Annotated in this window: 50 protein-coding genes and 2 pseudogenes; 22 read left to right on the top strand and 30 right to left on the bottom strand. The window is 64.8% G+C overall.

Annotation, left to right across the window (positions count from 1 at the left end; genetic code table 11):
- Window positions 1-294: 294 nt before the first annotated feature.
- Window positions 295-1457 (bottom strand): annotated as a pseudogene (locus HR9077_RS09350) (IS3 family transposase).
- A gap of 205 nt (window positions 1458-1662) precedes the next feature.
- On the bottom strand, window positions 1663-2250 hold the full coding sequence (locus HR9077_RS09345) for a TetR/AcrR family transcriptional regulator (RefSeq protein WP_136066738.1): 588 nt from the start codon (window positions 2248-2250) through the stop codon (window positions 1663-1665).
- A 292-nt stretch (window positions 2251-2542) separates the two neighbouring features.
- Here HR9077_RS09345 and HR9077_RS09340 point away from each other — a divergent pair, with 292 nt between their 5' ends.
- Window positions 2543-3259, top strand: a complete 717-nt coding sequence (locus HR9077_RS09340) for a glutathione S-transferase family protein (RefSeq protein WP_168380923.1) — start codon at window positions 2543-2545, stop codon at window positions 3257-3259.
- Window positions 3260-3377: 118 nt separating this feature from the next.
- A complete protein-coding gene (locus HR9077_RS09335) occupies window positions 3378-4193 on the top strand; it encodes an SDR family NAD(P)-dependent oxidoreductase (protein ID WP_136066736.1) in 816 nt (271 codons plus the stop codon).
- 281 nt (window positions 4194-4474) lie between these two features.
- Here the strand turns inward: HR9077_RS09335 and HR9077_RS09330 are convergent, their stop codons facing one another.
- Together HR9077_RS09330 and HR9077_RS09325 are read right to left on the bottom strand one after the other, a co-directional pair.
- Window positions 4475-4828 carry a transposase gene (locus tag HR9077_RS09330; RefSeq protein ID WP_136066735.1) on the bottom strand — a complete coding sequence of 118 codons (354 nt, stop codon included), beginning with the start codon at window positions 4826-4828 and terminating at the stop codon, window positions 4475-4477.
- Window positions 4829-5001: 173 nt separating this feature from the next.
- Entirely contained in the window at window positions 5002-5619 is a 618-nt protein-coding gene (locus HR9077_RS09325) for a TetR/AcrR family transcriptional regulator (protein ID WP_136066734.1), read from the bottom strand.
- A 92-nt stretch (window positions 5620-5711) separates the two neighbouring features.
- On the opposite strand from HR9077_RS09325, the gene HR9077_RS09320 reads away from it, so the two are divergent.
- Window positions 5712-6563, top strand: a complete 852-nt coding sequence (locus HR9077_RS09320; RefSeq protein WP_210725900.1) for an SDR family NAD(P)-dependent oxidoreductase — start codon at window positions 5712-5714, stop codon at window positions 6561-6563.
- 539 nt (window positions 6564-7102) lie between these two features.
- On the opposite strand, the gene HR9077_RS09310 is transcribed toward HR9077_RS09320, so the two are convergent.
- Window positions 7103-7834 carry an SDR family oxidoreductase gene (locus tag HR9077_RS09310; RefSeq protein WP_136066733.1) on the bottom strand — a complete coding sequence of 244 codons (732 nt, stop codon included), beginning with the start codon at window positions 7832-7834 and terminating at the stop codon, window positions 7103-7105.
- Between the two features lie 74 nt (window positions 7835-7908).
- On the opposite strand from HR9077_RS09310, the gene HR9077_RS09305 reads away from it, so the two are divergent.
- Together HR9077_RS09305 and HR9077_RS22465 are read left to right on the top strand one after the other, a co-directional pair.
- The gene (locus tag HR9077_RS09305; RefSeq protein WP_136066732.1) at window positions 7909-8574 is read left to right on the top strand and encodes a TetR/AcrR family transcriptional regulator; all 666 of its coding nucleotides are present in this window, start codon (window positions 7909-7911) and stop codon (window positions 8572-8574) included.
- 393 nt (window positions 8575-8967) lie between these two features.
- Window positions 8968-9225 (top strand): annotated as a pseudogene (locus HR9077_RS22465) (elongation factor P hydroxylase); the annotation flags it as partial.
- A 198-nt stretch (window positions 9226-9423) separates the two neighbouring features.
- On the opposite strand, the gene HR9077_RS09295 reads toward HR9077_RS22465, so the two are convergent.
- Together HR9077_RS09295 and HR9077_RS09290 are read right to left on the bottom strand one after the other, a co-directional pair.
- Window positions 9424-9909, bottom strand: coding sequence for a hypothetical protein (locus HR9077_RS09295; RefSeq protein WP_136066731.1), 486 nt, complete (start codon window positions 9907-9909; stop codon window positions 9424-9426).
- Entirely contained in the window at window positions 9909-10772 is an 864-nt protein-coding gene (locus tag HR9077_RS09290; protein ID WP_136066730.1) for a TatD family hydrolase, read from the bottom strand. The genes HR9077_RS09295 and HR9077_RS09290 overlap by 1 nt, the downstream gene beginning before the upstream one ends.
- Window positions 10773-10876: 104 nt before the next feature.
- On the opposite strand from HR9077_RS09290, the gene HR9077_RS09285 reads away from it, so the two are divergent.
- Entirely contained in the window at window positions 10877-12799 is a 1923-nt protein-coding gene (locus HR9077_RS09285; RefSeq protein WP_136066729.1) for an ATP-binding cassette domain-containing protein, read from the top strand.
- Between the two features lie 65 nt (window positions 12800-12864).
- Here the strand turns inward: HR9077_RS09285 and HR9077_RS09280 are convergent, their stop codons facing one another.
- Window positions 12865-13320, bottom strand: coding sequence for a universal stress protein (locus tag HR9077_RS09280; RefSeq protein WP_136066728.1), 456 nt, complete (start codon window positions 13318-13320; stop codon window positions 12865-12867).
- Between the two features lie 96 nt (window positions 13321-13416).
- Between HR9077_RS09280 and HR9077_RS09275 the strand changes: the two genes are divergently transcribed.
- Window positions 13417-13941: a preprotein translocase subunit YajC gene (locus HR9077_RS09275; protein WP_136066727.1), complete on the top strand. Its 525-nt coding sequence runs from the start codon at window positions 13417-13419 to the stop codon at window positions 13939-13941.
- Between the two features lie 39 nt (window positions 13942-13980).
- Here HR9077_RS09275 and slyA read toward each other — a convergent pair whose 3' ends face one another.
- Together slyA and HR9077_RS09265 are read right to left on the bottom strand one after the other, a co-directional pair.
- A complete protein-coding gene (slyA, locus tag HR9077_RS09270) occupies window positions 13981-14436 on the bottom strand; it encodes a transcriptional regulator SlyA (RefSeq protein WP_136066726.1) in 456 nt (151 codons plus the stop codon).
- 80 nt (window positions 14437-14516) lie between these two features.
- A complete protein-coding gene (locus HR9077_RS09265; RefSeq protein WP_136066725.1) occupies window positions 14517-15644 on the bottom strand; it encodes a DUF5924 family protein in 1128 nt (375 codons plus the stop codon).
- 200 nt (window positions 15645-15844) lie between these two features.
- Here HR9077_RS09265 and fadB point away from each other — a divergent pair, with 200 nt between their 5' ends.
- From fadB to HR9077_RS22330, 3 genes are all read left to right on the top strand, one after another.
- Window positions 15845-18025 (top strand): fatty acid oxidation complex subunit alpha FadB, encoded by a 2181-nt coding sequence (fadB, locus tag HR9077_RS09260; RefSeq protein WP_136066724.1) that lies wholly within the window; start codon window positions 15845-15847, stop codon window positions 18023-18025.
- A 27-nt stretch (window positions 18026-18052) separates the two neighbouring features.
- A complete protein-coding gene (fadA, locus tag HR9077_RS09255; protein ID WP_136066723.1) occupies window positions 18053-19231 on the top strand; it encodes an acetyl-CoA C-acyltransferase FadA in 1179 nt (392 codons plus the stop codon).
- A 407-nt stretch (window positions 19232-19638) separates the two neighbouring features.
- Window positions 19639-21354 carry a methyl-accepting chemotaxis protein gene (locus HR9077_RS22330; protein WP_136066722.1) on the top strand — a complete coding sequence of 572 codons (1716 nt, stop codon included), beginning with the start codon at window positions 19639-19641 and terminating at the stop codon, window positions 21352-21354.
- Window positions 21355-21411: 57 nt separating this feature from the next.
- Here the strand turns inward: HR9077_RS22330 and HR9077_RS09245 are convergent, their stop codons facing one another.
- On the bottom strand, window positions 21412-21801 hold the full coding sequence (locus HR9077_RS09245; RefSeq protein ID WP_136066721.1) for an MAPEG family protein: 390 nt from the start codon (window positions 21799-21801) through the stop codon (window positions 21412-21414).
- 137 nt (window positions 21802-21938) lie between these two features.
- Here HR9077_RS09245 and idi point away from each other — a divergent pair, with 137 nt between their 5' ends.
- Both idi and HR9077_RS09235 read left to right on the top strand, forming a co-directional pair.
- Window positions 21939-22487, top strand: a complete 549-nt coding sequence (gene idi / locus HR9077_RS09240; protein WP_136066720.1) for an isopentenyl-diphosphate Delta-isomerase — start codon at window positions 21939-21941, stop codon at window positions 22485-22487.
- Between the two features lie 109 nt (window positions 22488-22596).
- Window positions 22597-23199: a Yip1 family protein gene (locus HR9077_RS09235; RefSeq protein ID WP_136066719.1), complete on the top strand. Its 603-nt coding sequence runs from the start codon at window positions 22597-22599 to the stop codon at window positions 23197-23199.
- Window positions 23200-23294: 95 nt separating this feature from the next.
- On the opposite strand, the gene holA is transcribed toward HR9077_RS09235, so the two are convergent.
- From holA to leuS, 3 genes are read right to left on the bottom strand one after another with little or no spacing between them, the layout of a single operon-like run.
- Window positions 23295-24353 carry a DNA polymerase III subunit delta gene (gene holA / locus HR9077_RS09230; RefSeq protein ID WP_136066718.1) on the bottom strand — a complete coding sequence of 353 codons (1059 nt, stop codon included), beginning with the start codon at window positions 24351-24353 and terminating at the stop codon, window positions 23295-23297.
- Window positions 24350-24859 (bottom strand): LPS-assembly lipoprotein LptE, encoded by a 510-nt coding sequence (locus HR9077_RS09225; RefSeq protein ID WP_136066717.1) that lies wholly within the window; start codon window positions 24857-24859, stop codon window positions 24350-24352. Before HR9077_RS09225 ends, holA begins: the two co-directional genes overlap by 4 nt.
- A gap of 50 nt (window positions 24860-24909) precedes the next feature.
- Window positions 24910-27504, bottom strand: coding sequence for a leucine--tRNA ligase (gene leuS, locus HR9077_RS09220; RefSeq protein WP_136066716.1), 2595 nt, complete (start codon window positions 27502-27504; stop codon window positions 24910-24912).
- 297 nt (window positions 27505-27801) lie between these two features.
- Between leuS and HR9077_RS09215 the strand changes: the two genes are divergently transcribed.
- On the top strand, window positions 27802-28326 hold the full coding sequence (locus HR9077_RS09215) for a zinc ribbon-containing protein (protein WP_136066715.1): 525 nt from the start codon (window positions 27802-27804) through the stop codon (window positions 28324-28326).
- 31 nt (window positions 28327-28357) lie between these two features.
- Here the strand turns inward: HR9077_RS09215 and lnt are convergent, their stop codons facing one another.
- The 5 genes from lnt to miaB form a co-directional block, all read right to left on the bottom strand.
- The gene (gene lnt, locus HR9077_RS09210) at window positions 28358-29824 is read right to left on the bottom strand and encodes an apolipoprotein N-acyltransferase (protein WP_136066714.1); all 1467 of its coding nucleotides are present in this window, start codon (window positions 29822-29824) and stop codon (window positions 28358-28360) included.
- 80 nt (window positions 29825-29904) lie between these two features.
- The gene (locus tag HR9077_RS09205; protein WP_136066713.1) at window positions 29905-30789 is read right to left on the bottom strand and encodes an HlyC/CorC family transporter; all 885 of its coding nucleotides are present in this window, start codon (window positions 30787-30789) and stop codon (window positions 29905-29907) included.
- The gene (gene ybeY, locus HR9077_RS09200; protein WP_136066712.1) at window positions 30786-31334 is read right to left on the bottom strand and encodes an rRNA maturation RNase YbeY; all 549 of its coding nucleotides are present in this window, start codon (window positions 31332-31334) and stop codon (window positions 30786-30788) included. Before ybeY ends, HR9077_RS09205 begins: the two co-directional genes overlap by 4 nt.
- Entirely contained in the window at window positions 31331-32449 is a 1119-nt protein-coding gene (locus HR9077_RS09195; protein WP_136066711.1) for a PhoH family protein, read from the bottom strand. The genes ybeY and HR9077_RS09195 overlap by 4 nt, the downstream gene beginning before the upstream one ends.
- Before the next feature lie 106 nt (window positions 32450-32555).
- Window positions 32556-33905 carry a tRNA (N6-isopentenyl adenosine(37)-C2)-methylthiotransferase MiaB gene (gene miaB, locus HR9077_RS09190; RefSeq protein ID WP_136066710.1) on the bottom strand — a complete coding sequence of 450 codons (1350 nt, stop codon included), beginning with the start codon at window positions 33903-33905 and terminating at the stop codon, window positions 32556-32558.
- 221 nt (window positions 33906-34126) lie between these two features.
- On the opposite strand from miaB, the gene HR9077_RS09185 reads away from it, so the two are divergent.
- From HR9077_RS09185 to HR9077_RS09175, 3 genes are all read left to right on the top strand, one after another.
- Window positions 34127-34456, top strand: a complete 330-nt coding sequence (locus HR9077_RS09185; RefSeq protein WP_136066709.1) for a DUF1820 family protein — start codon at window positions 34127-34129, stop codon at window positions 34454-34456.
- Between the two features lie 213 nt (window positions 34457-34669).
- A complete protein-coding gene (locus HR9077_RS09180; protein ID WP_136066708.1) occupies window positions 34670-35302 on the top strand; it encodes a TIGR04211 family SH3 domain-containing protein in 633 nt (210 codons plus the stop codon).
- 55 nt (window positions 35303-35357) lie between these two features.
- Window positions 35358-36029 carry a thiopurine S-methyltransferase gene (locus HR9077_RS09175; protein ID WP_136066707.1) on the top strand — a complete coding sequence of 224 codons (672 nt, stop codon included), beginning with the start codon at window positions 35358-35360 and terminating at the stop codon, window positions 36027-36029.
- A gap of 52 nt (window positions 36030-36081) precedes the next feature.
- Here the strand turns inward: HR9077_RS09175 and HR9077_RS09170 are convergent, their stop codons facing one another.
- The 7 genes from HR9077_RS09170 to ggt form a co-directional block, all read right to left on the bottom strand.
- Entirely contained in the window at window positions 36082-36684 is a 603-nt protein-coding gene (locus HR9077_RS09170; protein ID WP_136066706.1) for a YajG family lipoprotein, read from the bottom strand.
- Window positions 36685-36796: 112 nt separating this feature from the next.
- A complete protein-coding gene (locus HR9077_RS09165) occupies window positions 36797-37894 on the bottom strand; it encodes a sulfate/molybdate ABC transporter ATP-binding protein (protein ID WP_136066705.1) in 1098 nt (365 codons plus the stop codon).
- Window positions 37891-38718 carry a sulfate ABC transporter permease subunit CysW gene (gene cysW / locus HR9077_RS09160; protein ID WP_136066704.1) on the bottom strand — a complete coding sequence of 276 codons (828 nt, stop codon included), beginning with the start codon at window positions 38716-38718 and terminating at the stop codon, window positions 37891-37893. The genes HR9077_RS09165 and cysW overlap by 4 nt, the downstream gene beginning before the upstream one ends.
- The gene (cysT, locus tag HR9077_RS09155; RefSeq protein ID WP_136066703.1) at window positions 38718-39575 is read right to left on the bottom strand and encodes a sulfate ABC transporter permease subunit CysT; all 858 of its coding nucleotides are present in this window, start codon (window positions 39573-39575) and stop codon (window positions 38718-38720) included. The genes cysW and cysT overlap by 1 nt, the downstream gene beginning before the upstream one ends.
- Complete coding sequence (gene cysP / locus HR9077_RS09150; RefSeq protein WP_136066702.1) at window positions 39572-40594, bottom strand: thiosulfate ABC transporter substrate-binding protein CysP; 1023 nt, start codon at window positions 40592-40594, stop codon at window positions 39572-39574. Before cysP ends, cysT begins: the two co-directional genes overlap by 4 nt.
- A 130-nt stretch (window positions 40595-40724) precedes the next feature.
- Window positions 40725-41903: an MFS transporter gene (locus HR9077_RS09145; RefSeq protein WP_136066701.1), complete on the bottom strand. Its 1179-nt coding sequence runs from the start codon at window positions 41901-41903 to the stop codon at window positions 40725-40727.
- Window positions 41904-42048: 145 nt separating this feature from the next.
- Complete coding sequence (gene ggt, locus HR9077_RS09140) at window positions 42049-43809, bottom strand: gamma-glutamyltransferase (protein WP_136066752.1); 1761 nt, start codon at window positions 43807-43809, stop codon at window positions 42049-42051.
- Between the two features lie 185 nt (window positions 43810-43994).
- Between ggt and rpe the strand changes: the two genes are divergently transcribed.
- The 6 genes from rpe to trpC all read left to right on the top strand — a co-directional run bounded on the left by rpe (window position 43995) and on the right by trpC (window position 50174).
- Window positions 43995-44693, top strand: coding sequence for a ribulose-phosphate 3-epimerase (gene rpe / locus HR9077_RS09135; RefSeq protein WP_136066700.1), 699 nt, complete (start codon window positions 43995-43997; stop codon window positions 44691-44693).
- Window positions 44690-45682 (top strand): phosphoglycolate phosphatase, encoded by a 993-nt coding sequence (locus HR9077_RS09125; protein ID WP_348532927.1) that lies wholly within the window; start codon window positions 44690-44692, stop codon window positions 45680-45682. Before rpe ends, HR9077_RS09125 begins: the two co-directional genes overlap by 4 nt.
- Window positions 45683-45904: 222 nt before the next feature.
- Window positions 45905-47401: an anthranilate synthase component I gene (trpE, locus tag HR9077_RS09120; protein ID WP_136066750.1), complete on the top strand. Its 1497-nt coding sequence runs from the start codon at window positions 45905-45907 to the stop codon at window positions 47399-47401.
- 275 nt (window positions 47402-47676) lie between these two features.
- Window positions 47677-48264, top strand: coding sequence for an anthranilate synthase component II (locus HR9077_RS09115; protein WP_136066749.1), 588 nt, complete (start codon window positions 47677-47679; stop codon window positions 48262-48264).
- Between the two features lie 69 nt (window positions 48265-48333).
- Window positions 48334-49371, top strand: coding sequence for an anthranilate phosphoribosyltransferase (gene trpD, locus HR9077_RS09110; protein WP_136066699.1), 1038 nt, complete (start codon window positions 48334-48336; stop codon window positions 49369-49371).
- Window positions 49368-50174: an indole-3-glycerol phosphate synthase TrpC gene (trpC, locus tag HR9077_RS09105; protein ID WP_136066698.1), complete on the top strand. Its 807-nt coding sequence runs from the start codon at window positions 49368-49370 to the stop codon at window positions 50172-50174. The genes trpD and trpC overlap by 4 nt, the downstream gene beginning before the upstream one ends.
- A gap of 9 nt (window positions 50175-50183) precedes the next feature.
- Here trpC and HR9077_RS09100 read toward each other — a convergent pair whose 3' ends face one another.
- The 4 genes from HR9077_RS09100 to HR9077_RS09085 all read right to left on the bottom strand — a co-directional run.
- Window positions 50184-52034, bottom strand: a complete 1851-nt coding sequence (locus tag HR9077_RS09100) for a cation:proton antiporter (RefSeq protein ID WP_136066697.1) — start codon at window positions 52032-52034, stop codon at window positions 50184-50186.
- Window positions 52035-52130: 96 nt separating this feature from the next.
- Window positions 52131-52331, bottom strand: coding sequence for a DUF2905 domain-containing protein (locus HR9077_RS09095; RefSeq protein ID WP_136066696.1), 201 nt, complete (start codon window positions 52329-52331; stop codon window positions 52131-52133).
- A gap of 7 nt (window positions 52332-52338) precedes the next feature.
- The gene (locus tag HR9077_RS09090) at window positions 52339-55590 is read right to left on the bottom strand and encodes an FAD-binding and (Fe-S)-binding domain-containing protein (RefSeq protein ID WP_136066695.1); all 3252 of its coding nucleotides are present in this window, start codon (window positions 55588-55590) and stop codon (window positions 52339-52341) included.
- A 96-nt stretch (window positions 55591-55686) separates the two neighbouring features.
- Window positions 55687-56494: amidohydrolase family protein (locus tag HR9077_RS09085; protein ID WP_136066694.1), on the bottom strand; the 808-nt coding region annotated here is incomplete at its 5' end.

The following is a 56494-nucleotide window of genomic DNA, read 5'->3' as shown; positions in this document are numbered from 1 at the left end:
TGCAATCATGACAGCACGGTTATATGTCATTAGCCGGCCCGGTTACTGGCCGGGGCTAGGTAATAGACCAAAACGACAATTTGCAGCTGATCAGATTCTTCTTGGAGGGAGTTGGAAAGCATTGCGGAGTGCAGAGGGTCAGGTCATGCCTTTTGTCCCGTTTCATTTTAGCCCACAGCTAGAAGCAAAGATAGCTCTATGAGGCAAAAGGCAAGCTCCCGAGCTTTCCCACTCCGAGGTCGAGCGGGTGCGTACTTTCGGCCCTGATCTTACCCAGCACTGGTGGACACCAGCTTAAGCGATCATTCGAGCCTCGAAGGTCTCCGGGCTGATCATCCCGATAGCACTGTGTCGGCGTGGCCGGTTGTAGTCCAGCTCGATGTATTCGAAGACCTGGCGGCGCATCTGCTCTCGCGTTCGGAAGCGCTCACCATGCACGGCTTCGATCTTGAGGCTGTGGAAGAAGCTCTCGGCACAGGCGTTATCGTAACAGTTCCCCCTGGCGCTCATGCTGCAGTGGAGATCGTTTCGGGTCAGCATCGACTGATACAACGCTGAGCAGTACTGGCTGCCGCGGTCGCTGTGAACGATCACCCCCTTCGGCATTTGGCGGCGCCACAACGCCATCTGCAGGGCGTCAGCGACGAGCTCCGCTGTCATGCGTTCACGCATCGCCCAGCCAATGACCCTGCGTGAATACAGGTCGAGCAGAACCGCCAGATAGAGCCAGCCTTCATCGGTCCAAAGGTAGGTAATATCGCCGACCCATTTCTGATTGGGCGCCACCGCCGAAAAGTTCTGCTGCAGCAGGTTGGGCGCAACCGGCAAGCTGTGCCGCGAGTTCGTCGTCGCCTTGAATCGACGAGCCGCTCTGGCACGAAGTCCTTGACGGCGCAAGCTGGCAGCGACGGTTTTCCGATTGACAGGCAGCCCCTCGTCCTTCAGATCCAGCGTCAGCCGGGGAGCGCCGTAACGCCCCTTTTTTCGGTCAAAGGCGCTGGCTATCCGATGATCGAGAGCTACCTGTCGATGGCGCCTGGGCGATGACATGCCCTCGTGCCGTCTCCAGGCGTAATAGCCGCTGCTAGCCACGCCGATGATGCGGCACAGGCGCTGAACGGAGAATGCCTGACGGTGTTGGTTGATAAAGGCGTATTTCACTTCAGGCTTCTCGCAAAATACACCGCGGCCTTTTTTGCAATTTCAAGCTCTTCCGCCTTCTCCGCGAGCTGCCGCTTGAGCCGAACATTTTCGTCAGCCAACGTCTGCTCACGCTCGGAGGTATTGGCCTTCTGCTGGGCCTTGGCACGCTACTGATAGAGCTGGCTGGCCTGCAGGTTGAGATCCCGAGCGGCAGCGGTAGCGCCGACGCGGTTAGCGAGTGCCAACGCTTCGGCCTTGAAGTCCGGGGAGTATCGGTTGCGGGTTTTCTTCATTGAAGGAGTTTGCCTTGTCATGGGTCACCTCGTCTCAGTGTAATGTCTTAACGAGGTGTCCACTGTTGATGGGCAAGATCAGTGCGTCGAGACCTAGCCAACACGTCCGACTGCGTTACGACTCGGCTGGCGGTCGATGGGCGGCGATCCGTAAGGGGCGCGATTACGTGACAATCGTTTCCAATGCCGAAGGTCAGATTTTCGGAAATATTTGCCCTGACCCCAATCAATCACTATCGCGCTGCATTCCCTTAAGTAGCAAATCGATCATCTGCACGGCCGATTGCCTCCAGTTCTCGCCGGGGGTGAGATTGGCGACTCCGCCGATGGCCCTGAGCAGATCCAGTGGTTCGAGGTCGAGGTCGAGCGCGCCTTCATCGACGGCGTTGGCGGTCAACGCTTCGATGGCATGGGCAAGGCACTCCGACGTCCCGCTATAGAGTGCCGCCGTTCCGCCGATGAGTGTGCTCAACACATCCGCCATGCCTTGTTTGGTTTCAAGAAAGTCTACGAATTGCAGTAACCATTCACGGAGTGCCGGCAGTGGCTCGAGTTCGTTCATCAAGGCTGGGGCGGCGTCGATGAGAGTGTCAATCTCCTGTTGATAGATCGATGTGATCAATGCATCGCGTGACCGAAAGTGACGATAGAGCGTACCGATGCCGACTTCGGCTTCCCGCGCGACCTGTTCGAGGCCCGCGCCGGCCCCCTTTTCCGCGAAGACTTTCCTGGCCGCTTCGATCAATCGGGCGCGATTGCGTTCTCCATCGGCTCGTGGCTTCCGGGGTGGCTTGGTGAATGAATCTGGGGTCATTTTATCGATCGCCTTGACTAAACGGATGCTTCCTCCGTATATTTAAACGGAGGCGCCCTCCACATTTCTGCGGGCGGGGACGTAGGCCTATACGGTAGGCGATACCGCCATTGATTGTCATCGTTGCGGCAGTGAGCCACCTGCCGATACAGCGTGACTGAATGTGCAGCATGGCTTGCGCCGCCGGGCCTATCCAAATGGTTCGAGCTGAAAGTTCCTAATGCCGACTTCCCGCATCGTATGGGCGGGCAGTTATTTTAGAACGACGCTCACCACGAGAAGGAGACGATCCATGTACAGCTTATATTTCATGACTTCCCCGAATGTAACGAAAGTCGTAATGGCACTTGAAGAGATTGGAGCGGATTACCGCCTCTTGCCATTGGATATTTCTTCGGGAGATCAGCGGGATCCATCGAAAGTAGCGGGTTCAGTCACTGGGAAAGTCCCGGTGATCATTGACGAAGATCCTAAAATCGGTGGCGAGCCTATCGTCATTGCAGAGTCTGGTGCCATTCTGCTTTATCTGGCAGAGAAGCATGGAGGCCTCATCGCTGCAGATTCTCTCGGGCGGCTGGAGCAAATTCAGTGGCTTTTTTGGCAGGTCTCTGGCCTTGGGCCCTTTGGCGGCCAGGCGTTTCATTTCAGACAGTATCCTCAAATGTTTGCACCTGAGGTCGACAACTCTTACAGCGAAAAAAGATACGAAAAGATATTTACACAGCATTTTGGTGTTCTCGAAACGAAATTGAAAAATGCCGACTATGTGGCAGGTGAATATTCTGTCGCTGATATCGCGTGTTTCCCTTGGGTTCAGTTCATGGCTCCTGTTGAGGGCCGCGAAAAATTTCCTCGCATTGAGGATTGGCGCAAGCGTGTCGCAGCCAGAACCGCAGTGAAGATCGCCTACGACAAGATCAAAGCAACGAAAATGGGGGAAAGAGAAAAAAACGAACAAGATGTTTTCGTTTTTTCCAAGGACGAACTTCACAATATAATTACGACGTGAATTCTGAGAGTTAGACGCTCCAGTTTCAATTGACGCACGGCGTCGAATGTAAAATCGAAGTTGATATCTCGAAGCATCGCTTACCCAAATACGATCCATCTCGGTTGGGGGTTCTGATATGTCTGACCTTCGCAATATCCTTATCACTGGTTCGACGGACGGGCTCGGTCACCATGTCGCCCAACGACTGGCCTCGCCCGAGATTCACTTGATCGTGCATGGACGCAACGCCGAGCGTGGCAGAGCGCTGGTCGGCGCGATTCAACGTGCCGGCGGCACGGCCGACTTTCACGCGGCGGATTTTGGCTCACTGGCCGAAGTCCGCCGCCTCGCCGATACGCTCGAAAGCCGGTACTCTCAGTTGGACGTGCTGGTCAATAATGCCGGGGTGGTCACCCTTGGCAACGTGCGCACCGAAACGTCGGATGGTTACGAGCGTCATTTTGCCATCAACTACCTCGCTCCCTTGCTGCTTACGAGGGCGTTGTTGCCTCTGTTAGGTGCTCGGGCGCCGTCCCGCGTGATCAATGTCGTTTCGGCCGGCCAGGCTGCCATCGATTTCGACGACATCATGCTCGAGCACGACTACGATGGGTTTCTCGCCTATATGCGCAGCAAGCTGGCCGGCGTGATGATGACGTTCGATTTAGCGGCAGCGCTGGCCAAGCGCAACGTAACAGTGAACAGTCTCCACCCCGGCACCAACATGGACACGACCATGGTCCGCGAGAATGGCGTGCAGCCCACCACGCCAGTGGAGAAGGGGGCTGACGCGCTCATGGCGCTGGTCGACGGCCCTGAGCACGCTGCCACCACGGGCTGCTATTTCGACGGCTTGCGCGAGGCACGCGCGCATTCTCAGGCCTACAACGCTGAGGCACGTCGCCGCCTGCATGTCTTCGGGAAACGCCTGACGAGCGGTTGGGATCATTGAAAATACGGGGCCGATCACGAGCCGTATTGTCGTATCTTCGATCCGCTTTCGTAGGGCTCTCTCGTGCAAAGCAGCCCGATCTATGGAGGCCAGCAGGTTGCCGGTTGAAGCGAGTGAGGAGGGTCAGATACCGTCTTGAAGAGCAAGTTGTTGCATCGGTATCCGAGCATCGAATGGCTTGTTGGAACAGACCACCCCGTAGATTAGATGAACCAGCTTTCTCATATTGGCCCCGACGATGACTTTGGGCGCCAAGCCTCTATTTCGCAAGCGAGCAGCCATTATGCGCACGACAGGGTTGTGCCGAACGGCAACCAGGCGGACATGTAGAGTGATTGGCTGGCGTCACCACGACCTGTCCGTGACATCATCGTGCGCCCTTTGAGCGAGCTACCAGATAACCGTTGTCGTGGCGTGACGCCGATGAAAGCGGTTAAGGACTTGGCGCTTTTAAACCGCCTGATATCGCTTAGATACGCCAGTATCCGAGCCACCGTCTTAGGTCTGATTCCCGGGGTACTGCTGATCAGCTCGGCGTCCTGTTTGAGTTTCGGATGGCCATCGATATGATCATCAATGTCTGACTCGATTCTGGCAATCTGCTTATCCAGCCACTGCAAATGGTCCTGAACCATACCGGTGACGGAAGATCGGGATGAATGTGCATAGCCTCCAAGCGGTTCAGTTCATGTTGCCGCATCTCTTGGAGGGCCTGTGGACGTTCGACGAGTGCGCGCAGCTCTCGCAAAGCTGGGCTCGGCGGTTGCCAGGGATCAAGGCGCTGGATGAAGCAGTGGTCTTGCCTCAATCAGAACTGACTCTCTATCACTGAGAGATTGTTCTGAAGATAGTGAGCCACCGGATACATAGCACTTTCCCGCCGCCAATCGTCCAGAGCAAGACGCAGCACACCGATGGCAGCCATCGCGATGACACGATGGGCCGCCTGTTGTTCAGGTGCTGGCCACAATTCGTCCATTGCCTCTCCCAGTACTTGCTCCAGTTCCTCGTAAAAAGCACATTTACGGGCTCGTAAAGCGGCGGTGGAGCGCAGCAATCGGTCAATGGCAAAAGAATCCCTTGTCTCATAACGTGATGCCAAGGTGAGCAAACATTCTATGGCCGCTGGCCAGGGGGCGACGTGGTGCCGCATTTTCATCATGCCGTTGCGTAAGGCATCCGGAAAATCCCGTGTCTCTCGCGCCAACAATACTTCCTCTTTGGACTTGAAGTAGTGGAAAAACGTCCGCCGTGAGATGCCCGCGGCCTCCGCGATCATGTCCAGCGTTGTAGCTTCAAAACCATTGTCGATAAACAGCTTCAGGCCCGTGGCCGCAATCCGGTTGTGGTTTTCCCGGCGCTTGCGCTGGCGCAGGCCACCCGATTGATCCTGCCCAGTTTCTGTTTCTGGTATACGTTCGGACATATAATCTCTTGATATTTGCACTGAGTGCAGGTATTTTTATGCACTCAGTGCAATATTTTACAGGAGCTGACATTGTGTCTCAAGAAAAAGTTATGTCTCAAGAAAAAGTTATGTCTCAAGAAAAAGTTTGGTTTATTACCGGTGCGTCCCGTGGCTTTGGCCGTATCTGGGCGGAAGCCGCCTTGGAACGCGGTGAAAAGGTCGTTGCCACCGCTCGCGACCCGAAGGTGCTCAACGAGATGGTCGCGACTTATGGCGAGGCTATTTTGGCACTGCCGCTCGACGTCACGGATCGCCAGGCGGTGTTTGCGACCGTTGCCCAGGCTCACCAGCACTTCGGTCGTCTTGATGTGGTGCTGTGCAATGCCGGTTATGGCTATATGAGCGCGATTGAAGAGATCGATCCTGACGAGGCTCGAGCAAACTTCGACACCAACGTGTTTGGCTCCCTGTCTGTCATCCAGGCAGTCCTGCCATTTTTACGCGCGCAGGGCAGTGGCCACATTCTCACCCTGTCGAGTATTGCCGGGGTGCTCAGCCCGCCCACCGGCGGCATCTACCTGGCCAGTAAATTCGCCGTCGAGGCGTTGTCCGAATCGCTGTCCGGCGAGGTGGCCGATTTCGGCATCAAGGTTACTATTATCGAACCGGCCAGTTTCGATACCGGTTTCAGATCATCAACCAGACTGGCACCCTCCATGCCGGAATATGAGGCACTGCGCAAAAAGATTCACGGCTCCTTTACCGCTGACATGCAGGGCGATCCACAAGCGACCATACCGGCCATTTTCAAAGTTGTAGACGCGGGTGAACCGCCATTGCGCCTGATCCTCGGCTCGTGGTTGTTGCCCATGATCAAGAAGGCCTATAAGGAACGGCTTGATACCTGGAATGCCTGGGAAGAGGTTTCCATTGCGGCACAGGGAAAACGATCCAGTTTCTGACCTATTATGGGAAACTGATTACTGAAAAAGAATGCAACAGCTTTGGTCACCGGTGCTTAAGCGGGCTTGGAGTCGCATTCGTCCGCGAACTTGCCGCGCGGACAATGCCGGCGCGCACTAACGGGGATAAAAGCAGTCGTCCGTTTATCCGATATGTGAATTCTCTTGGCCGCCGTCGAGCGGGTGTTTCACAAGTCGCCTGGAACAATTTCACCGGACTACACATCCTGCTATCGAAGCTGACGGGCGATCTAAAAGCAACACGATCGTTATCGCATGCTGGCTTCGAACTGGAAGACATGCTTCTCTTGGATTATGACCGAACCGACCCAAGAACAGATCGAGCAGCTGTCGTTGGCATTCGAACGCTTCACGCGCCACTTCAAGGAGGCGGTTGCGGTGGCCGGGAACGCTACGAGCCGGATACCGGCGAGGTCAGCTATCCGTGGTTGTTCGTACGGCTAGACCAAGCGGGGATCAATCGCCCTCGATCATCCGGAAGCAATTGTTGCGGGATTGCTTTCGTTAGAACGAAGCTTTCACCACGGTATTTCGCCGGCGGTATCGAGGAACCGCCCTGAGAAGGCTTCCTCGCTGCTGAGCAATGCGCAGCGAACCGGCACTTTCGCCGCTTCCGACGGCAATACTTCGCCTTGCTGGCCCGTCAGATCGGTCTTGACAAAACCGGGGCAGACCGAATTCACGATAATGCTGCTTTCGCGCAATTCTTCCGCAAGTTCGACAGTGAGCATGTTCACCGCTGCTTTGGAGGCATTGTAACCGATGTTTTGCGCGGAATAATAAGGCGATGACGGGTCGCCGTTGCAGGCAAGCGAACCCAGAGTGCTCGAGAGGTTCACGATCCGGCCTGCTTGGGACTTGTGCAGCAGCGGCAGCAGAGCCTGCGTTACGGTAAGCGTGCCGAAGAAGTTCGTTTCCATCGTGGTTCGAACGACATCCCGTGGTGCGCCGCTCGGCACGCCGTCGCGGGTGTCCCAGATGCCGACATTGTTGACCAGGATGTCGAGGCGGCCGTATTCTGCCTCGATCCGCGTCGCAGCGGCTTGGATGCTGTCTTCGTCCAATGTGTCGAGCGACAGGTATGAGACGTCGAGACCGTCGGCCGTCAGGTTCGACGCTGCACTTTGCCCGCGGCCGGGATCGCGGGCGCCGAGAAGCACTTTCGCTCCGGCTTCGGCAAGTTGCCGCGCAATTTCGAATCCAATGCCTTTATTGGCGCCGGTAACGAGTGCGATAGGTATGTTCGCCATGAGGAATCCTTGTTGGGCTTGACTTGAAGGGGGTATTCAGTATATGAAAGATAATTCAGCATTGGAATTCGCTTTTGACCTCGGTTCCTCCACAACACCTCCGCGCCCGTAAATCACCGCGCCAAGCGCGTGCACTCGCGACTGTTGAGGCGATATTCGAGGCAACGATTCAGGTTTTGCTGAGCGACGGTCCGACACGGTTGACGACCACGCGCGTTGCGGCGCGGGCGGGTGTGTCAGTGGGCACGATGTATCAATATTATCCGCACAAGGAAGCGCTGCTTTATGCGGTGATCGGGCGTTATCTGAACGCGATTGCCGAAGCTGTCGAAAATGCCTGCCTTGCCAGCCATGGTGCGCCGCTGACTGAAATGAGCGATGCTCTGGTGAAGGCGTACTGCGATGCGAAAACCCTAAAACGCAATGCAACGCGGGCGCTCTATCTCGTCGCCGTTGAGGTGAATACGTCCGCTCTGACCGAGGACTGCATCCAGCGTATTGAGGCGGCGGCGGCCGCGATGTTCAAAAGTGCTCCCGACGCGGAATTCGATGATCTCGCACTGGTAAACCACTCGTTTCTCAACATGCTTTTCGGAACGGTTCGAAGCCTCCTTACCCGCGAGATTTCACCGGCAATGGCAAACCGTCTCGGTGATGAACTGGCCTTGATGTGTCGGGCTTATCTCGACGCTGCGAAGCGTCCTGCAGGTTCCAGGCGTACTGAGATACCGGCGATTTAGCCCTTGCCACTGTTTCCCATAGGTGCTGATGGCGCGCTTTGCTGCCGTGATCAGTTGCGCTCTGTTGCGTGCCCTGTCGGCTGGCTTTGGCTTTCCCGCACTGGAGGTGACCTTCCCCCTGGTTTAGGTCCGCTCCAACACGAGGCTGATTGCGTCCAGTTTGAACTCCTTGGGATATTTATTTCTCGTGCTCATGTAGTACAGTCTCCAGTTGAGGGTGTTATCCCTTAACTGGGTTGGTCACATCCACTGAACCACTTCACATTGAGTTTGATGTGCAAGTTAGTTTTTTATGCCCGCTTTTTTGTACATTTTTAATGTATATTGGCAATAAATTAGGCAGTTTTAATTTTTTGGTATCAACCAAAGATTTGTTTGTGTACATAAATCGTTATGATGTTAGTAGAGACCAGCCACTGGTGCATCGCCGGCGAGCGTCGGCGGCAGTTGGAGGACTACGGCTACTGGTATCTGCCCGACGGCCGCGACGCCCGCGAGCAACAGGCCTTCGAGGTCGCCGAAGTGGCGCCGCAGGCCCTGGAGCTGCTGTTTTCCCGGGCCTGCCGGCGGCGCTTCAATGTCAGCGTCGACAACCTCGGCGACGTGCCGGTGGATCGCGGGGTGTTTCGCGAACGGGTCGAAGCGCGTACCGAGCGTTATCGGTGCGAGGGGCTGCCCCTTCGCGGCGAGGCGTTTCGCGCCGCCTCGAGGCCTTCTATGGCGAGGCGGCGTCGCGCGATGTCGCGATCGCCAGAGGGCAGGCGCGTCTTGTCGATGGCCGGCGCCAGACGGCCCCGGTGTAGAGGCCGGCACCGGTCAGCGCATGGTCCGGCGCCCCCTGGCTGCGCTTCAGCTCGCGGCGTCGTCGATCAGCCGCTGATGCAGGTACAGCATGACCTGCACTTCGTGATCGGGGCGCAGCGGTTCGAGCCCCAGCTCGCCGAACAGCTCGTTGCGCGCCCGGGCCCATTCGCCGGGAGCGAGGTCGGGGTAGAGACTCTCGGCCGGGGCCAGCTCGACGAAGGGGTCGACGCCGTAGTCGTCGAACAGCCGCGACAGACCGGCTTCGTCGTCGAAAACGCCGGCGGTGAACAGCGTGGCGCTGTAGTGGTCGCCCTCGAGTTCGCGGATGACGTCCAGCGGACTGACGCCGAAGGTGCGCAGCTCTTCCAGGCTGTAGTCGCCGAGCTTGAGCAGTTCGTCGTTGAGCCACTCGTCGTCGGGCTGGATCAGGGTGTGCTTGATCTGGCCGTCGGGCAGCGCCCAGGCGATGGCCAGCGGGAGCGCATCGTCCTCGCCGGTCTCGACGGTGATGAAGCCGGGGTAATCCGCCATCACTGGACCTCCAAGCGGAAGAAATGGTGTGCCGTGGTCGTGGTCGCCCGGGAAATGGCGGCTTCGGTATCGCCATGCCAGTGGGCGATCTCGCGCACGATCCACGGCAGCAGGGCCGGTTCGTGGCGTCGCCCGGGCGCCTTCGCCGGCAGGTTGCGCGGCAGCAGGTAGGGACAGTCGGTCTCGACCATCAGCCGCTCTAGCGGGATGTCGGCGAGCAGTTCGCGCAGGTGGTGGCCGCGTCGCTCGTCGCACAGCCAGCCGGTCAGGCCGATGTGCAGGTCGAGATCGAGATAGCCGTGCAGCGTCCTGCGATCGCCGGTGAAGCAGTGGATGACCGCGTCGGCGATGTCGTCGCGCCAGCTCCTGAGTATCTCGAGCATGCGCGCGCCGGCGTCGCGCTCGTGGATGAACAGCGGCAGGCCGGCCTCGACGGCGAGTCCCAGCTGCGCCTCGAAGGCGCGTTCCTGGTCGGCCGGCGACGAGAAGTTGCGGTTGAAATCGAGCCCGCATTCGCCGACGGCGACGATGCCCGGCTCGCGGTAAAGCGCGGCGAACTCGCCGGCCAGCGAGGCCGACCATTGACTGGCCTCGTGCGGGTGCACGCCGGCGGTGGCATGGAGCCCGGGATGGCGAGCGGCCAGCTCGAGCGCCTGACGAGCATGCTCAAGGTCGGTGCCGGTGACGATCAGCGTCTCGACGCCGGCGTCGCGGGCCCGCGCGATCACCGCGGCGGCGTCGCGACGAAAGCTGTCGTGGGTCAGGTTGGCGCCGATGTCGACCAGCGGGGCGGCGGCCTTGAAACGCAGCGCATCGGGCAGCGGGTTGTCGCTGTCGGAGGTGCTTGGCGGGGTATCGCTCACGTCGCTCTCCTGAATCGCGGGAATCGATCATTGTACCCAAGGCCACGAGGTGCCGGCCATGCGTTACAATGGCCGTTCTTGAAACTTGCCATGACGAGGTGGGCGTGACGCTGCTACGGCTCGAACAGCTGCAATTGGCCTATGGCCCCCAGGTCCTGCTCGATGGCGCCGACCTGACCCTGGAGCGGGGCGAGCGTCTGGCGCTGGTGGGACGCAACGGCACCGGCAAGTCGACCCTGCTGGGGCTGGTGGCCGGTGACAATCTCCCCGACGGCGGCCACATCTGGCGCGCCCCGGGGCTGCGCATCGGCGTGCTGGCCCAGGATCTTCCGGTGGCCAGCGGCGAGACGATCTTCGATGTCGTCGCCCAGGGGCTGCCCCAGGCCGGCGAACTGCTTGCCGAGTACCATCATCTGATCCAGTCGGACGACCCCGACATGAATCGTCTGGCGCAATTGCAGACGCGGCTCGAGGCGATCGACGGCTGGTCGTTCCACCAGCGCATCGATACCGTGCTGACCCGCCTGGGCCTGCCGGCCGACAGCCTGATGAGCGAGCTGTCCGGTGGCTGGCGGCGGCGCGTGGCGCTCGCCCGGGCGCTGGTCGCCGACCCCGATCTGCTGCTGCTCGACGAGCCGACCAACCACCTGGACCTGGATACCATCACCTGGCTCGAGGAGCAGTTGGCGGCATTTGCCGGCGCGGTGCTGTTCATCACCCACGACCGGGCCTTTCTGTCGCGCCTGGCCACCGCCATCCTCGAGCTCGATCGCGGTCGGCTGGGGCGCTATCCCGGCGATTACGAGCGTTATCAGGCCCAGAAGAATCACGAGCTCGAGGTCGAGGCCCGCGAGCATGCCGAGTTCGACAAGAAGCTCGCCCAGGAGGAAGCGTGGATTCGTCAGGGCATCAAGGCCCGGCGGACCCGCAACGAGGGCCGGGTGCGCGCCCTGCAGAAGATGCGCGGCGAGCGTGCCGAGCGGCGCGAGCGCCAGGGGCGGGCGACGATCCGGGTCGATAGCGGCGAGCGCAGCGGCAAGCGCGTGGTCGAGCTGAGCGGCGTCAGTCAGCGCTACGGCGATGACTGTGTGATCCGCGATCTCGATCTCGAGATTCAGCGCGGTGACCGGGTAGGGCTGATCGGACGCAACGGCGCCGGCAAGACCACGCTGCTCAAGATCCTGCTCGGCGAGCTCGAGCCCAGCGAGGGCCGGGTGCGCATGGGTACCAACGTCAGCGTGGCCTATTTCGATCAGTTGCGCGCCGGGCTGGAGCCGGAAAAGAGCGTCTACGACAACGTCGCCCAGGGCAGCGACCGGGTCAGCGTGGGCGGCAAGGACAAGCATGTCATCAGCTATCTGCAGGACTTCCTGTTCACCCCCGAGCGTGCCCGGCAGCCGGTCAAGGCGTTGTCGGGGGGCGAGTCGAACCGTCTGCTGCTGGCCAAGCTGTTCACCCAGCCGGCCAATGTGCTGGTGCTAGACGAGCCGACCAACGACCTGGACGTCGAGACACTGGAACTGCTCGAGGAGCTGCTGCTCGATTTCTCGGGGACCCTGCTGCTGGTCTCGCACGACCGGGTATTCATGGACAACGTGGTCACCGAGGTGCTCGCCTTCGAGGGGAATGGTTGCGTCAACGAGTACCTCGGTGGCTACAGCGACTGGGTGCGCCAGGGAGGAAAGCTGCCCCCGGCGCCCTGGGCTTTCGACGCGGCGGGTGTCGACAAGCCCCCGAAGGGCGATACCACCGCGAAAACCGAGACCGGCGCCGAACCCGGGCCCGCCAGGAAGGCGGTCAAGCTCTCCTACAAGTTGCAGCGCGAACTGGATGGCCTGCCGACGGTCATCGAGTCACTCGAGGCGCAGATCGCCGACTTCGAGGCGACGGTCTCCGATCCAGGGTTCTACCAGCAGGATGCCGAGACGGTGAGCCAGTCGCTGGCGGCGCTGTCCGCCAAGCAGGCGGAACTCGATGCGGCAATGGAGCGCTGGATGGAACTGGAAGCGCTGGCGAACGGCGAGTAGCGCGCCGACGAGGCGGGCCGGCAGCCTGGCTGCCGGCCCGTGGTGGAAGCGTCAGCCGTTGCCGGTCATTCGTCGGTTTCCCCATCGTTGCCGACGCGTACCGCCAGCACGTCGCACTGGGCGCCGTGCAGCACGCCCGTCGATGTCGAGCCCAGCAGCAGGGCGAAGCCATGGCGGCCGTGGGAGCCGACCACGATCAAGTCGACGCTGTGCTCCTTGGAGAAGCGGTGGATCTCGGTATCCGGCATGCCCACCACCACGTATTGATCCTCGCGCGGGATGTCATGGGGATCGGCGATCTCGGCCAGGCGGTGCTTGGCGTGATCGTCGAGCTGATCCTGGATGCTGGTCAGATCCATGGGGATATCGCCTCCATAGGCGAAGCCCAGCGGTTCCAGCGTGTGGATGATCGAGAGCTTGGCGTGGTTGCGCCGAGCGATGGGAATGGCGCGCTCCAGCACCTTGTACGAATCCTTGGTCAGATCCACGGCGACCAGTACATGACGGTATTCGTTACTCATGGGAAGGGCCCTCCCTCGTTCAACAATTGGATGCTGTCACTCTAAGGCGAGAGTGTCCGCCTCACAACGATCCCGATCAACGTTTTAGGATATAGCATGACGTTTTGGTTGATTCTGGCCTTGACCCTGCTGGCGATCCTTTCGCCGGCCGTGTGGCTGCGGCCCTCGCGGCGCGACCGGCGGGTCGCTGCGTTGCGTCAGGCGGCCCGGGCGGCGAACGTCTCGGTGGGGTTCTCCAGGGCACCGCTGCACGAGGCGCCGGGCGGTCTGGCGAGCTACCGCTGGCGCTACCCGCAGACGCGTCCCGGGCCGCGTTTCGTGCTGGTGCGCGAGGCTTACGCCAGTCAGCGACTGAAGCCGCATGACGCCAGCTGGCGCTGGCGAATCGAGCCGTTGCGTCCTCTGCGCCTGGAAACCGAGCAGCGGCTTCGGCAGCTCCTGGCGACGTTGCCGGACGATGCGCTGGTGCTCAAGTCGACGCGCGACCATTTGTGGCTGTGGTGGGGTGAGTCGCTGGACGCCTCGGCGTTCACCGAGCTGGGGGAATCCATGGCGATACTGCGCGACAGCCTCGAAGGGGAGGAACGAAAGCGCGGCGCGCCCAGCGCGCCGCCTCGCTAGCGATCGACGACTACCTCGCCGGCCCGGCGGGTCGCAGGACTAGCAGTCACCGTCGGGAGAAGGGGGTCGCGTCTGCAGACGCAGGGCATTGCGCTCGATGCGATTCAGCAGGTCGTCGAACACCTCGAGCTCTTGCGGCGAGATACCCTCGAATATCTCGATACGCGCCTGGTCGGCGATCGTCACGATTCGCTCCAGCAGCGGCATCGCGCTCTCGGTCAGGTAGACCCGTTTGGTGCGCCGGTCATTGGGGCAGGGGCGACGTTCGATCAGGCCCTGATCGCTGAGCTGGTCGAGGGTGCGCACCAGCGAGGGTGCCTCGACCCCGATGGCGCGGGCCAGGTCGCACTGCGGCTGGCCGTCGCCCATCTGCCAGAGGTGGTAGAGGGTGACCCAGCGGGTCTGGGTCAGGTCCAGCGGCGCCAGGCGCTCATCGAGGATGGCGCGCCACAGGCGCGGCAGGCGTGAGAGTTTGAATCCGATGGCTTCAGGCATTGGCTTTATCATTTCGCAGGCTAATGTTCGTTTGATTGTCCGTGAACCACGGCGCAATGCAACCCTCCAATGGTGTTGTTTCATTCACCGCCTGGCAACAGCTGCCGCAGGTCCAGGCCGGGAATGCCGGCAGGCGTACGAATCTTGCCATCCGCCGCATCGGCCCGTTCGGACGACTCGGCGACCGTGAAATGCATCACGCCGATGCGCTGGCCGGTGGCGGTCATCACGTCGATGCGCCACCGGCCAGCGCTGTCCTCGGGAAAGTGCTGCTTGTGCGTCCAGGCGCGGTAGCCCTGGTCACGTCCCCCGTGGATGATCAAGGGGATGCGGTCGATCAGCTGTCCCTCGTGGCGCCATTCATGATAGATCTTCTCGCGTAGCCCGCGGGGCGCGCGGATCGCCGTATATGCATAGAGGCCGTGGCTGCGCAGGGCGCCGTTGGTCAGGGTCAGGCTACCGCTGGGTTGGCGCCGCCCCGTCTCGAAGCTCGGCGACAGGGCGGTGCCGGTCAACCACAGCGTCGCCGGCGGTACCCAGGCGCGGCCGGCCCAGGCGGCACCGCCCAGGACCAGCGCCAGGCCGATCATCGCCAGCCAGCGCAGCACGCCCTTGGGCTGCAACAGGTGAATCAGGCTCGGCAGGCCGAAGATCATGATCGACAGCACGGCCAGCAGCAGGCTCTCGCCGGTGGTCAGATGGAGCATCAACGGCAGGGTGACCAGTATCACCAGGAACACGCATTGCGCGTGAAAGGCGAAGTACAGCCAACGGTGGCGCTCGGCGAGCCGGAAGTAGATCGGGTCGAGAATCGATAGCAGCGCACAGCCGATCATCGCCAGGGTGAAGAATGCCTGACCGCTGGCCCACACGGTGGTCGCCAGCAGGAAGGGCAGGGTGAAGAACAGGGTTTCCTGGTGAATCATCTGGGCGATGAAGGTGGTCACCCCCGAAGCCAGGGTGGGATAGCCGCGGCGTGCCAGAATACGGCCTATCATGCTTTCGGAGAGCAGCAGCAGCCAGGCGAACAGCAGGCCCAGCGCCAGCATGATGCCGAGCGCCTGCTGGCGGTCGACCAGGAAGAAGCTCAGCGCGCCGATCACGAAGGCCATGGGCGGCCACAGCCAGGCATAGGGCCGCAGACGACTCACCCAGCGTTCGGTGAAGTGATGCAGGCGCAGTAGACGAGGCTGGGTGATGACGGTCATGCGTGGGCTTGCTCGCTTGGGCTCGTGGTCGACGCGGAGTGGCGCATCCTAGCAGGTGTCGCCGGGTGAAGGGAGTCGCCGTGCCGCGACAACGCTGTAGCGTCGCTATTCAGTGCTTGACGAAGCCACCGGGGTTGACTCAAGCTAATCGCATTCAAACGCTTGTATGAATGTTCTTCTCAACCCGTGGAGATGGGTCCATGATCTACCAAGGCAGCGCCCTGTCGGTTGTGAAACGCAGCGATGGCATTGCCATGCTGACCTTCGACTTGCAGGACGAGTCGATCAACAAGCTCTCCAGCACCGTCATCACGCAGCTGCGAGAGGCTGTCGACGCGCTCGACGCCGAGCAGGGCATCAAGGGGCTGGTCATTGCCAGCGCCAAGGACGTCTTCATTGTCGGTGCCGATATCACCGAATTCCACGCGCTGTTCGCCAAGGGCGAGGATTATCTGGTCGACATGAACCAGCAGGTCCATGCGCTGTTCAATCGCATCGAGGATCTGCCCTTTCCCACCGTCACCGCCATCAACGGCCTGGCGCTGGGCGGAGGTTTCGAGATCACCCTGACCACCGATTTCCGGGTGATGGCGGATTCGGCCCAGGTTGGCCTGCCGGAAACCAAGCTGGGCATCCTGCCGGGCTGGGGCGGCTGCGTGCGGCTGTCGCGCCTGACCGGTGCCGACAACGCCATCGAATGGATCGCCGCGGGTTCGCAGAACAAGGCCGACCAGGCGCTGAAGATCGCCGCGGTCGATGCGGTGGTGCCGGGTGAGCGCCTCGAAGCAGCCGCATTGGACATTCTGGCGCGCGCCAACAGCGGCGAGCTGGATTATCAGGCGCGCCGCGCGGATAAGACCGGGCCGCTCAAGCTCAATGCCATCGAGCAGATGATGGTCTTCGAGACCGCCAAGGGCTATGTCGCCGGCAAGGCCGGGCCGCACTATCCGGCGCCGATCGAAGCCATCAAGGTGATCCAGAAGGGCGCCGGTGAAGGCCGCGAACGGGCTCAGGCGATCGAGGCCAAGGCCTTCGCCAAGCTGGCGCTGACCGACGTCTGCTACAACCTGGTGGGGCTGTTCCTCAACGACCAGCTGGTCAAGAAGAAGGGCAGCCAATACGAGAAGCAGGCCGCGCCGGTCAACCAGACGGCGGTGCTCGGCGCGGGCATCATGGGCGGCGGAATCGCCTACCAGAGCGCCTACAAGGGCACGCCGATCCTGATGAAGGACATCAAGGAGGAAGCCGTCCAGTTGGGGCTGAAAGAGGCGCGCAAGCTGCTTTCCAAGCAGGTCGAGCGCGGCAAGCTGACCACCGAGAAGATGGCCGAGGCGCTGACCAACATTCGCCCGACGCTCTCCTACGGCGATTTCGGCGAGGTCGACTTGATCGTCGAGGCGGTGGTCGAGAATCCCAGGATCAAGGATGCGGTACTCACCGAGGTCGAGGGCCAGGTCGGCGAAAATACCATCCTTACCTCCAACACCTCGACGATCTCGATCAACCGGCTGGCGCAGAACCTGAAGCGCCCCGAGAACTTCTGCGGCATGCACTTCTTCAACCCGGTGCACCGCATGCCGCTGGTCGAGGTGATCCGCGGCGAGAAGACCAGCGATGCTGCCGTGGCGGCGACCGTGGCCTACGCCCGCAAGATGGGCAAGACGCCGATCGTGGTCAACGACTGCCCGGGCTTTCTGGTCAATCGCGTGCTGTTCCCCTATTTCGGCGGCTTCAGCCTGCTGGTCGAGCAGGGCGCCGACTACGAGCGTGTCGACAGGGTCATGGAAAAGTTCGGCTGGCCGATGGGTCCGGCTTATCTGCTCGACGTGGTCGGCATGGACACCGCGGTACACGCCAACGAGGTGATGGCCGAGGGCTTCCCCGAGCGCATGGCACGTGACGGAAAGACGGCCATTCAGGTGATGTACGAGAACGATCGCCTGGGGCAGAAGAACGGCAAGGGCTTCTATCGCTACGAGGAAGACAAGAAGGGCAAGCCGAAAAAGGTCTCCGACGAGCAGGCCAAGGCACTGGTCGGCGACGTGGCCGTCGCCAAGCGCGAGTTCCAGGACGACGAGATCGTCGCCCGGATGATGGTGCCGTTGTGCATGGAAACCGTGCGCTGCCTGGAAGACGGTATCGTCGGCTCGCCGGCCGAGGCCGACATGGCGCTGATCTACGGCATCGGCTTTCCGCCGTTCCGCGGTGGCGCGCTGCGCTACATCGACGCCATGGGCGTGGCCGAGTTCGTGGCGCTCGCCGAGCGTCTCGCCGAGGAACTCGGGCCGCTCTACGCACCGACCCCGCGGCTACGCGACATGGCCGACAGCGGCGAGCGTTTCTATAGCGCCGACGCGACTTCCAGCCACAACCCGGCCTGATCCGCCACGCATTTCAGGAGAGACGAGATGAGTTTGAATCCCAGGGACATCGTGGTGGTCGATGCCGTACGCACCGCCATGGCCAAGGCCAAGAACGGGGCCTTCCGCAACGTGCGTGCCGAGAACCTGTCGGCCGCGGTGATGCAGTCGCTGTTCGATCGCAACCCCAAGCTCGACCCCGCCGAGGTCGACGACGTGATCTGGGGGTGCGTCAACCAGACCCTCGAACAGGCCATGAACATCGCGCGCAACGCGGCGATCATGACCGGCATCCCGCGCTCGGTACCGGCGCAGACCGTCAACCGGCTGTGCGGTTCGTCGATGAGCGCGCTGCATATCGCCGCCGCCAACATCAAGGCCGGGATGGGCGATTTCTACGTCATCGGTGGCGTCGAGCACATGGAGCACGTGCCGATGGACCATGGCGTCGACGTCAACCCGGCCGCCAGCAAGTACGCTGCCAAGGCGGCGATGATGATGGGCCTGACCGCCGAACTGCTGGGCAAGATGCACGGCATCACCCGCGAGGAGCAGGACAAGTTCGGGGTGCGCTCCCATCAGCGCGCACTCGCGGCCAACGAGAAGGGCTATTTCGACAACGAGATCATCGCTGTCGAGGGGCACGATGCGGAAGGTTTCCGGCAGCTCGTCACCCGCGACGAAGTGGTGCGTATCGACGCCAACCTCGAGGACATGGCCAAGCTCAAGCCGATCTTCGACCCCAGGAACGGCACCGTGTCGGCCGGTACGTCCTCGGCGCTATCGGTGGGCGCCTCTGGCCTGGCGGTGATGAGCTACGAGCGTGCCCAGGCACTGGGGCTCGAGCCCATCGCCCGGGTGCTGTCCACCGGCGTGGCCGGCTGCGATGCCTCGATCATGGGCTATGGCCCGGTGCCGGCGAGCAAGAAAGCGCTCGCCGCGGCCGGGCTCAAGATCGATGACATCCAGACCGTGGAACTCAACGAGGCCTTCGCCGCGCAGTCTTTGCCGGTACTCAAGGATCTCGGCCTGCGCGATCGCATGGACGAGGCGGTCAATCTCAACGGCGGCGCCATCGCCCTGGGTCACCCGTTGGGCTGCTCGGGGGCGCGCATCTCGACCACCTTGCTCAATGTGATGCGTCAGCAGGACACCACCCTGGGGCTGGCGACCATGTGCATCGGCATGGGCCAGGGGGTGGCGACGGTCTTCGAGCGTCTCAGGTAGGGAGCCCTGTAAAACCGCCAAGTCGCAAGCTGGTGACGCTTAGTCACGGGTAGGCACTTGGCGGGCTTTCTGACAGCACCTTTATTAATAAATTCTTTATTAATAACTACTTTAGCATTAGGCAATAAAGCCAGCGGCACTTCAAGCGAGTGCCGCTCTTTTGCGCCTGGGATGCTTCGCTAAGTCTCTGTTTTGATAAGGGAATCTTTCGATAAGTGAGAGTTTGCTCAAAAAAAGAGGCATTTCATGTCTTTTTCGACGTCAAGTTACGCCTCGTCGTGCCGATGACGTTGGACAACCATTGGTCGTGATCGTTTATCGCTGCTTGTCACACCTGAGCGAACGGCAGCGTCACAAGACTCGCTAAACGGCAATGGCAACAATTACCGCTCATCGAGGGAAATTCCATGCTTCACTTATTGCGCAAGACCTCCGTCAGCGCTGGATTGACAGCCGTATTGGTCGTCCTCAGTGCCTTCATCTTTCTTTTTGCCCTGCTCGGCTACCAGACTAACCTGCTGGGCAGCGAATCGATCGCCGAGCTGAACAGCATCAATGTCGACCAGGCCAGTGCCCTCAATCGTGCGCAGGTCAATGTCGCCGATACTCAACTGAGCATGCTCAATCATCTTGCGGCTCTGGCGGACGGCGATGTGGAGCATGCCAAGGCCCATCTGGCAGCTGCGGGCGAGCATCTGGAGAAAGCCCAAAGCCATTTCGCGGCATTCGAGGCGGTCCCCACCGCCGAGCGTCGAGCGCCCTACGTCCAGGCGTTGCAGAGCGTGTTCGTACCGCTGGTGGCGCAAGGTCTCGAGCCACAGCTGGCGGCGCTCCAGGCTGGTGATGCAACCGCCTACCGGTCCGCCAAGGCGCGTGGCGACGAGTATAACCAACAGTTCATCGAAGCCGCCTCGGCGTTCGTCGCATACGCTGGTACACGAGGCCATACCCTGATGGTGAACTTCGAGTCGCAAATGACGTTCTTCGAGCGGATCGAGCTGGGCGTCCTGGTTCTTGTCGCGCTGATCGTGGTGCTGTCGCGGATGGGCATCACCCGCGCGCTGATCAGGCCGCTGCACGAAGCCGTCGAGCATTTCGAGAAGATCGCCCAGGGCGACCTGTCGGCACGCATCCAGGATCGTGGCAGCAACGAGATCGGCAAGCTGTTCCTGGCCATGCAGCGGATGCAGTCCGGCCTGGCCGGGACCGTGGCCAGCGTGCGCGACGGCAGCAGCACGATCCATATCGGTACCCGCGAGATCGCTAGCGGCAACACCGATCTGGCGGCACGCACCGAACAGCAGGCCGCCTCGATCGAGGAAACCGCGGCGAGCATGGAGGAACTGACCGCGACGGTGAAGCAGAACGCCGACAACGCCCGTCAGGCGAGCGCACTGGCCGGCGACGCGTCCAATGCCGCGGAGCACGGCGGCACGGTGGTCGACGAAGTGATCGTCACCATGCGCGGCATCGCCGATTCCTCACGTCAGGTCGCCGATATCATCGGCGTGATCGACTCGATCGCCTTCCAGACCAACATTCTGGCGCTCAATGCCTCGGTCGAGGCGGCGCGGGCCGGCGAACAGGGTCGCGGCTTCGCGGTGGTTGCCGGTGAGGTCCGCAACCTGGCCAGCCGCTCGGCCTCCGCGGCCAGCGAGATCAAGACGCTGATCGAAGCGTCGGTATCCCAGATCCAGAAAGGCTCGTCGCTGGTCGAGAACGCCGGCAGCACCATGGCCGAGACGGTCACCTCGGTGCGCCGTGTCACCGACATCATGAACGAGATCGCCGCCGCGTCGAAGGAGCAGAGCGACGGCATCGAGCAGGTTCACCAGGCGGTGGCACAGATGGACCAGGTCACCCAGCAGAATGCCTCGCTGGTACAGCAGGTCTCGGCCGCGGCGGCATCGCTGGAGAGCCAGGCCGAGCAGCTCGAGGCGGCGGTGGCCACCTTCCGGCTCGGCGACAACGGGGCGAGTGTGAGGCATGCGCCTCAGGTGCAGCGCCCGGTCGCCGCGCTGGCGCCCGCTGCTGCTTCGAACCCGGCGCCGGCCCGCAAGCTGGACACGCCCAGCCGGAGCAAGGCCAGCCACGAAGAGGAGGAGGCCTGGGAAGCGTTCTAGCTCGGCCCTTGTGCCACTTGCCAAGCCGCCTGCGGGCGGCTTTTTATATCCGCGAGGCTAGAACGCGGCGAGTCCAAACAGCGTCAAGCCGGCCAGGAAACCCACCACGAAAATCAGCGAGCGCGCCGTGGCCCAGTCGGCGATGTAGCACAGCGCGTGCAGTATGCGGGCAATCACGAATACCACCGAGGCGGTCGCCGCCATGCTGCCCTGGACGCCCGAGACCTCGGCCGCGACGACGGCGGCGGTGAAGAAGATCAGCGCCTCCCAGGCATTCTGCTGGGCCGCCCAGACGCGCGCCCCGAGACCGGCCATCTCGCTGTATTGCGCGCGCGGATGATGATTGTCGAAGCGACCCAGCTGGCGCCGCCGGCAATAGCCGCCGAGAAAGGCCAGCGGGTAGGGCAGCAACGCGACAATCAACAAACACCAGAGGGGGATGCTCACGACATGTCTCCAGACGGTCGTCCATGGATCTCGCAGCATAAGCGCTGTTGCGTGGCACGCCAAATAGTGCCGGGATGGACGCAGAGCGGCGCGGCTCGATGGGGTACACTCGCGGAGACACGATGCAAGGAGCCACCATGGATCAGCGCCAGATCACCGCCTGCGACGAAGACGGTCGGCTTTATCCGATCGGCAAGCTCGACGCGCATCGTCGGGGGGTGCGGCATCTGGCGATCTCGGTGTTCGTCGTTTCGGCCGGCGAGGTGCTGCTGCAGCGTCGGGCCGCCGGCAAGTATCATTCGCCGGGCCTGTGGGCCAATACCTGCTGCTCGCATCCCGACTGGGGCGAGACGCTCGCCGATTGCGCGCATCGCCGGCTCGCGGAGGAGATGGGCCTGCGGCTGACGTTACGTGGCGCCGGCATCATGGATTACCGGGCCGACGTGGGTGGCGGCCTGGTGGAAAACGAGCATGTCCATCTGTTCTTCGCCGAGTGCGATGCCCGGCGAGTGACGATCCGGCCCGACCCGGACGAAGTCAGCGAGCATCGCTGGGTGAGCGTCGCCTCGCTCGATCGCGAGATCGACGCGTTGCCGCAGGCGTTCACCCCCTGGCTGCGCATCTACATGGCCCGCGCCGAGGAAACCGGCATCGCCCAGTTGAGGTGTCAGCGGGCGCGCCGCTGATTCGGACGATTCGCGTCGGGCTGCCTATACTGCCAACAGGAAAGCGGGTTTCGACTACGCTGGGACAGCGGAGCCTTTCTGCGTGATCGGTGATAAAGGAGGTGTTGATATGCTGACCCATGTTTGGGGACTGCTGGCGCATCCCAACCGGGAGTGGCGGCAGATCCACAGTGAACGCGAGACACTCACCCACCTCTATGGTCACCATGTGCTGGCACTGGCGGCGATTCCGGTCGTCTGTGCGTTCATCGGTACCACCCAGGTCGGCTGGGATTACGGGGGCGGGGTGAATATCCAGTTGAATTATGCGGATGCCTTCTTCGCGGGCCTCGCTTTCTACGTGGCCATTCTCGCCGCGGTGGGTCTGATGGGCGTGGTCATCCACTGGCTGGCGCGGCGCTACTCCACCCAGCCGAGTCGCCGCGACTGCATCATCTTCGCCGGCTACGTGGCGACGCCGATGTTCTTGAGCGGGCTGGTCGCCCTCTATCCGCTGCTGTGGCTGTGCTTGCTGGCGATCATCGTCGGCCTTTGTTACAGCGCCTATCTGCTGTTCGTCGGCATTCCGGCGTTTCTGGGCATCAGCAACGAGGAGGGCTTCATCGTCACCGGCTCGACACTGGGTATCGGCGTGCTGGTGCTCGAGGCACTGCTGGGGATCACCGTGCTGCTGTGGGGGTATGGCGCGAGACTGCTGGGCGTCGAGTTGTGATCCGCAAGCCTTGCCAGCCGTGGATGAAAAAACCGGGCGTTTCGACGTCCGGTTTTTTCATGCGTCCAGCGTGACACCACGGCGTGGCTACGGGTCTAGCCGCTGCGATAGGTCTGGGGCATTTCCGCGAGCAGGCCGCGCCCGCCGGCCATGGTCAGCGCCAGGTCGTTGAGTGCGTCCCATACCGGCAGCGCCAGGCCACCCTTGACGGCCTGATCGATGCGCTGGGCGAACAGCAGCAGCTTGTGGAGGCGGCGATGGGGCAGGCGCTGCAGGGCCTGCTGGTAGTTGGGGCGGCGCTTCTCGGGAATCATCGGCCGTTGCTGCTTGCAGGCGTGCTCGAGGCTCTGGCCCTGCTCGAGATGCTGTTGCAGCGAGAGCAGGATGCGCATTTCGCGGGTCAGCGCCCAGAGTAGCACCGGTGCTTCGATGCCCTCGCTTTTCAGCCCGCGCACGATGCGCACGGCGCGTTCGCGCTCGCCACGCAGGCAGGCGTCGGTCAGCGTGAACACGTCGTAGCGGGCGTTGTCCTCGACCCCCGAGGCGATCGCCTCGGCATTGAGCCGGGCGCCCGGGGGCTGCAGCAGCGAGAGTTTCTGGAGCTCCTGGTCGGCGGCGAGCAGGTTGCCCTCGGTGCGTTCGCCGAGCAGCCGGGCGGCATCCATGTCGAGCTGCAGGCCATAGCGGGTGGCGCGATCACGCATCCAGAACCCCAGCCGTGAATGATCGACCGGCCATACCGGTACGAACACGCCGAGCTTGTCGAGCGCCTTGAACCACTTGCTCTGTTGTTGCTTGCGATCGAGCCGGCCCGCCGAAATCAGCAGCACGTCGTCACTGTTCGGCGCCTGAGCGGCGAACGCTTCCAACGCCTTGCCGCCCTCCTGACCGGGGGCCTGGTCGCCGAGTCGCAGCTCGATGAGCTTGCTGGTGGCGAACAGCGACATGCTGGCGGCGGATTCGGTGAGCCGCCCCCACTGGAAGCCGGGCTCGACATGCAGCACCTCGCGCTCCTCGATCCCGCGTTCGCGGGCCACCTTCCTGACCTCGTCGCAGGCGTCGCGCTGGATCAGCGGCTCGTCGCCGGCGACGATGATCACCGGCGGCAGCTTCCTGGCCAGTGTCTCGGGCAGCTTGTCGGGAAAGACCTTCAACGCGAGGCATCCAGGTTGCGCAGGCGATCCAGCAGTCGCTGGGCGGCGTCGCGACGCAGCGACTCGAGCGCACGTTCACGGTCGTCGTCCTGGGTCAGCAGCTCGTTGTCGTTGGCCCGGAAGGTGGTCGCTACCGCCACTCGCTGCTGGTCGAGCAGGTAGGCGTCGTCGCCGGTGCGCTGGACCGAGAAGGGTACCTCGAGCTGCAGTTCGATCTCGCGGGTGCCGCTGCCGCCGGCGCTCAGGTCGATCTCCTGGATGCGCTCCGTGCCGAGATTGAGACGCAACGCTGCCGCATCGCTGAGTTCGATACCGGCGTCGCGCAGCGCGCGGCCGACGCTGTCGCCGAGCGCCGAGGGCGTCGCCGCTAGCGCCAGGCTGTCGATGCCGACGTCTTGTGATGCGCCGGTGTCGCGCAGATGAAAGCCACAGCCGGGCAGGGCGGCGATACCGGCGCCGAGCAGGGCGACGCTCAGGGACCGGGTGAGAAAAGTGCGACGCTTCACGGCTAGCTCCTTGCTTTGTGATTATCCGACAGCGCGCCGGGCGGCGACGATCAACTGGCGACGATATTGACCAGCTTGCCCGGCACCACGATCACCTTGCGCAGTGTCTTGCCCTCGATGTGGCGCAGGACGTTCTCGTTGGCCAACGCTTCGGCCTCGACGACCTCCTTGGCGGCGTCGGGGGCGATCTCGATGCGCGCGCGCAGCTTGCCGTTGACCTGCACGGCGAGCTCGAGGCTGTCCCTGACCAGCGCCTGCTCGTCGAGCTCGGGCCAGCGGGCGTCGATGGCCGGTTCGCGATGGCCGAGGGCCTGCCACAGCGCATGGCAGGCATGCGGCGTGATCGGCGCGAGCAGCAGCACACAGGTTTCCACCGCCTCGCGGGCCACCGCCAGATCCTGCGGCGTGGCGTCGGCGCGTTCGCTCTGGAAGCGGCCGAGGGCATTGGACAGCTCCATCACCGCGGCGATGGCGGTATTGAAGGTGGTGCGCCGACCGATGTCGTCGCTGGCCTTCTTGATGGTTTCGTGGGTCTTGCGACGCAGTCCTCTCTGCCCGTCATCGAGCGCCTGGCTATCCAGCGTCGGCACGGCGCCGGCGTTCTCCTCGGCGGCCAGGTGATCGGCGACCAGCTTCCACAGCCGCTTCATGAAGCGATGCGCGCCTTCGACGCCGGCGTCGGACCACTCCAGCGATTGCTCCGGGGGGGCGGCGAACATCATGAACAGGCGCACGGTGTCGGCGCCGAAGCGGTCGATCATCGCCTGCGGATCGACGCCGTTGTTCTTCGACTTGGCCATCTTCTCGATGCCGCCCATCTGCACGGGCTGGCCGTCGCTTGCCAGCACCGCGCTGACCGGACGGCCCTTGTCGTCGCGCTTGACCTCGACGTCGGCGGGGTTGAACCAGTCCTTGCCGCCGTTGTCGGCCTCGCGATAGAAGGTCTCGGCGATCACCATGCCCTGGGTCAGCAGGCGCTGGAACGGCTCGTCGCTCTCGATCAGACCGAAGTCGCGCATCAGCTTGTGGAAGAAGCGCGCATAGAGCAGGTGCAGGATGGCATGCTCTATGCCGCCGATGTACAGGTCCACCGGCAGCCAGTAGTCGGCGCGTTCGTCGAGCATCGCCTCGAGATTGTCGGCACAGGCGAAGCGCGCGTAGTACCAGCTCGATTCCATGAAGGTGTCGAAGGTGTCGGTCTCGCGGGTCCAGCCGTCACCGAGGTCGTAGAATGCCGGCATCTTCTTGAGCGGCGAGCCGCTGGCGTCGACCTCGACCTCCATCGGCAGGGCGACCGGCAGCTCGTCATCGGTCAGCGCCACGGTCTGGCCCTCGGGCCCGTACTTGACCGGGATCGGCGCGCCCCAGTAACGCTGGCGGGCCACGCCCCAGTCGCGCAGCCGGAAGTTGGTCTTGACGGTGCCGCGACCTTCGGACTCGAGCCGGGCGGCGATCGCCTGGAAGGCGGCATCGAAATCGAGCCCGTCGAACTCGCCGGAATTGATCAGCGCGCCATGCTCGACATGGGCACCGGCGCTGAGATCCGGGGTGTTGCCCTGTTCGTCGGCGATCACCGCGACGATCGGCAGGCCGTACTTGGTGGCGAACTCCCAGTCGCGCTGATCGTGGCCGGGGACGGCCATCACCGCGCCGGTGCCGTACTCCATCAGCACGAAGTTGGCCACGTAGATCGGCACTTGGTTGCCGGTCAGCGGGTGGCGCGCGGTGAAGCCGGTGTCGCGGCCGCGCTTTTCCATGGTCGCCAGGTCCGCTTCCGAGGTGCCGCCGCGGGCGCACTCCTCGAGGAAGCCGGTCAGCGACGGGTCTCGCTCGGCCGCGGCCCTGGCCAGCGGATGGCTGGCGGCGACGGCGACATAGGTCACGCCCATCAGCGTGTCGGGGCGGGTGGTGTAGACATCCAGCGTCTCGTCACGACCGCAGACGTCGAAGCTCAGTTCGACGCCGCGCGACTTGCCGATCCAGTTGCGCTGCATGGTCTTGACCTGCTCGGGCCAGTCGACGTGATCGAGATCGGCGAGCAGTTCCTCGGCGTAGTCGGTGATCTTGAGGAACCACAGCGGGATCTCCTTGCGCTCGACCAGGGCGCCGGAGCGCCAGCCGCGCCCGTCGATGACCTGCTCGTTGGCGAGCACGGTATTGTCCACCGGGTCCCAGTTGACCGCGGCCATCTTCTTGTAGACCAGCCCCTTGTCGACCAGGCGGGCGAAGAACCACTGCTCCCAGCGGTAGTAGTCGACGTCGCAGGTGGCGAATTCACGGCTCCAGTCGTAGGCGAAACCCAGCGCCTTCAACTGGCGGCGCATGTAGTCGATGTTCTGGTAGGTCCAGTCCCCCGGCGGCACGCGGTTCTTGATCGCGGCGTTCTCCGCCGGCATGCCGAAGGCGTCCCAGCCCATCGGCTGCATGACGTTCTTGCCCTGCATGCGCTGATAGCGCGAGACCACGTCGCCGATGGTGTAATTGCGCACATGCCCCATGTGCAGCTTGCCGCTGGGGTAGGGGAACATCGACAGGCAGTAGAATTTCTCGCGCCTGGCGTCCTCGACGGCCTTGAAGCACTGGTTGTCGTCCCAGTAGGTCTGGGCGGCCGATTCGATCGCGTGGGGCTGGTACTGTGTGTCCATCGTTTGCGTGGGGCACCTTGCGTTGGGGAATCGACGATTCCTTGGGCTCGTGATTCGCAGCACCGGGCACCGGTGCCGACCTGATCGGTTGTGTCGGTTCGACCCGCCGAGCGGGGAGCGCGACGTTTCCGATGGCGATAACACCCTGCCGCACAATGTGTTAGAAAATTAATGGAGGCAGGCATGGAATAGCGTTCATGCTGGCCCAAGGATACCCCAAGACGTGCATCGGCAGGTAGGGGCAGCGCCCAGGCGGTCGATGCGCGTCACGTCAAGCGATTGCAGAGGAGAGGCGCCATGAGTGACGACCAGCAACAGGATCGGCGGCTGCACGATGCCTACGAGCGCGTGCTGCACCGCATGCGCGACGGGACCGACGAGCTTTCCTGGGAGCGGTTGCAGCATGAGCTCGACGAGGCGGTGGCCTTCGAGGTCGAGGTCGAGGAGTTCACCAAGGATGAGATGTCGCTGCTGCGGGCCTGGGTCGAGCGCGACCTGAAGGACCTGCGCGGCTACCTGGCCGCCGGTGGCAGCGGCGTGGCCAGCTGGCTGGGCATCGACTTGAACGTGCTGTCGCGCAAGGTCAGCGAGGCGCTGCTGTCGATCGCCGATCGCAGCGTGGTCGATCGCGAGCGCTTCGAGGACGATCTGGAGGCCGCCCGCGCCGATTACACCGAGGGCGAGCTGGCCGCGCCCGGGCGCATGGCCTGTGTGCACTGCGGCGAGACGCTGATACTGGAGCGCATCACCCGCCTCGAGCCCTGTCACGCCTGCGGACATCGCTATTTCGAGCGCGCGCCGTCGAGCGGCGAGGCCGGGTGATTGCCGTGGTCCAGCCGTGACCCGCCGGGGCTCAGCGCCGCCGGGTCTGGCGCAAGCGTAGCCCGGGGACCAGCATCAGCCCGGCGAGCAGCCAGGTCGGCCAGCTGCCGGTGCGGGTGAAGGGCGTTTCACCCTGCATGGCGCGAACCTCGCCGACCACCTGGCTGGTTTCGAACTGCGGGGCACGGTGGGTCACCCGTCCCCGAGGGTCGATGATCGCGGTGACCCCGTTGCTGGTGGCGCGCATGACGTAGCGGCCATTCTCCAATGCCCTGAGGCGGGCCATCTGCAGGTGTTGCAGCGGACCGATGGAGCCCCCGAACCAGGTGTCGTTGGATACCGTCAGCAGTGCCTCGGCCTGGCGTGCACGACTCGCCACCAGATCGGGGTAGATGATCTCGTAGCAGATCGCCGTGCCGATGGACAGGCCGGCCGCGCGAATCGGCGGCTGGTCGTGCGCGCCGGCGGAGAAGCTCGACATCGGCAGGTCGAAGAAGGCAATGATGCCGCGCAGAAGCCACTCGAGCGGCATGAATTCGCCGAACGGCACCAGGTGTTCCTTGCGGTAGCGGCCCTGAGTGTTGCCGAGGCCGATCACCGCGTTGTAGTAATCCCCCTGTTCGTCGCGCTCGACGATGCCGGTCAGCAGCGCGGTGTCGGTCGGCAATGTCGTCTGGAGACGTTCGAGCAGCGGCAGGGCCTGTCGCTCGAACATCGGCAGTGCGGTTTCCGGCCAGACGATCAGATCGACATCGTCGCCGAGGCTGCGGGTCAGGCGCGCGTAGGTATTGGCGGCGTTGCGCTGGCCCTCGGCGGTCCACTTCATCAACTGCGGCAGATTGCCCTGCAGCAGCGCCACGCGGGTCGTCTCGCCCGGCGTCGTCCAGTGCCCGGGCAGCGTCGGCGGCACCAGCCACAGGGCGGCCAGCGGGGCGAGCGGCCACCAGCGACGGCGCAGCAATTCGACGAGCAGCGTGCCGCTCAGCGCGGTGACCAGGCTGAGCAGGTAGACGCCGCCCAGCGGCGCCAGCGGCGCCAGCGGCGAGTCGACGTGGGCGCTGCCGAGCAGCAGCCAGGGGAAGCCAGTGAACAGGTAGGTGCGCAGCACCTCGGCGAGCACCCAGAGGCCGGCGAAGCTGAGCCAGGCCAGGCGCGCTCCGGTGAAGCGCCGGTAGAACCAGAACGGCACGGCGTAGAACAGCGCCAGGGTCACCGCGAACAGCGCGGTCAGGAAAACCGCCAGCGGCACGCCGGTATAGCCGTAGTCGTGGATCGAGACGTAGATCCAGGAGGTGCCCGAGCCGAACAGCCCGACGCCGAAGCTCCAGCCGCGCAGCGCCGCCTGTCCGGGCGTCTGGGCGTGGAAACCGGCAAATACCAGGGCGACGGCCACCGGACCCAGCCACCAGAGCTGGAAGGGCGAGAAGGTCAGCGTGGTCAGGCCGCCGGCGACCAGCGCGGCCAGATAGCCCATCCAGGGACGGTAAACTGTGGACATTCAAGGCACTCCGTAGCGGGACGTGCCTCTTATACCAGAGCCGCTGCGCAAAGCGAAACCGCGTCGGGAGGAACGCCGGGCTAGCCGTCGCGCCCCTCGTCGGTCACGCCCTCGGCGACCTGCTCGACCTGCAAAAGCCGAATGCGACGATTGTCGGCGCCCAGCACGGTGAAGCGCCACTCGCCGAGATGGGCCTGCTCGCCACGCCGCGGCAGATAGCCGAAGCGTTGCATCACCAGGCCGCCGACGGTATCGAACTCATCGTCGGAGAATTCGGTATCGAAGCGCTCGTTGAAATCATCGATGGGCGTCAAGGCGCGAACCGCGAAGCTGCCGTCGCCCATGTCGCGGATGTCGTCTTCCTCGTCGGTGTCGTGCTCGTCCTCGATGTCGCCGACGATCTGCTCGAGGATGTCCTCGATGGTCACGATACCCGCGGTGCCGCCATACTCGTCGACCACCACCGCCATGTGGTTGTGGGTGTCGCGGAACTCCTTGAGCAGGCTGTTGAGCCGCTTGGATTCGGGAATGAACATCGCCGGGCGGATCACTTCGCGCAGGGCGATGCGGTCGCGCTCGCCGTCGTTGATCTGCAGCAGCGGCAACAGGTCCTTGACCAGCAGGATGCCGAGTACCTCGTCGAGGTTCTCGCCGACCACCGGGTAGCGCGAGTGACCGGTTTCGAAGATCACCGGCAGGTAATCTTCCGGGGCCTGCTCGATGCCGATGGCGGTGACCTGGGAGCGCGGGATCATCACTTCGCGGGTCTGCTGGTCGCTGATCTGGAAGGCGCCCTCGATGATCGTCAGGGCATCCGGATCCAGGCGCAGCTTGGCGGCGGCCTCGCGCAGGAAAACCAGCAACTCGTCGCGGGAGTTGGGTTCGTCGGAATCGCTGGAAAAGGCAGTGAACAACTTCTCGAGCCAGGACTTGCCGCCCTGGCCGCTCGATCGGTCTTCGCTCATGCGTCGGGTCTCGTGTCCTCGCTGTCACGCTCGTCGTCGGCAAGCGCATAGGGATCGGGAATGCCTAAGCCATCGAGAACGGTGCGCTCGAGGGCCTCCATGATCTCGGCTTCAGCCTCATCTATATGGTCGTAGCCCAATAAATGCAAGGTGCCGTGGATCACCAAATGGGCGTAGTGATCGGCCAACAGCTTGTGCTGGTCACGGGCTTCGCGGCACATGACCGGGTGACTGATCACCAGATCGCCGAGCAATGGCAGGTCGAGCCCGGGCGGCGCCTCGAAGGGGAAAGACAGCACGTTGGTGGGACGGTCCTTGCCGCGGTAGTCGCGGTTGAGCGCCTGGCTCTCGGCATCGTCGACCAGGCGGATGGTCAGCTCCGGCGTCTCGGCGGCCGGTGCCGGGCCGATGTCGCCCCGCTCAAAGCGCGCATGTTCGGCGAGGGTCGCCGCGACCCAGCGGCTCAGCGCCTCGACGCCGGGCAACTCATCGCTGCTCGCGGTGGCCAGCTGCAGGTCGACCAGCGGCCCGGGGTCGTCGTTCATGACCCGCCCTCGCCCGAGGAGGCCTCGCTGCGGGATTCGGAGGCCCCGGCCTCGCTGGCCTGCCTCTCCCGGCGGGCCGTGTCGCGGGCTTCGCGGCGGGCGCGATCGTCGGCTTCCTGCTCGGCCTCGAAGTAGTCGTAGGCCTCGATGATCCGCTGCACCAGCGGATGGCGGACCACGTCCTTGGCGGCAAAGTGGGTGACGCCGATCCCCGGGGTGTCCTTGAGCACGTCGAGCACCTGGATCAGCCCCGACTGCTGGCCGCGCGGCAGGTCGACCTGGGTGATGTCGCCGGTGATCACCGCGGTGGAGCCGAAACCGATGCGGGTCAGGAACATCTTCATCTGCTCGCGGGTGGTGTTCTGGCTCTCGTCGAGAATGATGAAGGCGTTGTTCAGCGTGCGACCGCGCATGTAGGCGAGCGGGGCGATCTCGATCACCTGGCGCTCGATCAGCTTGGCCACCTGCTCGAAGCCGATCATCTCGTAGAGCGCGTCGTAGAGCGGTCGCAGGTAGGGGTCGATCTTCTGGGCCAGGTCGCCGGGCAGAAAGCCCAGCTTTTCGCCGGCCTCGACCGCCGGCCGTACCAGCAGGATGCGCCGCACCTGTTGCTGATTGAGCGCCTCGACGGCGGCGGCCACGGCCAGGTAGGTCTTGCCGGTACCCGCGGGGCCGATGCCGAAGTTGATGTCGTGCTTGCGGATGCTGGTGACGTAGTTCTGCTGGTTCAGGCCGCGCGGCTTGATGACGGCGCGCGGGGTGCGGATGATCACCTCGCCGTCACCGCCCGTGCCTTGCTCCTCCTCGAGTGCCTCGATGCCCGATTCCTGCAGGAACAGGTGCACGGTGTCGGGATCCAGGTCGCCGGATTCGGTCTCGCGGTAGAGGTGCTCGACGACATTGGCCGCGGCCTTGACGTGCGGCCCGGGACCGGCGAGCTGAAAGGTGTTGCCGCGGTTGCGCAGCGTCACGCCGAGGCGCGACTCGACCAGCCTGAGGTGTTCGTCCTGCTGCCCGCAGAGCTTGGCCAGCCGCATGGGGTCGTTGGGCTCGAGGGTCAGGGTGAGGACGCGATTGGCCGGGGAACTTTGTTGGCTCAAGAACAGGGCTTCCATTCGTTGTCTGGGAACATGAAGTCAGCTTAGTGCCCCGGGCGAGCCCGGGGCAATCAAAGAAGCCGATTGCCATTGCAAGCGAACTTTACGAGCGGGGCGGGCGCGGTCAGTGACGGACCGACGAGACGAGCGTGGCGCGCAGCGAATTGGGCAGCGCTTCGGTGATCTCGACGTCGACGAAGGTGCCGATCATCGCGGTGGGGTCGTCGGCGCTGAAGTTGACCACGCGGTTGTTCTCGGTGCGCCCCGAGAGCTTGCCGGGGTCGCGGGGCGAGAATCCGGTGACCAGGATGCGCTGGGTCGAACCGACCATGCGCCGGCTGATCTGCATGGCGTTCTGGTTGATGCGCTCCTGAAGGATCGCCAGGCGCTGTTTCTTGACCGACTCGGGCGTGTCGTCCTCGAGCGCCGCCGCCGGGGTGCCCGGGCGTGCGGAATAGACGAAGCTGAACGAGACGTCGAAACCGATCCGATGGATCAGATCCATGGTGGCCTCGAAATCGGCCTCGGTTTCGCCCGGGAAGCCGATGATGAAATCCGAGGAGAAACTGATGTCGGGGCGCAGCGCACGGATGCGCTCGAGCTTGGCGACGTACTCCTCGACGCCGTGGCCGCGCTTCATCGCCGCCAGGATCCTGTCGGAACCCGCCTGGACCGGCAGGTGCAGGTGACTGACCAGCTCGGGGATTTCGCCATAGGCCTCGATCAGGCTGTCGGAGAACTCCACCGGATGCGAGGTGGTGAAGCGAATGCGGTCGATCCCCTCGACGGCGGCGACGCAGGCGATCAGCTCGGCGAGGTCGATCTCCTCGCCGGTCTCGTCTTCGCCGCGGTAGGCGTTGACGTTCTGCCCCAGCAGGTTGATCTCGCGCACGCCCTGGTCGGCGAGGTGAATGACTTCGTCCATGACCGAGGCGAACGGCCGCGAGACCTCCTCGCCACGGGTATAGGGCACCACGCAGAAGGTACAGTACTTGGAGCAGCCCTCCATCACCGAAACGAACGCGGTCGCGCCGTCGGCGCTCGGCTTGGGCAGGTGATCGAACTTCTCGATCTCGGGGAAGGTGACGTCGACCACCGAGATCGGTTCGGCATTCCTGCTGCGCGATTCGAGCATCGAGGGGATGCGATGCAGCGTCTGGGGGCCGAACACCATGTCCACATGGGGGGCGCGCTTGCGCAGGTTCTCGCCCTCCTGGCTGGCCACGCAGCCGCCGACGCCGATCACCAGGTCGGGGTTGCGCTCCTTGAGTTTCTTCCAGCGGCCGAGCTGGTGGAAGACCTTCTCCTGGGCCTTTTCGCGGATCGAGCAGGTATTGAGCAGGATGACGTCGGCATCCCGCTCGTCGTCGGTGAGCTCCATCTGATGCGATTCGCCGAGCAGATCCGCCATGCGCGCGGAATCGTACTCGTTCATCTGGCAGCCGTGGGTCTTGATGAAGAGTTTCTTCGCCATAGAGTGCGTCGGCGTCGAGCGCCCGCTTTGTCCGTGAGTCGAGGGAGTGAAGGCATGACCGCGAGGGCCGCCTACGACAGATGGGTGAAATTATACGTACCCGGCCCCCGGCTTGACCAGCCTTGTCCGGCCGACCTTCGAAGCCGCGGCGTCTGTGATATTCTTGGCGGCTGGAGTGGCGCCTCGCGCCTGAGGGTTTCCATCTGAGTGACGGGAGTGGTATGGCGTCGAAATCGATCTATCGGGTGGTTTTTCACAATCAGGGGGAAATCTGGGAACTTTACGCCCGGGAGATTTTCCAGAGCGATCTGTGGGGGTTCATCGAACTCGAGGCGTTCGTCTTCGAGGATGCCTCGAGAGTGGTGGTCGATCCGTCGAGCGAGAAGCTGCGCCGCACCTTCGATGGGGTGAGCCGCAGCTATATTCCGATGAACGCCATCGTGCGCATCGACGAAGTGGAGCGTGAGGGAACGCCCAAGGCCGTCAAGGCGGACAGCAAGGTGGCCGAGTTTCCGCGGCCGATGAATCTGCCGCCACGCGACGATCGCTGAACGGTCAAATTTTGACCGAAATGTGGCATGGCCCGATCAGTCGCCGGGTCTGCCGATCGCCGCGGCGGGTTTTCCCAAGACTTATCCACAGAAAGTGTGGATGGCTGCAAGTCCCCTGAAGCAGACTGCCGAAAAACAGGACGTGGCAGCCTAGGGGCAATCGTGTGGAGCCGATGGTCAAGAGCCTTCCGATAACCGGGAAGACAGTGGAAAATGTTCAAGATCAATAAGTTGATGGCAGGGTTGGCATTGGGTCTGGGGTTGTTGGGGGGCGCTGAAGCCGCTCGCGCCCAGGCATCGCCGTCGACCCTCTGGGTGGCCGACGACCTGACGACATTCGTGCGCAGCGGCCCTTCCAATGAATATCGAATCGTCGGGACCCTGGAGTCCGGCGCGGAGGTCACGGTGCTCGAGACCAGCGGCGATTACAGCCGCGTGCGGGTCGCCGATGGCGACGAGGTCTGGATTCAGAGCGATCAACTGCAGGATGAGCGCAGCCTGACGGATCGGGTTCCCGAATTGCGTTCGCGTGTCGATTCGCTCAGTTCACAGCTCGAGTCGATCAACGACGAGTGGCAAGGGCGCGTGGCGACGATGACCGAAACCCTCGAGACGCGTCAGCAGCGCATCACCGAACTGGAAAGTCGCAACGCCGAACTCGACAGCCGGTTGAGCCAGTCGCAGGCGAGTCTGCGTCAGCTCAAGGCGCGGCTCGATACCCAGGAAGAGGATCTGTTGATGCGCTACTTCATGTACGGCGGCGGGGTGGCCGGCGCGGGACTGGTCGTCGGTCTGCTGGTGCCTCACCTGCCGCGCCGGCGGAGCAAGCGTGATCGCTGGTTCTGAGACGCGGGACGGTACGTGGGATTGCCCGGCGAGCCGGTGAAGAAAGGAGCAGACGGTGGACAATGAATGGCTACGGCGCTGGCGAGAGGGCCGCATCGGCTTTCATCGCGATGCCGTGCATCCGGCGCTCGCGGAGTACTGGCCGACACTCGGTGCCGTCGAGGCGGGCAAGGTGCTGGTGCCGCTCTGCGGCAAGAGCCTCGACATGCGCTGGCTGGCCGATCGCGGCCATCCGGTGCTGGGCATCGAGCTGGCCCGGGACGCCGTCGAGCAGTTCGTTGCCGAGGGCCACGGCGCGGTATCGCGCTATCGCCAGGGCGTGTTCGAGGTCTATCGCCAGGGCAGCGTCGAAGTGTGGTGCGGCGACTTCTTCCACTTTCACGTCGAGCAGGCGCTGGAGCTGCAGGCCTTCTACGACAGGGCGGCCCTGATCGCCCTGCCGCCGGCGACGCGTCAGCGCTATGCCTTTCACCTCGCGCAGCTGTTGCCGCCCGGCGCCCGCGGGTTGCTGGTGAGTCTGACTCACGGCGACGGTCCCGAGCGGGGGCCGCCCTATTCGGTAGGGGCCGACGAGGTCGAGCGCCTGTTCGCGAGCAACTTCGAGCTGGAGCGATTGACGGTGACGCCCCCCGACGAGCGCGGCTGGCGCGAGCAGGTATGGTCGCTGGTTCGTCGCGGCCCGGGCCGCGAGGGCCCGAATGGGCGGATCCGAGTGGCGTCGGAGTGAAAAAAACGCGCCCGGCGAGAGCCGGGCGCGTCTTGACGAGGGCACGAGGAGGCTAGCGTGCCAGCAACTGGCCGATCTGCGGGTCGCCGAAGGTGCGGTCGAGCGCATTGCTGAGCAGTTCGGTGACCATCTGGTTGTTCTTCTCGTAATCCGGGGTCAGGGCGTAGCTCTGCTCGCGCTTGGCGGTATAGATCCCGGTGTAGACGCTGCCCTGATTCTCGACCACGGCCTGGAGCTTGGCGACCAGCATCGCCTTGTCGAGCATCGCCTGGGCATCGCCTTTCTGGTAGCTCAACTGGGTCAGCGTCAGGGTCAGGCTGGGCCGGCCCTCGGCTTCCTGCGAAGTGGGCTCGAAGCCCATCTGGCGCAGTGCCGCCTCGGCCTGCTGCTGAAGCTTGGGCATCAGGGTATGCGCGGGCACGCTGATGGTGTCGGTGGACATCTGCTTGCCGCTGCGCGTCCCCAGCACGTCGGACTCGCGACCGTCGGCGGTGGTCAGCGTCACTGCCTGGCCGCTGCCCGCCTGGGGCAGGTTGCTGGAAACCGTCGGCTCGACGCTAAGATATTGCGGGCTCTGCGCGCAACCGGCCAGCAGCAGCGCCGCACCGAGCGCGGCGAGCCCGCCGACCTGTCTGGCAATCTTGGCAATACGCATCTCGGTTCATCTCCTCTAATCGGTCGATCCGGATAGCCGGGCGCTTGCGTGCCTGCATCGCCCGTGTCGTGACGCAGTATAACCTTCGCGGCGGCGCGGCGAGAGTGGCCGGTCACGAGGAGGCGACGGCCCGGCCGGTGGAGCGAGCGGCACGCTCGTCGCTGAAGCGGCGCCAGCGGCGCGGTTCCACGAACAGGTGTTGTCCGCGGCGGATCGCCAGGCGCTCGAAGTCGGCATGACGCACGGTGGCCAGCCAGGGCTCGGCGAGCCAGTCGGCCTCCAGCTCGACGCGTACCTCGGCGCCGACCGGAGAGACCGCGGTGACGCAGACCGGCAGGTGGGCATGCGCGGTCGGCGCTTCGATCAGCCTGAGCTCGTGGGGACGCAGCAGCAGTTCCTCGCGACCCTCGTCGAGGTCGACGGTCAGCCGCGCGGCGCCACAGGTCAGTTCGCCGTCGCGCACCTCGCCCTCGAGGCGATTGACGTCGCCGAGGAACTCGAACACGAAGCGGTTGGCGGGCTTGCGATACAGCGTATCGGGCTCGTCGATCTGCTCTATGCGTCCGTTGCTCATAACCACCACGCGATCCGACAGCTCCAGGGCCTCCTCCTGGTCGTGGGTGACGAATACGCTGGTGAAGTTGAGTTCATCGTGCAGGTGGCGCAGCCAGCGACGCAGGTCCTGGCGCACCTTGGCATCGAGCGCACCGAACGGCTCGTCGAGCAGCAGCACGTCGGGTTGCAGGGCCAGCGCGCGGGCCAGCGACACGCGTTGCTGCTGGCCGCCGGAGAGCTGGGCCGGATACCGGTCGGCGAATGCCTCCAGCCGGACCATTTCCAGCAGCCGGTGGACCCGGGCGCGGATCTCGCCGTTCGAGGGCCGGGTGCGGCGCGGCATGGCGGTCAGTCCGAAGGCGACGTTGTCGAACACGCTCATGTGCCGGAACAGTGCATAGTGCTGGAAGACGAAACCGATGCGCCGATCGCGAACGTGCACGTTGGTGACTTCGCGATCGCCGAAGTGGATCGATCCCGCGGGCGCGCGGTCGGCCTGTTCGAGACCGGCGATGATCCGCAGCAGGGTGGTCTTGCCCGACCCCGAAGGGCCCAGCAGGCCGACCAGTTCGCCGTCGCCGATGTCCAGGTCGAGCGGCGCCAGGGCGCTGTTGTCACCGAATGTCTTGGCGATATTCTTCAGGCGGATGCTCATGCGGCAGTCTCCCGGCGCGTGGCGCGCCATTCCAGAAGGGCCTTGGCGGCCAGCGTCAACAGGGCGATCAGGGCCAGCAGCGCGGCCGCGGTAAAGGCGCCGACGGTGTTGTAGTCCTGGTAGAGCAGTTCGACATGCAGCGGCAGGGTATTGGTCTCGCCGCGGATCGAGCCCGACACCACCGACACGGCACCGAACTCACCCACCGCCCGGGCGTTGGTCAGGATCACCCCATAGAGCAGCGCCCACTTGATGTTGGGTAGCGTCACGCGGCGAAACACCGTCCACCCCGAGGCGCCCAGCGTCACCGCGGCTTCCTCCTCGCGGGCGCCCTGGGCCTGCATCAGCGGAATCAATTCGCGAGCGACGAACGGGCAGGTGACGAAGATCGTCACCAGCACGATGCCCGGCCAGGCGAACATGATCTGGATGTCGTGGCTGTCGAGCCAGCCGCCGACCCAGCCGTTGCGTCCGTAGAGCAGTAGGTAGACCAGCCCGGCGACCACCGGCGAGACCGCGAAGGGAATGTCGATCAGCGTCTGCAGCAGCCGTCGGCCGGGGAAGCTGAACCGCGTCACCAGCCAGGCCAGGAACACCCCGAAGACCAGATTGACGGGAATCGTCAGCAGCGTGACGAACAGCGTCAGGCCGATCGCCGCCAGGGTGTATTCGTCGCTGAGGTTGGCCCAGAACATCGCCACGCCCTCGGCGAAGGCCTGGGCGAAGATCGCCACCAGCGGCAGCAGCAGGAACAGCGCCGCCAGAACCAGCGCCAGGCCGATCAGCAGCCGACGAATGCGCGGCGCGTCACCGATACGTTGCATCAGCCCTTGCCTCCATGCAGTCGGCGGATGAAGCGACCCTGCCACAGGTTGAGTGCCAGCAGCAGCGCGAGCGACACCGCCAGCACCACCGAGGCGATCGCCGAGGCGCCGACATAGTCGTATTCCTGCAGCTTGACGAAGATCATCAGCGAGGTGATCTCGGTCTCGTAGGGCATGTTGCCGGCGATGAAGATCACCGCGCCGAATTCGCCCAGCGAGCGCACGAAGGCCAGCCCGGTGCCGGTCACCAGCGCCGGCCACAGGTTGGGCAGGATCACCCGGCGAAACGCGGTGGCATCGCTGGCACCGAGGGTCAGCGCGGCCTCGTCGATCTCATGGGGCAGATCCTCGAGCACCGGCTGCACGGTGCGTACCACGAAGGGAATGCTGGTAAAGGCCATCGCCAGGGCGATGCCCACCCAGGTGTAGGCGACCTCGATTCCCAGCGGTGCGAGCAGCCGGCCCATCCAGCCGCTGGACGAATACAGCGTCGCCAGGGTGATGCCGGCGACCGCGGTGGGCAGCGCGAAGGGCAGATCCATCAGTGCGTCCAGCAGCCGCTTGCCGGGGAACTCGTAGCGCACCAGCACCCAGGCCATCAGCAAGCCGAACAGCGCATTGACCATCGACGCCGCCGCGGCGGCACCGATGGTCACCAGATAGCTGGCGACCACCCGCGGTTCGCTGATGATCGCCCAGTATTCGGCCAGGCTGACGCCGGCGAGCTGGCCGACCAGGCTGGTCAATGGCAGCAACAGCACCAGCGAGACGAACAGCAGGGTAATCCCCAGCGACAGGCCGAAGCCGGGCAGCACCCGCTTGGGCGCCGACCGGCCGAGTAGCGCGAGCGTGTTCATCGACGCTGCAGCTGGTCCAGCACGCCGCCGCTGGAGAAGTGGGTGTCCATGACCTCGCCCCAGCTACCGAACACGTCCTCGACGCGCAGCAGTTCGGTCTCGGGGAACTGGTCGGCGAATTCGGCCTGGACGTTGTCGTCGTTGACGCGATAGTTGAAGCCGGCCAGCAGGCGCTGGGCCTCTTCGGTGTACAGGTAGTCCAGGTAGCCATAGGCCAGCTCGCGGGTGCCGTTGCGCTCGGCGTACTCCTCGACCACCGCCACCGGGAACTCGGCGAGGATGCTCACCGGCGGCACGACCACATCGTAGTCGTCCTGGCCGTACTCCTTGCGGATGTTGTTGACCTCGGACTCGAAGCTGATCAGCACGTCGCCGATGCCGCGCTCGACGAAGGTGGTGGTGGCGCCGCGGCCGCCGGTGTCGAACACCTTGACGTTGCCCAGGAACCGCTTCATGAAGTCGCGGATCCTGTCCTCGTCGCCGTCGAAGGCGCGATCGGCGTAGCCCCAGGCCGCCAGATAGGTATAACGGCCGTTGCCCGAGGTCTTGGGATTGGGAAACACGATCTCGACATCATCGGCGACCAGGTCGTCCCAGCTGTCGATACCCTTGGGATTGCCCTCGCGAACCAGGAAGGCCGTGGTCGAGTAGTAGGGCGAGGCGTTGTTGGGATACTGCTGCTGCCAGTCCTCGGCGACCAGGCCGGCCTCGGCCAGCACGTTGACGTCGGTGACCTGGTTGTAGGTCACCACATCGGCCTTGAGGCCCTGCATGATCGCCCGTGCCTGCTTGGATGAACCGCCGTGGGACTGCTTGATCTCGACGCTTTCGCCGTGCTTTTCCTGCCACCAGTCGACGAACTCGGGGTTGATCGTGGCGAACAGTTCGCGGGCGATATCGTAGGAGGAGTTCAGCAGCTCGCGATCGGCGGCCAGCGCCGGGGAAGCGATGCTGCCGGTCAGGGCGGCGGTTGCCGCCGAGGCGATGGCGCCACGCCGCAGTACGCTCAGAAATGTCATGGACGGCTCCAGAATGGACGGGAATGGCTGAAGGCTAAACCAGTCATTCTGGAATGACAATCCTGTCAGTTATTCGTATTTGTAATAAACACCCTCGTCGTTCGGTATGCGGCTAACCTTTTCGAGCGCTTCAGGCATCGTTCGCCGGGCCGGGCAGGGCGCGCCCGATTAGCCACAGGCCGACGGCGGGGCCGGGCAGCAACAGCCAGGCCAGCCACTCGCCCAGCAACGGCCACAGCGGTATCAGCACCACCAGCGACACCACCGAGGTGGCGTAACCGATGGCGTTCTGCAGGGTCAGTCCGGTACCCAGCAAATGGCTCGGGCAGGCCCGCGCCGAGAGCGCCGAGAAATGCGCCGAGTCGACCACCGCCAGTGCGCTCCACAGGCCCAGGAAGATCACCAGCACCAGCGCTGGCGCGCCACTCAACCAGGGATAAAGCAGGCAGCAGCCGCTCGAGCCGGCCAGTCCGAGCATGGCGACACGCCGGCTGCCGAGGCGCTGGCTCAGCCAGCCGCCCAGCCAGCACGCCGGCCCGCCGACGGCGATCAGCGCGAAGCTGCCCAGCGCCAGGCCGACCCGGGAGGCCTCCGGCCAGGCCTGGGCGAGCAGCAGCGGGATCAACGCCCAGAGGGTATAGAGCTCCCACATGTGGCCGAAATAGCCGCCGGCGGCGCGCCGGTAGCCGGCGATGGCGAATACGCCGAGATCGACCAGCGGCCGCTTGCCCTGCGTAGAGGTCTTGGCGACGGCCACCTCGGGCGCTTCGCCCAGCCGGCCGACCATCAGCGCGGCGACCAGCGCCAGGGCGGAGGCGCCCCACACGCCGCTGGCCCAGGGCAGGCGGAAGGCGTCGAGCAGGCTCAAGCCATGCAGGGCATGGGGCAGTGCGGTACCGATGACCAGCATGCCGACCAGCCAGGCCAGACCCAGTCCGGTGCGCCCGGGCGACCAGCCGACCATCAGCTTCATGCCGATCGGGTAGATGCCGGCCAGGGCCATGCCGGTGATCAGCCGCAAGCCCACCGCCGGCCACAGCCCGCCGGCCAGCGGCAGCAGGGCATTGGCGGCGGCGCCGAGCAGGCAGGCGGCGGCGAACAGCCGGCTGGCGTCGCGACGATCGGCCAGGCCGCTCAGGCCGATCGCCAGGGTGCCGAGCAGAAAGCCCACCTGAACCGCCCCGGTCAGCCAGCCGAGATCCGTCGCGGCCAGCGACCAGGCCCGCTGCAGATCGCCGATGACGGCGTTGGGGGTAAACCACAGCGCGGTGCCGAACAACTCGGCGATGGCGATGATGAGGATGGGCATTGCGGAGGCGCGGCGTCAGGGATGGATCGCCATTAGCGCATGTGGCGGCGAGCGCGTCGATGGCACCAAGGTCGCGCGGCGCCCGGCAACGAAAACGCCCCGGCAGTGGCCGGGGCGCAAGCGGAAGCGTGTCGGATTCTCGTCGCTAGAGACCCATTGCCGACGAGGTCGAGCGTCGCGGGTCGGCACCGCCATGGAACACGCCGTCGTCGATCATGATCGACTGCGCGGCGCCCATGGCGTCCTGCCGACTGACGGTGTGGCCCAGCGCCTCGAGCAGGGCGATGGTGTCGGGGCTGACGCCCTGCTCGAGGCGGATCTCGTCGGGCAGCCACTGATGATGGATGCGCGGCACGCTGACCGCGGTCTGGATGTTCATGTGATGGTCGATCACGTTCATCAGCACCTGCAGCGTGGTGGTGATGATTCGCGAGCCGCCGGGGCTGCCGGTGATCAGGAAGTTCTTGCCATCCTTCTTGACGATGGTCGGGGTCATCGACGAGAGCATCCGCTTTCCGGGCTCGACCTTGTTGGCCTCGCCGCCGATCAGGCCGTAGGCGTTGGGTACCCCGGGCTTGGCCGAGAAGTCGTCCATCTCGTTGTTGAGCAGGAAGCCGGCGCCGTCGACGACGATCCCCGAGCCGTAGCTGAAGTTGATGGTGTAGGTGTTCGAGACCGCCAGGCCGTTGCCATCGGCGATCGAGAAGTGGGTGGTCTCGTTGGATTCATAGGGCAGCGGGTTGCCCGGCCCCAGGGTGTCGCTCGGCGTGGCGCTGTCCATCGGGATCTGCTCGCGCAACGCCTCGGCGTAACCCTCGGAGGTCAGGCCCTCGAGCGGCACGTCGACGAAATCGGTATCGCCCAGGTACTTGGAACGGTCGGCGTAGGCGCGCTTCATCGCCTCGGCCATCACGTGGATGGTGCGTGCCGAGTTGAAGCCCATCGCGCCGATGTCGTAGCCCTCGAGGATGTTGAGCATCTGCACGATGTGCACGCCGCCGGAGGAGGGCGGGCTCATGGCGTAGACGTCGTAGCCACGGTAATTGCCGTGGCTGGGTTCGCGGATCGTCGGTCGGTAGTTGGCCAGGTCCTCGAGGGTCATCAGGCCGTCGTGGCGCTGCATCTCGGCGGCGATCAGCTCGGCGGTCTCGCCCTCGTAGAACTCGCGCGGGCCCTGCTCGGCGATGCGCTTGAGCGTGGCGGCCAGATCCGGCTGGCGGAAGATCTCGCCGACCTGGTAGGCGCTGCCGTCGGCCTTGAAGAACTTGGCGCGGGTGGCGTCCCACTTGGTCAGCCGCTCGCCGGCGTCGCGCACGCCGTCGACGAAGCGCTGCGGCACCGGAAAGCCCTGCTCGGCGAGCTCGATCGCCGGGGCCAGCGCCTCGGCCAGGCTCAGCGTGCCGTACTCGTCGAGTGCCAGCGCCAGGCCGGCGACCGTGCCCGGCACGCCGGAGGCGTTGTGCGTGTAGCGCGACAGTTCCGAGACCGCTTCGCCCGCCTCGTTCTGGAACATCGTTTCAAACGCTGCCGAGGGCGCCTTCTCGCGGTAGTCGATGGCGATCACCTCGCCGCTGTTCTCGTCGGAGATCAGCATGAAACCGCCGCCGCCGATATTGCCCGAGCGCGGTTGGGTCACGGCCAGCGCAAACCCCGCCGTGACCGCGGCGTCTACGGCGTTGCCGCCTTGCGCGAGGACGTCCCGGGAGACCTGCGAGGCGAGGAAGTGGCTGGTGGCGACCATCCCGCGGGTGCCGGTTTCCGGGTTGAAGCGTTCGCCCTCGAGGATCGCCTCGGACTGGGCATTGCCCGCCAGCGACAGGCCGAGCAGGGCGCCGGTGACCAGCAGTGCCAGGCCGGCACGAAGCCCTCGTGCTCGTGCCTGCGGACGTTGCGATGTTCCCGCCATCGTGTCGATCTCCTTGCCGTGATTGTTGTTGGTTGCCCAATCACTATTGTCGGCGATCGTCGGTGACGCAAACCCGGCGGCGATCCGGGTCCAGCTCGGCATCGATGTGCGCTAGAATGGCGGACCTTCGACACGCTTCTTTCGCCAGGCCTTTTCTCCAGACCTCCGAACCGGATCGACGAGCCATGCCCGATGTGAACCCCGACTTCCAGATCGCCCCCTCGATTCTCTCCGCCGACTTCGCCCGTCTCGGCCAGGAGGTCGACGACGTGCTGGCTTCCGGCGCCGATATCGTCCACTTCGATGTCATGGACAACCACTACGTGCCCAACCTGACCATCGGCCCGATGGTCTGCGAGGCGTTGCGCAAGCATGGCGTGACCGCGCCGATCGATGCCCATCTGATGGTCAAGCCGGTGGACCGGCTGATCGGCGACTTCATCGACGCCGGCGCGAGCTATGTCACCTTCCACCCCGAGGCCTCCGAACACATCGACCGCTCGCTGCAGTTGATCCGCGACGGCGGCGCCAGGGCCGGGCTGGTGTTCAATCCGGCGACGCCGCTGTCCTACCTCGACTACGTGATGGACAAGGTCGACATGATCCTGCTGATGAGCGTCAATCCCGGCTTCGGCGGGCAGTCGTTCATTCCCGGCACCCTCGACAAGCTGCGCGAGGCGCGCTTGCGCATCGAGGCCAGCGGCCGGCCGATCCGCCTGGAGATCGACGGCGGGGTCAAGGTCGACAACATCGCCGAGATCGCGCGTGCCGGCGCGGATACCTTCGTCGCCGGCTCGGCGATATTCGGCGCCCGCCGGGCAGACGATGCGCATCGCTACGACAGCGTGATCCAGGCCATGCGCGACGAGCTGGCCGGAGTGTGAGCGAAGCGTGTCGCGACAATGCCTCGCTGTGGTATCTCTACGTCATCGAGACCGCCGGCGGGGCGCTGTACACCGGCATCACCACCGATGTCGAGCGCCGCTTCGGCGAGCACTGCCGCGGCAAGCGCGGGGCGCGGGCGTTGCGCGGCAAGGGGCCGCTGACGCTGCGCCATTGCCAGGCGGTGGGCGATCGCAGCGAAGCGCTCAGGCTCGAGGCGTGGCTGAAGAAACAGCCGGCCGCGAAGAAGCATGTCTGGCTGAGGGACTCGCGAGCACGGCATCACGCTGCGCCCGTTCAGCCCGCGATACATCAAGGAGGTGACATGACGGTGCATCTCGACGGCATCCGCCTGGTGGTTTTCGATCTCGACGGCACGCTGATCGATTCGGTTCCCGACCTGACGCGGGCGGTGGACAGCGTGCTTGCCGCGCAGCGGCTGCCGCCCGCCGGCGAGGCCAGGGTGCGCGACTGGGTGGGCAATGGCGCGCGCAAGCTGGTCGAGCGTGCGCTCACCGATGCGCTGGGTGCGGCCGAGGCCTCGCGCCGGCTGGAGGACGCCCATCGCGATTTCCTGGCGGCCTACGCCGAGGCGCCGTGCGTGGCTACCAGGCTTTATCCCGGCGCGCGGGAGGCGCTCGAGGGACTCAAGGCGCGCGGCATGCGCCTGGCGCTGGTCACCAACAAGCCCCATGCCTTCATCGCACCGATTCTCGAGGCACTGGCGCTCGACGGCCTGTTCGACATGACGCTGGGCGGCGACTCGCTGGCGAGCAAGAAACCCGATCCGGCACCGCTGCTGCACGTGGCCGAGGCGCTGGGCGTGGCGCCGCAGGCGGCGTTGATGGTCGGCGATTCGCGCCACGACATCGAGGCCGGGCGGCGAGCCGGCTTTCGCACCCTGGCGGTCCCCTACGGCTATAATCACGGCGAACCGGTGGCCGATGCCGGGCCGGATGGTCTGGTTGAATCGCTCACGGAACTCGTTTAGGGTAAATTCGGCGCGCTACAAGCGGCGTCAAATCAACAAGATTCGGCAATCAACGGACTCTCGCCATGCTGAATACCCACCCTGTTTCCAGAGGGATCGAGGCGCGTTGGCGCATACCGGGCAAGGGCCTGCGTCGCTGGCGATGGTGACGCCCCGCGGTGGTTCACCGCCGACACTCTAACGCCAATTTCGATCAACCCCTTGAAGGACATGCTGGGTATGATGAACGCCGAACGTTTCGATGAGCTGGCTCAGGCCGGCTATAACCGCATTCCGGTGACCCGCGAGGTCCTCGCCGATCTCGACACCCCGCTTTCCACCTATCTCAAGCTCGCCGACGCGCCCTGGACCTTCCTGCTCGAATCGGTGCAGGGCGGCGAGAAGTGGGGCCGCTATTCGATCATCGGCCTGCCGTGCCGCGAGCGCATCGAAGTGCGCGGCCACCAGGTCCGTCACATCGCCCATGGCGAGCAGCTGGGCATCAGCGAGGTCGACGATCCGCTGGCCTGGATCGAACAGTTCCAGGCGCGCTTCAAGGTGCCGCGTCTCGACGATCAGCCGCGCTTCGACGGCGGCCTGGTGGGCTATTTCGGCTACGATACCATCCGCTATATCGAGCCGCGGCTGAATGGTCCGCGCGTCGCCGCCAAGCCCGACCCGATCGGCGTGCCCGATATCCTGTTGATGGTCTGCGACGAGCTGGTGGTGTTCGACAACCTGTCGGGCCGCCTGACGCTGTGGACCCATGCCGATCCGGGCGGGGACGACGCCTACGAGCGGGCCATTCAGCGCCTCGAGGCGCTGGAGGTGCAGCTGCGCAGTGCGACCCTGAACAGTGTCAGTCCGGGCAGCGGCCGACCGGCGGTGGAGGAGGGCGACTTCACCTCGGGGTTCACCGAAGAGGGCTTCAAGGCCGCGGTGGAGCGGATCAAGGAGTACGTGCTGGCCGGCGACGTCATGCAGTGCGTGCCCTCGCAGCGCATGTCGATCCCCTATCAGGCGCCGCCGCTGGATCTCTATCGCGCCCTGCGCAGTCTCAACCCGTCGCCCTACATGTTCTTCCTCAACCTCGACGACCATCATGTGGTCGGCTCGTCGCCGGAGATCCTCACCCGCCTGGAAGACGGCGAGGTCACCGTGCGGCCGATCGCCGGCACGCGCAAGCGCGGGCGCAACGCCGAGGAGGACAGCGCGCTGGAAGCCGAGCTGCTGGCCGACCCCAAGGAGATCGCCGAGCACGTCATGCTGATCGACCTGGGGCGCAACGACATCGGCCGCATCAGCGAGACCGGCTCGGTGACGGTGACCGACAACATGGCGGTGGAGCGCTATTCCCACGTCATGCACATCGTCTCCCAGGTCACCGGGCGTTTGAAGCCGGGGATGAGCGCCATGGACGTGCTGCGCGCGACATTCCCGGCGGGCACGCTGTCCGGCGCGCCGAAGATCCGCGCGCTCGAGATCATCGACGAGCTCGAGCCGGTCAAGCGTGGCGTCTACTCGGGCGCGGTGGGTTACCTCTCCTGGCACGGCAACATGGACACCGCGATCGCCATCCGCACCGCGGTGATCAAGGATGGCGAACTGCATGTCCAGGCCGGTGCCGGCATCGTCGCCGATTCGGTGCCGGAGCTCGAGTGGCAGGAAACCCTCAACAAGGGGCGCGCGCTGTTCCGTGCCGTGGCGATGGCCGAGCGCGGGCTCGACAACCTTGAATGAGCGTCGAGCCACCGGGTGTGGCGGGGGCGTCTTGACACCTTCGGCCCTCGACCGCACTATTGCTGGCATGACTAACGAACAGACGCACAGGCCGATTCAGTGGTGGCCCTCCTGAGCGAGGGCGGCACGCTGACGACTGAAGAAATGCCGCCTGCGGGGCGGCATTTTTGTGTCTATCGAATCCCGCACGGCTGGCAGCAAGACTGATCTGGAAACCCAGGCTAACGACACAGGCGGAAACCAGCCTCATGCAACAGAATCAGAGTGTTAACCCCATGTCCGTGCTGATGATCGACAACTACGACAGCTTCACCTTCAACCTGGTGCAGTACCTGAACGAGTTGGGGGCCGAGGTGGTGACGTACCGCAACGACGCGATCACCCTGGCCGATATCGAGCGCATGCCGCTCAGTCACATCGTCATCTCGCCCGGTCCCTGCACGCCCGACGAGGCGGGCATCTCGATGGACGTGATTCGCCATTTCGCCGGCAAGCTGCCGATTCTCGGGGTGTGTCTGGGGCATCAGGCGATCGGCCAGGTCTACGGCGGCAAGGTGGTGCGCGCGCCCCGGGTGATGCACGGCAAGACCTCGCGGGTGCGCCATGGCGGCGAGGGTGTATTCGCCGGCCTCGAAGACCCTCTGGAAGTCACCCGCTACCACTCGCTGGTGGTCGAGGCCGAGAGCCTGCCCGAGTGTCTCGAGGTGACCGCGCGGGTCGACGACGATGACGTCACCCCGGGGGTGATCATGGGACTGCGCCACAAGACGCTGGACGTCGAGGGCGTCCAGTTCCACCCGGAGTCGATCCTTACCCGCCAGGGCCACGAACTGCTGGCGAACTTTCTCGAACGCCGCGGCTAGGGGCTGTCGAGGTTTCGTCGCGGGCGCGACGGGGGCCATTGGGTGCAGAACAAGGAGGGGAGAACCACCATGCAGATGCGAGAGGCGATCGACGCGGTCATGCGCGGTCGGGACCTGAGTTACGCCGATACCCACGCGATCATGCGCACGATCATGACCGGCGAGGCCAGCGACGCGCAGATCGGCGGCCTGCTGATCGGCCTGTCGATGAAGGGCGAGACGGTCGATGAAGTGACCGCCGCCGCGCAGGTGATGCGCGAGTTGATGACGCGGGTCGATGTGGCGTGCGGCGATCTGGTGGATATCGTCGGCACCGGTGGCGACGGTGCCAACCTGTTCAACGTCTCCACCGCCTCGAGTTTCGTGGTCGCCGCCGCGGGCGGGCATGTCGCCAAGCACGGCAACCGCAGCGTGTCGTCGTCATCGGGCAGCGCCGACCTGTTCGATGTGGCGGGAATCAAGCTCGATCTCGAACCCGCCCAGGTGGCGCGCTGTATCGAGCAGGTCGGCGTCGGCTTCATGTTCGCGCCGATGCACCACAAGGCGATGCGCCACGCCATCGGTCCGCGCCGCGAGATGGGGGTGCGGACCATCTTCAACATCCTGGGTCCGCTGACCAACCCGGCCGGCGCCCAGCACCAGTTGCTGGGCGTCTACCAGGCCGAGCTGGTGCCGCTGATGGCCGAGGTGCTCAAGCGCCTGGGTAGCCGGCACGTGCTGGTGGCGCACGCCGAGGATGGCCTCGACGAGGTTTCGCTGGCGGCGCCGACGCGGATCGCCGAGTTGCGCGACGGCACGATCGAGGAGTACACCATCGCCCCCGAGGACTTCGGCATCCAGCGCCGCTCGCTGGCGCCGCTCAAGGCGGTCACCGCCGAGGACAGCCTGCGGCTGGTCCGCGAGGCCCTGGCCGGTGAGGGCGAGGCGGCGGACATCGTCGCGCTGAATGCCGGCGCGGCACTCTACGCCTGCGATATCGCCACCAGCATCAAGGAGGGGGTGGCGCTCGCCCAGGACGCCATGGACAGCGGCCTTGCCCGCGAAAAGATGAAGGAGCTCGCCGATTTCGCGCGGGTCTTCGCCGAACACAACGGGGTCTCCCGATGAGCCAGAGCAGCGAACTGCCGACCATTCTCGCCAGGATCCTCGCTCGCAAGGACGAAGAGATCGCCGCGCGACGCTCACGGGTCAGCGAGGCGACACTGCTCGAGCGGGCTCGTGCCCAGAGCGCCCCGCGCGGTTTCGTCGAGGCCCTCGACCGGACCATCGCCGACGGCGATCCGGCGGTGATCGCCGAGGTCAAGAAGGCCTCGCCGTCGAAGGGCGTGATACGCGACGCCTTCGACCCCGAGGCGATCGCCAGGGCCTACGCCGAGGCCGGGGCGAGCTGCCTGTCGGTGCTCACCGATGCCGATTTCTTCCAGGGCCACGAGGACTATCTGGTCGCCGCGCGCGACGCCTGTGCGCTGCCGGTGATCCGCAAGGACTTCATCGTCGACGGCTATCAGGTCAGCGAGGCGCGGGCGATCGGCGCCGACTGCATCCTGCTGATCGTCGCCGCGCTCGACGACGATCGGCTCAAGGACCTGCACCAGCAGGCCGTGGCGCTGGGCATGGACGTGCTGGTCGAAGTGCACGACGCCCTCGAGCTGGAGCGGGCGCTGACACTGGATCTGGCGCTGGTGGGTATCAACAATCGCGACCTGCACAGCTTCGAGACCAGTCTCGACACCACCTTCCAGCTGCTTTCACGCATCCCCGAAGCGGTGACGGTGATCACCGAGTCGGGTATCCATACCCGCGGCGATGTCGAGCACATGCGCGAGCATGGCGTCAACGGCTTCCTGGTCGGCGAGGCGTTCATGCGCGAGGCCGACCCGGGGGCGGCGCTGCGGCGGCTGTTCTTCTGATCCGGTTGCTCAGCCGCGTTGCGGGCCGGCACCCGCGGGTGACGTCGGGCCGTTGCGCTGCGCGTATTCCGGCGAGTCGGGGAAGATCAGGCTGATCAGCGTTTCTCCGGCCCTGGGCGTCAGCGGCGTCTGGTCGCTGGCGATGCGGATGCGGCCGCTCTGCGCGATGCAGAACAGCGGCAGCAGCCGCTGGTCGTGAATGGCCCGGTAGTGCGCCAGGCCGAAGTTCTCGGTCAGCCGTGCACTGCGCAACTCCGCGCCGGCTTCGATCAGGGCGACCAGCCGGGCATAGGTGGTCTCGCCGTCGCCGAGCAGTGGCAGGTGGGCCAGTGCCTGCTCGCGATGACGCCGGGCGCTGCGATTGTCGTCCTCGGCCAGCCGATAGACCCGGCCGTGGCCCAGGATGTGCTCGAAGTGCAGCGCAGCCAGGTTGTTGAGCTCGCGGTAGGGCGACAGCGGCAGCAGGTGACCGATGCCGGTGAGTTCCAGATGCTGGGCGGCATGTTCGGAAAGCGGATTGCCGTAGTAGACGGGCAGTCCCGCCATGCGCGCTTCCTGGACCGCCTCCCAGTTGGTGTCGCTGAGCCGTACCGCGAAGCCGGCATCGGTCAGCGCCTTGGCGATCGCCCGGGCCAGCGGGTTGGCACCCAGGATCAGAAAGCCCGAGGGCGCCGGCTCGCTGACCTTGAGCAACTGGGCGATCGGCCGCGACAGCAGGCTCTGTACCACCACCGTGCTGATGATCACCAGGAAGGTCACCGGTACCAGCAGTTCGGCGTTGGCGACGCCGTTTTCCTCGAGCTTGATGGCGAATAGCGAGGCGACCGCAGCGGCGACGATGCCGCGCGGCGACAGCCAGGCCAGCAATGCCTTCTCGCGCCAGTTGAGGCCACTGCCCAGCGTGCACAGCCACACCGCAAGCGGCCGGGCCACCCATACCAGGATCGCCAGATACCCCCAGGCCGGCCACGACAGCAGCGCCAGCTGCTCGGCGGTGAGCCGCGCGGCGAGCAGGATGAACAGCCCCGAGATCAGCAGCACCGACAGCGTCTCCTTGAACTCGATGATCTGCTGGGTGGGCACCGCGCGCATGTTCGCCAACCAGACCCCCATCACCGTCACCGTCAATAGCCCCGACTCGTGAAACAGCAGGTTGGAAACGCTGAACAGGCCGAGCATGATCATCAGCGTGCCGAAGCTGTGCAGCCGCTGCGGCAGCCAGTGATGCCGCAGCACCAGCCCCCACAGGTAGCCGCCCAGGCCGCCCAGGCCGAAACCGATCGCCGCGGTCTCGCCGAACAGCACGAGGGTGTGCGAGATGGCGCCCTGGGCCAGGCCGAGGGCGACGAACTCGTAGACCAGTACCGCGCCGATGGCGCCCACCGGATCGATGAGAATGCCTTCCCAGCGCAGGATCTGGGTGAGGTGCCGGCGGGCGCGCAGCGTCTGGACCAGCGGCGACACCACGGTGGGGCCGGTGACCACCAGCACGGCGCCGAGCAGGCTGGCCATCTCCCAGTCCAGGTCGAGCAGCAGGTGCGCGGCCAGCGTGCCGACGCCGGCGGTGATCAGCGCGCCCCAGGTCACCAGCCGTCGTACCGTGCGGCCATGACCCCGCAGGTCCTTGAAGTCCAGCGTCAGGCTGCCCTCGAAGAGGATGATCGCTACCGCCAGCGAGACCAGCGGAAAAAGCAGTTCGCCGAGCAGCGCGTCGGGGTCGAGCAGGCCGGTTACCGGACCGGCGAGGATGCCGCCGATCAACAGCGGCAGGATCGCCGGCAAGCGCAACCGCCAGGCGGTCCATTGGCAGATCAGGGCCAGCAGGCCGATGCCGGTGAGGGCGAGGGCAGGGTGCTCCATCGGGTAATCCGCCATTGCGTCGAAAGCAGCGCGCAGCCTACGCGCCGGGCGCGCGCCATGCAATCGCCGGATGCCGGCGCCCCGGCCATCGTGGCTTCAACGATTGAATAGCCAGACCAGCGCCGAGAGCACGGCGCTGGCCAGGATCATCGTGGTCACGGGGAAATAAAACGAGACGTTGCCGCGGTGAATGACGATGTCACCCGGCAGATGGCCCAACGGCAGTTTCGACAGCCAGGGCCACAGCAGGCCGGCGGCGGCCACGAGCAGGCCGATGACGATCAGTGTGCGTGACATGGGCGCCTCATGAGCGGGGCCGGTTCACCGGCCGGGTACGCTTGACCGCCGAGAGCAGGCCCTGCAGCGGATGGGCCAAGGGGGCGTCCGAGAGTCGCTTGGCCTGGCTGCGGCAGGAGTAGCCGGTGGCCAGCAACCTGCCGGCGTTGACCGGATCCTCGACCGGGGCCCGCCACGAGAGGTCGTAGATCGTCTCGGAGGTCTCGCGGTTGCGTGCCTCGTGGCCGTAGGTGCCGGACATGCCGCAGCAGCCGGTGGCCATGAGTTCGAGCTCGAGCCCGGCGTGGGCGAACACCTGCTGCCAGGCCCTGGGCGAGCCCGGGGCGGTGGTGCGCTCGGTGCAGTGCGAGAGCAGCTTGAACCCGGGGTCCTCCAGCGCAATGGGCTCGGGCAGCAGCCGCTGGCCCAGCGACACCAGCCACTCCTGCAGCAGCAGCACCTCGGGCGCGTTGTCCGGTCCCAGCGCCTTGGCGTACTCCTGCCGGTAGGTCAGGGTCATCGCCGGGTCGATGCCCACCAGCGGTACGCCGCTTTCGGCAAGCGTCCGGAGGCGTCTCGCCTGCTTGGCGGCGGTGCGCTCGAAGGCGCCGAGAAAGCCCTGGACGTTGAGCGGCTTGCCGTTGGCCGAAAACGGCGCGACGAATACGCGAATGTCGAGCCGGGTGAGCAGTTCGACGATATCCATCACCAGCTTCGCTTCGAAGTAGCTGGTGAAGGCATCCTGGACCAGGATCACGCTGCGTGCCTTCTGGCGCTCGCTGAGCAGGCCGAGCGCGGTCGGCGTGGCCTCCGCGATGCCCCAGGCGCGTAGCTGCCGGGCGAGACTCGCCCGTGACAGCCGTGGGCTGTCGACCATGCCGATGGGGCCGGCCAGCAACCTGTCGACCAGGCGATTTCCCAGGGCCGCGTTGTAGAGCGGGGCGATCCGCGAAAGCGTCGGCACCATGAACTCCAGCCCGCCGATCAGGTAGTCGCGCAGCGGGCGCAGATAGCGGCCGTGATAGACCTCGAGGAACTGCGCGCGGAATTCGGGCACGTCGACCTTGACCGGACACTGCCCGGCGCAGGACTTGCAGGCCAGGCAGCCGGCCATCGCCTCATGGACCTCGTGCGAGAAATCGGTCTCGCCGCGCCGCTTGGCCAGGGTATTGCGCAGGCGTAGCGGGAAGTCGCGGACGAAGCCCCAGGCGCCTTCCGCCTTCTTCTTGCGTGACTCCTCGACGACGTCGATGCCGGCGTTGCCCTGCAGGCGCAGCCACTCGCGCATCAGGCTGGCACGCCCCTTGGGCGAGTGGATGCGCTGCCGGGTGGCCTTCCAGGACGGGCACATGGCGTCGTCGGGATCGTAGTTGTAGCAGGCGCCGTTGCCGTTGCAGTACACCGCACTGGCGTGAGTCTGCCAGACACGCTCGTCGATCTGGCGATCGAGTTCGCCACGGGTCGGCACGCCGTCGACGGTCAATAGCCCGGCATCGACCCACTTGACGGTCTCTTCGCTCACCGCGTCTTCGGGCGAGCTCCCCACGACTTCGGGCCGAGTGGATGGTTCCGCGTCCTCGGGCGGGATAAAGAGCGGCGTGGCTATCTTGCCCGGGTTCAACTGGTTGTGCGGGTCGAAGGCGGCCTTTAGGCGTTGCAGGCTGGGGTAGAGTTCGCCGAAGAATTTAGGTGCGTACTCCGAGCGAACGCCCTTGCCGTGCTCGCCCCACAACAGGCCGTGGTACTTGTGGGTCAGCGTCGCGACCTCGTCGGACAGCTCGCGGATCAGCGCCGCCTGGGCCGGGTCCTTCATGTCGATCGCCGGGCGCACATGCAGCACGCCGGCATCGACATGGCCGAACATCCCGTAGCTGAGCCCGCGCGCATCCAGCAGCGCGCGGAACTCGGCGATGTAATCGGCCAGGTGCTCGGGGGACACGGCGGTATCCTCGACGAATGGAATCGGACGCTTCTCGCCCTTGACGTTGCCGAGCAGGCCCACGGCGCGCTTGCGCATGGCGTAGACGCGGCCGATCCGTTCGCGGCCTTCCGCCAGGGTGTAGCCCAGCCGTTCGACGCTGGCATCGGTCGCCAGGTGATCGGTGAAGGCGGCGACACGCGCCTCCAGCGCCGCCGGATCGTCGTCGTTGAACTCGACCAGGTTGATGCCGCGGATCGCCGGCCGCTCGCCGCGCCGGGTGGCTGGCGCCGTGGCGACGTCGACGCCGTCGTCGAGCGGCTCCGGACGGTCGTTGTCCGGTGCGGGAAAGAACTCGGCGACGCTGTCCCAGACGAAATCCTCCATCGCCAGGGCCAGTACGCTGTCGTCGATGGTCTCGATCGAGGTGGGTCGGGCGTCGCTGGCCATCAGCGCCTTGGCGTCGCGCAGTGCCTCCATGAAGCCGCTGTAGCGGATATTGACCAGCGTCGAGTGACGGGGAGCGGGCAGGACGTTGAGCGTCGCCTCGGCGACGAAACCCAGCGAGCCTTCCGCGCCGCACAACACGCTGTTGAGATCGAAAAGGTCCTCGGCGGTGCGCAGGTGTGCCAGGTCGTAGCCGGTCAGGCAGCGGTTGAGCGGCGGAAACACGGCTGCGATCCGCTCGCGCTGGGTGTCGGCGATGTCGCTCGCGACGCGGTGGGCCTCGCCGACGACATCGTCGCGCGCACACAGGGCCGCGAGCTCGGCCTCGCTCACCGGCCGGCTCTCGAAGCGCCCGCCGCCGAGCAGGACCGTGTCCAGGGCCAGGACGTGATCGCGGGTCTTGCCGTACTCGCGGCTGCCCTGGCCGCTGGCGTCGGTGGCGATCATGCCGCCGATGGTCGCGCGGTTGGAGGTGGACAGCTCCGGGGCGAAGAACAGCCCGTGGGGCTTGAGCGCGGCGTTGAGCTGGTCCTTGACCACCCCGGCCTGGACCCGCACGCGGCGATTCTCGACATCGATCTCGATGATCCGGTTCATGTAGCGCGAGACGTCGACCATCAGGCCGTCGGTCAGCGACTGGCCGTTGGTTCCCGTGCCACCGCCGCGCGGGGCGAGCACGATATCGCGGTACTTGCCGTCCCCGGCCAGGCGGGCGATGCGCTGCAGGTCGTCGCCGTCGCGCGGGTAGAGCACCGCCGCCGGCAGGCGCTGATAGATCGAGTTATCGGTGGCCAGCACGGTGCGGTTGGCGTAGTCCGGCGCGATGTCGCCACGGAAGCCGGCGTGGGCGAGATCCTTCAGAAAGGCGCTGTAGCGATTGTCGTCGGCTTCAGCGGGCGTTAGGCGCTCGATCATAGGGCGGCCTCCAACAGGGGGTGCGAACGAAAGGCCGAGGGCCGGGAGGCCTCTTCATGCGCACCGTGGACATCATGCTCGCCCCGCGGGCGACGTTCAGAATCCATAGAGTCGAGCGGGGTTGTGCACGAGTATTTTGTCACGCATGGCGGTGTCGGGAACCAAGCGCATGAGCTCGTCCACCAGATCGCCATCGTTGGGCATGGTGCCGGGCAGCTTGACATGCGGCCAGTCGGTGCCGAATACACAGCGATCGACATTGGTGTTCACCAGGGCCAGCAGGAAGGGATCCACGTCGACGTAGGGGGGAAGGGCCGAAGGATTGGCGGTCACCCGGTTGGGCCCCGAGAGCTTGACCCAGGTCCTTCCTTCGGCGAGCAGCTCCTGCAGGCTCTTGAAACCGCGATCACCGATGCCCTTGGTCGTGGGTACGTGACCCATGTGATCGATGACCTTGGGGAGCGGCAGTTGTTCGAGAGTCCCGCGCAGGTCGTCGAAGGTCGACACGTCGACGAGGCACTGCACGTGCCAGCCGAGCTCGGCAATCCGCTCGCCGAGCGCGCTGATCGCCGGGAAATCGACGCCGCCCGGGAACAGCAGGTTGACGCGTATGCCACGCACGCCGAGTGCATGCATGTGCTGCAGTTCCTCGTCCGTTATCCGGGCATCGACGACGCCGACGCCGCGCCGCTCCAGGCCGGTCTCCTGTGCATCGCGCAGGGCATCGAGGAGGCGACGGTTGTCGGTCCCGTAGACGCTCGGCTGCACCAGCACCGCACGCTCGAAGCCTAGCGTGGTCAACAGCCGCTGATAGTCCTCGGCACTGGCGTCCGGCGGTGTATAACCCCGTTCGGGGTGGTAGGGGTAGCGTGGCGCCGGGCCGAACAGATGGGCGTGACTGTCG

The organism is Modicisalibacter radicis (assembly GCF_900961225.1).
Lineage (GTDB): Bacteria > Pseudomonadota > Gammaproteobacteria > Pseudomonadales > Halomonadaceae > Modicisalibacter.
Note: the sequence above shows the minus strand (reverse complement) of the source record. Positions and strands in the feature narration are given on the sequence as shown.

What these genes read in the sequence shown, in the direction of transcription:
- HR9077_RS09145 (WP_136066701.1), bottom strand. Translation starts at nt 41,903, where the DNA reads ATGCCCATCCTCATCATCGCCATCGCCGAGTTGTTCGGCACCGCGCTG.
- HR9077_RS09275 (WP_136066727.1), top strand. Translation starts at nt 13,417, where the DNA reads ATGACGTTTTGGTTGATTCTGGCCTTGACCCTGCTGGCGATCCTTTCG.
- cysP (WP_136066702.1), bottom strand. Translation starts at nt 40,594, where the DNA reads ATGACATTTCTGAGCGTACTGCGGCGTGGCGCCATCGCCTCGGCGGCA.
- miaB (WP_136066710.1), bottom strand. Translation starts at nt 33,905, where the DNA reads ATGGCGAAGAAACTCTTCATCAAGACCCACGGCTGCCAGATGAACGAG.
- HR9077_RS09165 (WP_136066705.1), bottom strand. Translation starts at nt 37,894, where the DNA reads ATGAGCATCCGCCTGAAGAATATCGCCAAGACATTCGGTGACAACAGC.
- HR9077_RS09335 (WP_136066736.1), top strand. Translation starts at nt 3,378, where the DNA reads ATGTCTGACCTTCGCAATATCCTTATCACTGGTTCGACGGACGGGCTC.
- HR9077_RS09215 (WP_136066715.1), top strand. Translation starts at nt 27,802, where the DNA reads ATGAGTGACGACCAGCAACAGGATCGGCGGCTGCACGATGCCTACGAG.
- HR9077_RS09320 (WP_210725900.1), top strand. Translation starts at nt 5,712, where the DNA reads ATGTCTCAAGAAAAAGTTATGTCTCAAGAAAAAGTTTGGTTTATTACC.
- HR9077_RS09095 (WP_136066696.1), bottom strand. Translation starts at nt 52,331, where the DNA reads ATGTCACGCACACTGATCGTCATCGGCCTGCTCGTGGCCGCCGCCGGC.
- HR9077_RS09280 (WP_136066728.1), bottom strand. Translation starts at nt 13,320, where the DNA reads ATGAGTAACGAATACCGTCATGTACTGGTCGCCGTGGATCTGACCAAG.
- ybeY (WP_136066712.1), bottom strand. Translation starts at nt 31,334, where the DNA reads ATGAACGACGACCCCGGGCCGCTGGTCGACCTGCAGCTGGCCACCGCG.
- HR9077_RS09330 (WP_136066735.1), bottom strand. Translation starts at nt 4,828, where the DNA reads ATGGTTCAGGACCATTTGCAGTGGCTGGATAAGCAGATTGCCAGAATC.
- HR9077_RS09235 (WP_136066719.1), top strand. Translation starts at nt 22,597, where the DNA reads ATGCTGACCCATGTTTGGGGACTGCTGGCGCATCCCAACCGGGAGTGG.
- HR9077_RS09115 (WP_136066749.1), top strand. Translation starts at nt 47,677, where the DNA reads ATGTCCGTGCTGATGATCGACAACTACGACAGCTTCACCTTCAACCTG.
- HR9077_RS09265 (WP_136066725.1), bottom strand. Translation starts at nt 15,644, where the DNA reads ATGACCGTCATCACCCAGCCTCGTCTACTGCGCCTGCATCACTTCACC.
- HR9077_RS09295 (WP_136066731.1), bottom strand. Translation starts at nt 9,909, where the DNA reads ATGGCGGATTACCCCGGCTTCATCACCGTCGAGACCGGCGAGGACGAT.
- HR9077_RS09325 (WP_136066734.1), bottom strand. Translation starts at nt 5,619, where the DNA reads ATGTCCGAACGTATACCAGAAACAGAAACTGGGCAGGATCAATCGGGT.
- slyA (WP_136066726.1), bottom strand. Translation starts at nt 14,436, where the DNA reads ATGCCTGAAGCCATCGGATTCAAACTCTCACGCCTGCCGCGCCTGTGG.
- idi (WP_136066720.1), top strand. Translation starts at nt 21,939, where the DNA reads ATGGATCAGCGCCAGATCACCGCCTGCGACGAAGACGGTCGGCTTTAT.
- fadB (WP_136066724.1), top strand. Translation starts at nt 15,845, where the DNA reads ATGATCTACCAAGGCAGCGCCCTGTCGGTTGTGAAACGCAGCGATGGC.
- trpE (WP_136066750.1), top strand. Translation starts at nt 45,905, where the DNA reads ATGAACGCCGAACGTTTCGATGAGCTGGCTCAGGCCGGCTATAACCGC.
- ggt (WP_136066752.1), bottom strand. Translation starts at nt 43,809, where the DNA reads ATGGCGGGAACATCGCAACGTCCGCAGGCACGAGCACGAGGGCTTCGT.
- lnt (WP_136066714.1), bottom strand. Translation starts at nt 29,824, where the DNA reads ATGTCCACAGTTTACCGTCCCTGGATGGGCTATCTGGCCGCGCTGGTC.
- HR9077_RS09100 (WP_136066697.1), bottom strand. Translation starts at nt 52,034, where the DNA reads ATGGAGCACCCTGCCCTCGCCCTCACCGGCATCGGCCTGCTGGCCCTG.
- rpe (WP_136066700.1), top strand. Translation starts at nt 43,995, where the DNA reads ATGCCCGATGTGAACCCCGACTTCCAGATCGCCCCCTCGATTCTCTCC.
- HR9077_RS09180 (WP_136066708.1), top strand. Translation starts at nt 34,670, where the DNA reads ATGTTCAAGATCAATAAGTTGATGGCAGGGTTGGCATTGGGTCTGGGG.
- trpC (WP_136066698.1), top strand. Translation starts at nt 49,368, where the DNA reads ATGAGCCAGAGCAGCGAACTGCCGACCATTCTCGCCAGGATCCTCGCT.
- HR9077_RS09170 (WP_136066706.1), bottom strand. Translation starts at nt 36,684, where the DNA reads ATGCGTATTGCCAAGATTGCCAGACAGGTCGGCGGGCTCGCCGCGCTC.
- trpD (WP_136066699.1), top strand. Translation starts at nt 48,334, where the DNA reads ATGCAGATGCGAGAGGCGATCGACGCGGTCATGCGCGGTCGGGACCTG.
- HR9077_RS09340 (WP_168380923.1), top strand. Translation starts at nt 2,543, where the DNA reads ATGTACAGCTTATATTTCATGACTTCCCCGAATGTAACGAAAGTCGTA.
- HR9077_RS09345 (WP_136066738.1), bottom strand. Translation starts at nt 2,250, where the DNA reads ATGACCCCAGATTCATTCACCAAGCCACCCCGGAAGCCACGAGCCGAT.
- HR9077_RS22330 (WP_136066722.1), top strand. Translation starts at nt 19,639, where the DNA reads ATGCTTCACTTATTGCGCAAGACCTCCGTCAGCGCTGGATTGACAGCC.
- HR9077_RS09205 (WP_136066713.1), bottom strand. Translation starts at nt 30,789, where the DNA reads ATGAGCGAAGACCGATCGAGCGGCCAGGGCGGCAAGTCCTGGCTCGAG.
- HR9077_RS09310 (WP_136066733.1), bottom strand. Translation starts at nt 7,834, where the DNA reads ATGGCGAACATACCTATCGCACTCGTTACCGGCGCCAATAAAGGCATT.
- HR9077_RS09185 (WP_136066709.1), top strand. Translation starts at nt 34,127, where the DNA reads ATGGCGTCGAAATCGATCTATCGGGTGGTTTTTCACAATCAGGGGGAA.
- cysW (WP_136066704.1), bottom strand. Translation starts at nt 38,718, where the DNA reads ATGCAACGTATCGGTGACGCGCCGCGCATTCGTCGGCTGCTGATCGGC.
- leuS (WP_136066716.1), bottom strand. Translation starts at nt 27,504, where the DNA reads ATGGACACACAGTACCAGCCCCACGCGATCGAATCGGCCGCCCAGACC.
- HR9077_RS09195 (WP_136066711.1), bottom strand. Translation starts at nt 32,449, where the DNA reads ATGGAAGCCCTGTTCTTGAGCCAACAAAGTTCCCCGGCCAATCGCGTC.
- fadA (WP_136066723.1), top strand. Translation starts at nt 18,053, where the DNA reads ATGAGTTTGAATCCCAGGGACATCGTGGTGGTCGATGCCGTACGCACC.
- cysT (WP_136066703.1), bottom strand. Translation starts at nt 39,575, where the DNA reads ATGAACACGCTCGCGCTACTCGGCCGGTCGGCGCCCAAGCGGGTGCTG.
- HR9077_RS09090 (WP_136066695.1), bottom strand. Translation starts at nt 55,590, where the DNA reads ATGATCGAGCGCCTAACGCCCGCTGAAGCCGACGACAATCGCTACAGC.